This is a genomic window from Acrocarpospora macrocephala (genome assembly GCF_009687865.1).
GTDB classification, from domain to species: Bacteria; Actinomycetota; Actinomycetes; order Streptosporangiales; family Streptosporangiaceae; genus Acrocarpospora; species Acrocarpospora macrocephala.
In genome coordinates, this window is the sequence record NZ_BLAE01000033.1 from 173,015 (window position 1) to 229,848 (window position 56,834).

The 56,834-nt window shown below is 71.4% G+C and carries 53 protein-coding genes (1 of these 53 cut by a window edge); 32 read left to right on the forward strand and 21 right to left on the reverse strand.

Annotated elements, in window-relative coordinates; translation table 11 throughout:
* Window positions 1–113 precede the first annotated feature (113 nt).
* A complete protein-coding gene (locus Amac_RS27195; protein WP_155357248.1) occupies window positions 114–329 on the reverse strand; it encodes a 2TM domain-containing protein in 216 nt (71 codons plus the stop codon).
* A gap of 110 nt (window positions 330–439) precedes the next feature.
* On the opposite strand from Amac_RS27195, the gene Amac_RS27200 reads away from it, so the two are divergent.
* Window positions 440–1,228, forward strand: coding sequence for an alpha/beta fold hydrolase (locus tag Amac_RS27200; protein ID WP_218041301.1), 789 nt, complete (start codon window positions 440–442; stop codon window positions 1,226–1,228).
* An 18-nt stretch (window positions 1,229–1,246) separates the two neighbouring features.
* Window positions 1,247–2,539, forward strand: coding sequence for an MFS transporter (locus Amac_RS27205; RefSeq protein WP_155357249.1), 1,293 nt, complete (start codon window positions 1,247–1,249; stop codon window positions 2,537–2,539).
* Here the strand turns inward: Amac_RS27205 and Amac_RS27210 are convergent.
* Together Amac_RS27210 and Amac_RS27215 are read right to left on the reverse strand one after the other, a co-directional pair.
* On the reverse strand, window positions 2,511–2,858 hold the full coding sequence (locus Amac_RS27210) for a hypothetical protein (protein ID WP_155357250.1): 348 nt from the start codon (window positions 2,856–2,858) through the stop codon (window positions 2,511–2,513). The genes Amac_RS27205 and Amac_RS27210 overlap by 29 nt on opposite strands.
* A gap of 12 nt (window positions 2,859–2,870) precedes the next feature.
* Window positions 2,871–3,443 (reverse strand): DUF6232 family protein, encoded by a 573-nt coding sequence (locus tag Amac_RS27215; RefSeq protein WP_155357251.1) that lies wholly within the window; start codon window positions 3,441–3,443, stop codon window positions 2,871–2,873.
* 278 nt (window positions 3,444–3,721) lie between these two features.
* Here Amac_RS27215 and Amac_RS27220 point away from each other — a divergent pair, with 278 nt between their 5' ends.
* Window positions 3,722–4,366 (forward strand): hypothetical protein, encoded by a 645-nt coding sequence (locus Amac_RS27220; RefSeq protein WP_155357252.1) that lies wholly within the window; start codon window positions 3,722–3,724, stop codon window positions 4,364–4,366.
* Between the two features lie 15 nt (window positions 4,367–4,381).
* Here Amac_RS27220 and Amac_RS27225 read toward each other — a convergent pair whose 3' ends face one another.
* Both Amac_RS27225 and Amac_RS27230 read right to left on the reverse strand, forming a co-directional pair.
* Complete coding sequence (locus Amac_RS27225) at window positions 4,382–4,951, reverse strand: hypothetical protein (protein WP_155357253.1); 570 nt, start codon at window positions 4,949–4,951, stop codon at window positions 4,382–4,384.
* A gap of 95 nt (window positions 4,952–5,046) precedes the next feature.
* The gene (locus Amac_RS27230) at window positions 5,047–5,958 is read right to left on the reverse strand and encodes an alpha/beta fold hydrolase (RefSeq protein ID WP_155357254.1); all 912 of its coding nucleotides are present in this window, start codon (window positions 5,956–5,958) and stop codon (window positions 5,047–5,049) included.
* 66 nt (window positions 5,959–6,024) lie between these two features.
* Here Amac_RS27230 and Amac_RS27235 point away from each other — a divergent pair, with 66 nt between their 5' ends.
* On the forward strand, window positions 6,025–6,576 hold the full coding sequence (locus tag Amac_RS27235) for a TetR/AcrR family transcriptional regulator (protein ID WP_170322668.1): 552 nt from the start codon (window positions 6,025–6,027) through the stop codon (window positions 6,574–6,576).
* A 3-nt stretch (window positions 6,577–6,579) separates the two neighbouring features.
* Here Amac_RS27235 and Amac_RS27240 read toward each other — a convergent pair whose 3' ends face one another.
* From Amac_RS27240 to Amac_RS27260, 5 genes are all read right to left on the reverse strand, one after another.
* On the reverse strand, window positions 6,580–7,977 hold the full coding sequence (locus tag Amac_RS27240; protein ID WP_155357256.1) for an SPFH domain-containing protein: 1,398 nt from the start codon (window positions 7,975–7,977) through the stop codon (window positions 6,580–6,582).
* Window positions 7,978–8,049: 72 nt separating this feature from the next.
* Window positions 8,050–9,420, reverse strand: a complete 1,371-nt coding sequence (locus Amac_RS27245; RefSeq protein WP_155357257.1) for a glycoside hydrolase family 5 protein — start codon at window positions 9,418–9,420, stop codon at window positions 8,050–8,052.
* Between the two features lie 23 nt (window positions 9,421–9,443).
* Entirely contained in the window at window positions 9,444–10,232 is a 789-nt protein-coding gene (locus Amac_RS27250) for a carbohydrate ABC transporter permease (RefSeq protein ID WP_155357258.1), read from the reverse strand.
* Window positions 10,225–11,181, reverse strand: a complete 957-nt coding sequence (locus tag Amac_RS27255; protein WP_155357259.1) for a carbohydrate ABC transporter permease — start codon at window positions 11,179–11,181, stop codon at window positions 10,225–10,227. Before Amac_RS27255 ends, Amac_RS27250 begins: the two co-directional genes overlap by 8 nt.
* Window positions 11,182–11,227: 46 nt before the next feature.
* Window positions 11,228–12,547, reverse strand: a complete 1,320-nt coding sequence (locus tag Amac_RS27260; RefSeq protein WP_170322669.1) for an ABC transporter substrate-binding protein — start codon at window positions 12,545–12,547, stop codon at window positions 11,228–11,230.
* 402 nt (window positions 12,548–12,949) lie between these two features.
* Between Amac_RS27260 and Amac_RS27265 the strand changes: the two genes are divergently transcribed.
* Entirely contained in the window at window positions 12,950–13,993 is a 1,044-nt protein-coding gene (locus tag Amac_RS27265; RefSeq protein WP_246268723.1) for a LacI family DNA-binding transcriptional regulator, read from the forward strand.
* Window positions 13,994–14,000: 7 nt separating this feature from the next.
* Here the strand turns inward: Amac_RS27265 and Amac_RS27270 are convergent, their stop codons facing one another.
* Window positions 14,001–14,864, reverse strand: a complete 864-nt coding sequence (locus Amac_RS27270) for an NAD-dependent epimerase/dehydratase family protein (RefSeq protein WP_218041302.1) — start codon at window positions 14,862–14,864, stop codon at window positions 14,001–14,003.
* Window positions 14,865–15,119: 255 nt separating this feature from the next.
* Here Amac_RS27270 and Amac_RS27275 point away from each other — a divergent pair, with 255 nt between their 5' ends.
* The 5 genes from Amac_RS27275 to Amac_RS27295 are packed head-to-tail and all read left to right on the forward strand — an operon-like array spanning window position 15,120 to window position 20,699.
* Window positions 15,120–15,485 carry a tautomerase family protein gene (locus Amac_RS27275; protein ID WP_170322670.1) on the forward strand — a complete coding sequence of 122 codons (366 nt, stop codon included), beginning with the start codon at window positions 15,120–15,122 and terminating at the stop codon, window positions 15,483–15,485.
* Between the two features lie 29 nt (window positions 15,486–15,514).
* Window positions 15,515–16,534, forward strand: coding sequence for an NAD-dependent epimerase/dehydratase family protein (locus Amac_RS27280; protein WP_155357262.1), 1,020 nt, complete (start codon window positions 15,515–15,517; stop codon window positions 16,532–16,534).
* Window positions 16,534–17,400 (forward strand): SMP-30/gluconolactonase/LRE family protein, encoded by an 867-nt coding sequence (locus Amac_RS27285; RefSeq protein WP_155357314.1) that lies wholly within the window; start codon window positions 16,534–16,536, stop codon window positions 17,398–17,400. Before Amac_RS27280 ends, Amac_RS27285 begins: the two co-directional genes overlap by 1 nt.
* A gap of 1 nt (window position 17,401) precedes the next feature.
* The gene (locus tag Amac_RS27290) at window positions 17,402–18,355 is read left to right on the forward strand and encodes an aldo/keto reductase (RefSeq protein ID WP_155357263.1); all 954 of its coding nucleotides are present in this window, start codon (window positions 17,402–17,404) and stop codon (window positions 18,353–18,355) included.
* Window positions 18,356–18,380: 25 nt separating this feature from the next.
* Entirely contained in the window at window positions 18,381–20,699 is a 2,319-nt protein-coding gene (locus Amac_RS27295; protein WP_155357264.1) for a beta-xylosidase/alpha-l-arabinosidase, read from the forward strand.
* A 46-nt stretch (window positions 20,700–20,745) separates the two neighbouring features.
* Here Amac_RS27295 and Amac_RS27300 read toward each other — a convergent pair whose 3' ends face one another.
* The 8 genes from Amac_RS27300 to Amac_RS27335 form a co-directional block, all read right to left on the reverse strand.
* Entirely contained in the window at window positions 20,746–21,735 is a 990-nt protein-coding gene (locus tag Amac_RS27300) for a Gfo/Idh/MocA family protein (protein WP_155357265.1), read from the reverse strand.
* Complete coding sequence (locus Amac_RS27305) at window positions 21,732–22,625, reverse strand: fumarylacetoacetate hydrolase family protein (protein ID WP_155357266.1); 894 nt, start codon at window positions 22,623–22,625, stop codon at window positions 21,732–21,734. Before Amac_RS27305 ends, Amac_RS27300 begins: the two co-directional genes overlap by 4 nt.
* Window positions 22,622–23,785, reverse strand: coding sequence for a mandelate racemase/muconate lactonizing enzyme family protein (locus Amac_RS27310; protein ID WP_218041303.1), 1,164 nt, complete (start codon window positions 23,783–23,785; stop codon window positions 22,622–22,624). Before Amac_RS27310 ends, Amac_RS27305 begins: the two co-directional genes overlap by 4 nt.
* A complete protein-coding gene (locus tag Amac_RS27315; RefSeq protein ID WP_155357267.1) occupies window positions 23,773–24,528 on the reverse strand; it encodes a ribonuclease activity regulator RraA in 756 nt (251 codons plus the stop codon). The genes Amac_RS27310 and Amac_RS27315 overlap by 13 nt, the downstream gene beginning before the upstream one ends.
* Window positions 24,529–24,688: 160 nt before the next feature.
* Window positions 24,689–25,735, reverse strand: a complete 1,047-nt coding sequence (locus tag Amac_RS27320; RefSeq protein ID WP_155357268.1) for a LacI family DNA-binding transcriptional regulator — start codon at window positions 25,733–25,735, stop codon at window positions 24,689–24,691.
* A gap of 164 nt (window positions 25,736–25,899) precedes the next feature.
* Window positions 25,900–27,651 (reverse strand): IlvD/Edd family dehydratase, encoded by a 1,752-nt coding sequence (locus Amac_RS27325; protein WP_155357269.1) that lies wholly within the window; start codon window positions 27,649–27,651, stop codon window positions 25,900–25,902.
* A gap of 11 nt (window positions 27,652–27,662) precedes the next feature.
* Complete coding sequence (locus Amac_RS27330; RefSeq protein ID WP_155357270.1) at window positions 27,663–28,451, reverse strand: SDR family NAD(P)-dependent oxidoreductase; 789 nt, start codon at window positions 28,449–28,451, stop codon at window positions 27,663–27,665.
* Window positions 28,448–29,554 (reverse strand): alcohol dehydrogenase catalytic domain-containing protein, encoded by a 1,107-nt coding sequence (locus Amac_RS27335; RefSeq protein WP_170322671.1) that lies wholly within the window; start codon window positions 29,552–29,554, stop codon window positions 28,448–28,450. The genes Amac_RS27330 and Amac_RS27335 overlap by 4 nt, the downstream gene beginning before the upstream one ends.
* 450 nt (window positions 29,555–30,004) lie before the next feature.
* On the opposite strand from Amac_RS27335, the gene Amac_RS27340 reads away from it, so the two are divergent.
* From Amac_RS27340 to Amac_RS27435, 20 genes are read left to right on the forward strand one after another with little or no spacing between them, the layout of a single operon-like run.
* Entirely contained in the window at window positions 30,005–31,591 is a 1,587-nt protein-coding gene (locus Amac_RS27340) for a phage tail sheath family protein (RefSeq protein ID WP_155357271.1), read from the forward strand.
* A gap of 12 nt (window positions 31,592–31,603) precedes the next feature.
* Window positions 31,604–32,116 carry a phage tail protein gene (locus Amac_RS27345; protein ID WP_155357272.1) on the forward strand — a complete coding sequence of 171 codons (513 nt, stop codon included), beginning with the start codon at window positions 31,604–31,606 and terminating at the stop codon, window positions 32,114–32,116.
* Between the two features lie 8 nt (window positions 32,117–32,124).
* Window positions 32,125–32,814: a hypothetical protein gene (locus Amac_RS27350; RefSeq protein WP_155357273.1), complete on the forward strand. Its 690-nt coding sequence runs from the start codon at window positions 32,125–32,127 to the stop codon at window positions 32,812–32,814.
* Window positions 32,814–33,605 (forward strand): hypothetical protein, encoded by a 792-nt coding sequence (locus Amac_RS27355; RefSeq protein WP_155357274.1) that lies wholly within the window; start codon window positions 32,814–32,816, stop codon window positions 33,603–33,605. The genes Amac_RS27350 and Amac_RS27355 overlap by 1 nt, the downstream gene beginning before the upstream one ends.
* The gene (locus tag Amac_RS27360; protein ID WP_155357275.1) at window positions 33,602–34,294 is read left to right on the forward strand and encodes a Pvc16 family protein; all 693 of its coding nucleotides are present in this window, start codon (window positions 33,602–33,604) and stop codon (window positions 34,292–34,294) included. The genes Amac_RS27355 and Amac_RS27360 overlap by 4 nt, the downstream gene beginning before the upstream one ends.
* Window positions 34,291–36,252, forward strand: a complete 1,962-nt coding sequence (locus Amac_RS27365; protein WP_155357276.1) for an ATP-binding protein — start codon at window positions 34,291–34,293, stop codon at window positions 36,250–36,252. Before Amac_RS27360 ends, Amac_RS27365 begins: the two co-directional genes overlap by 4 nt.
* Window positions 36,249–36,530, forward strand: a complete 282-nt coding sequence (locus Amac_RS27370) for a hypothetical protein (RefSeq protein WP_155357277.1) — start codon at window positions 36,249–36,251, stop codon at window positions 36,528–36,530. The genes Amac_RS27365 and Amac_RS27370 overlap by 4 nt, the downstream gene beginning before the upstream one ends.
* Window positions 36,527–39,082: an eCIS core domain-containing protein gene (locus tag Amac_RS27375; RefSeq protein ID WP_155357278.1), complete on the forward strand. Its 2,556-nt coding sequence runs from the start codon at window positions 36,527–36,529 to the stop codon at window positions 39,080–39,082. The genes Amac_RS27370 and Amac_RS27375 overlap by 4 nt, the downstream gene beginning before the upstream one ends.
* Complete coding sequence (locus Amac_RS27380; protein ID WP_155357279.1) at window positions 39,083–41,167, forward strand: hypothetical protein; 2,085 nt, start codon at window positions 39,083–39,085, stop codon at window positions 41,165–41,167.
* Between the two features lie 3 nt (window positions 41,168–41,170).
* Window positions 41,171–41,620: a hypothetical protein gene (locus Amac_RS27385; RefSeq protein WP_155357280.1), complete on the forward strand. Its 450-nt coding sequence runs from the start codon at window positions 41,171–41,173 to the stop codon at window positions 41,618–41,620.
* Window positions 41,621–41,625: 5 nt separating this feature from the next.
* The gene (locus Amac_RS27390) at window positions 41,626–42,279 is read left to right on the forward strand and encodes a hypothetical protein (RefSeq protein ID WP_155357281.1); all 654 of its coding nucleotides are present in this window, start codon (window positions 41,626–41,628) and stop codon (window positions 42,277–42,279) included.
* Window positions 42,276–42,596: a LysM domain-containing protein gene (locus tag Amac_RS27395; RefSeq protein ID WP_155357282.1), complete on the forward strand. Its 321-nt coding sequence runs from the start codon at window positions 42,276–42,278 to the stop codon at window positions 42,594–42,596. Before Amac_RS27390 ends, Amac_RS27395 begins: the two co-directional genes overlap by 4 nt.
* Entirely contained in the window at window positions 42,589–43,722 is a 1,134-nt protein-coding gene (locus Amac_RS27400; protein ID WP_155357283.1) for a hypothetical protein, read from the forward strand. The genes Amac_RS27395 and Amac_RS27400 overlap by 8 nt, the downstream gene beginning before the upstream one ends.
* Before the next feature lie 11 nt (window positions 43,723–43,733).
* Complete coding sequence (locus Amac_RS27405) at window positions 43,734–44,246, forward strand: phage baseplate assembly protein V (RefSeq protein ID WP_155357284.1); 513 nt, start codon at window positions 43,734–43,736, stop codon at window positions 44,244–44,246.
* Window positions 44,246–44,566, forward strand: a complete 321-nt coding sequence (locus tag Amac_RS27410) for a hypothetical protein (protein ID WP_155357285.1) — start codon at window positions 44,246–44,248, stop codon at window positions 44,564–44,566. The genes Amac_RS27405 and Amac_RS27410 overlap by 1 nt, the downstream gene beginning before the upstream one ends.
* On the forward strand, window positions 44,563–44,919 hold the full coding sequence (locus Amac_RS27415) for a GPW/gp25 family protein (RefSeq protein WP_155357286.1): 357 nt from the start codon (window positions 44,563–44,565) through the stop codon (window positions 44,917–44,919). Before Amac_RS27410 ends, Amac_RS27415 begins: the two co-directional genes overlap by 4 nt.
* Window positions 44,916–47,174, forward strand: a complete 2,259-nt coding sequence (locus Amac_RS27420; RefSeq protein WP_155357287.1) for a putative baseplate assembly protein — start codon at window positions 44,916–44,918, stop codon at window positions 47,172–47,174. Before Amac_RS27415 ends, Amac_RS27420 begins: the two co-directional genes overlap by 4 nt.
* 2 nt (window positions 47,175–47,176) lie before the next feature.
* The gene (locus Amac_RS27425; RefSeq protein ID WP_218041304.1) at window positions 47,177–49,948 is read left to right on the forward strand and encodes a putative baseplate assembly protein; all 2,772 of its coding nucleotides are present in this window, start codon (window positions 47,177–47,179) and stop codon (window positions 49,946–49,948) included.
* Complete coding sequence (locus Amac_RS55330) at window positions 49,945–51,855, forward strand: phage tail protein (protein ID WP_218041305.1); 1,911 nt, start codon at window positions 49,945–49,947, stop codon at window positions 51,853–51,855. Before Amac_RS27425 ends, Amac_RS55330 begins: the two co-directional genes overlap by 4 nt.
* Window positions 51,852–53,771: a DUF6519 domain-containing protein gene (locus Amac_RS27435; protein WP_155357289.1), complete on the forward strand. Its 1,920-nt coding sequence runs from the start codon at window positions 51,852–51,854 to the stop codon at window positions 53,769–53,771. Before Amac_RS55330 ends, Amac_RS27435 begins: the two co-directional genes overlap by 4 nt.
* On the opposite strand, the gene Amac_RS27440 is transcribed toward Amac_RS27435, so the two are convergent.
* Window positions 53,768–54,199, reverse strand: coding sequence for a DUF2000 domain-containing protein (locus tag Amac_RS27440; protein ID WP_218041306.1), 432 nt, complete (start codon window positions 54,197–54,199; stop codon window positions 53,768–53,770). The two genes, Amac_RS27435 and Amac_RS27440, sit on opposite strands and share 4 nt — an antisense overlap.
* A 49-nt stretch (window positions 54,200–54,248) precedes the next feature.
* Between Amac_RS27440 and Amac_RS27445 the strand changes: the two genes are divergently transcribed.
* Window positions 54,249–55,043, forward strand: a complete 795-nt coding sequence (locus Amac_RS27445) for a helix-turn-helix transcriptional regulator (RefSeq protein WP_155357291.1) — start codon at window positions 54,249–54,251, stop codon at window positions 55,041–55,043.
* Window positions 55,044–55,159: 116 nt separating this feature from the next.
* Window positions 55,160–56,608, forward strand: a complete 1,449-nt coding sequence (locus Amac_RS27450; RefSeq protein ID WP_170322672.1) for an RCC1-like domain-containing protein — start codon at window positions 55,160–55,162, stop codon at window positions 56,606–56,608.
* Window positions 56,609–56,718: 110 nt separating this feature from the next.
* Here the strand turns inward: Amac_RS27450 and Amac_RS27455 are convergent, their stop codons facing one another.
* On the reverse strand, window positions 56,719–56,834 hold the 3' end of the coding sequence (locus Amac_RS27455) for a hypothetical protein (protein ID WP_155357293.1). The gene runs 424 nt beyond the window's last position; only the last 116 of its 540 coding nucleotides appear in the window; the start codon falls outside the window, past its right edge; the stop codon is at window positions 56,719–56,721.

Below are 56,834 nucleotides of genomic sequence, written 5' to 3' on the forward strand. Positions count from 1 at the left end.
CCGCGATCAACGACCCGGTAGCCGAGACGAGCGCCCCACCACGTGCGCTCCGCCGCCGTCCGAGCCGCCCCCGACCGGGCCCGGACGTTCGCCGAACGTGCGGCGCGAACGGCTCATTGTCCGGTACTCGATTTGGGCGGTGAATAGACACCCCAGAGGTGGAAGACCAGCCCGATGCCCCAGAAGACTATGGACCACATGGGCCAGAAGAAGTTTTCCGGGTCGTAGAGCCGCCACACGATGACCTGGGCCACGTTGGCCACGACGTAGGAGAGCAGGTGGACCCGCAGCCCCCATTTCTTGGCGCTTTCGCTTTTCGTGGATCTCATGTCCGCAGGCTAAGTCGGCGTACTTGACGAGGAATGAATCGCTCGTTCAGTGATCGTCAAGTGCCCGGGTTGAACAATGGGGCGCGAAAACCACACGTCGAAAGGTTCACATGATGACGACGACTCGCCGAGCGGTGCTGGCCGGATCCGCCGCGGTCGCGACCGGCGCCCTGCTGGGAACGTCCGAGGCGCAGGCGCATCCCAAGCCCAAGCCCACCGTGGTACTCGTGCACGGCGCGTTCGCCGACGCCTCCGGCTGGAACGATGTCGCAGCCAAGCTCATCCGCGACGATTATCCGGTCATCGCCCCGGCGAACCCGCTCCGCGGCGTGGCCTCCGACTCCGCCTACCTGGCGAGCATTCTCGCCACACTCAACGGTCCGATCATCGTGGCCGCGCACTCCTACGGCGGAATCGTCGCCACCAACGCCGCCGCCGGCAACCCCAACGTGAAAGCGCTGGTCTACGTGGCCGCGTTCGCCCCCGACGAGGGAGAGTCCCTGCTGGAACTTCAAACGAAGTTCCCGGGCAGCAGACTCAACGAGGCGGCGCTGGACTTCCGCCCCTACGCCGAGGGCCTCGTCGACGGCTACATCAAGAAGGAGTTCTTCCACGACGTCTTCGCGGGCGACGTGCCGAAGCCGACCACGGACCTGATGCACGCCGGCCAGCGCCCCGCCGACGCGCGCACACTCGGCGAGCCGTCCGGTGCTCCGGCGTGGAAGACCATTCCTTCCTACTACCTGGTCGCCAAAAACGACCAGGTGCTGCCGGCCGCGGCGCAGCGGTTCATGGCCCAGCGGGCCGGGTCGCAGATCCGCGAGATCGCCGCCTCACATGTCGCGATGATCTCGCAACCTACCGCGACGGCCGACCTCATCAAACGCGCCGCGCGCTGACGCCTCGGAGACCCGGCGATGCATACCCGAGCTTACGAAGACCAGTGCGCCGCCGAGGAGAAGCGGCACAGCTCCGCCAAGCCGCCCGTCGGCAATCCGAAGCTCACCCTGTTCGCGCTGGCACTGGGCACCTTCGCGATCGGCACCGGCGAGTTCGGCAGCAACGGCATCATCCAGCTCTTCGCCGCTGATCTCGACGTGTCGATCCCCGCCGCCACACAGGCGATCACCGCCTACGCCTTCGGGGTGGTGATCGGCTCTCCGGCCATCACCCTGTTGGCCGCCCGGGTCAACCGGCGCACACTGCTGCTCGGCCTGGTCGTGCTCTTCCTGGTCGGCAACGTGCTGTCCGCGCTGGCGCCGGACATCGCGCTGCTCGTCGCCTTCCGGTTCGTCACCGGTAGCGTGCAGGGCGCGTTCTTCGGTGCCGGCGCCGTCGTCGCCGCGTACGTGTACGGGCCCGGCAAGGGAGGCAAGGCGTTCGCCACTGTGATGGGGGGACTCACCCTCGCCACCATCGCCGGTTCACCGCTCGGCACCTTCGTCGGCCAGCACGCCGGCTGGCGCGCCATGTACTGGACCGTGGTCGCCATCGGCCTGCTGGCCGGTGCCGCCCTGGTCGCCTGGCTGCCCCGTACGGACGATCTGCACGGCAGCCCCGTCCGCAATGAGCTGCACGGCCTGCGCCGGCTCAACGTCTGGCTGATGGTCGCCGTCGCGGCGCTCGGCATCTCCAGCATCTTCGCCGTCTACACCTTCATCGGCCCCTTCGTCACCGACGCGGCACGGCGGGACGCCGCGCTCATCCCGATCGCGCTCGCCGTCTTCGGCCTCGGCATGGCAGTCGGCAACCATCTCGGGGGACGTGTCGCCGACCGATCCGAGCACCGAGGGCTGACCTGGGGATACGGCGGCGTCCTGGGGCTCCTGGCACTGATCGGCGTGGCCGGTGAGAACCTGCTGATACTGCTGCCCTGCCTGTTCGGCGTCGGGGCGACCATGATGCTCGCGATCCCCACCATCCAGGTCCGGCTGACCGCTTTCGCGCCGGACGCGCCGACCCTGATGGGCGCGCTCAACCTGGCCGCCCTCAATCTGGCCAACTCTCTCGGCGCGGTCGGCGGCGCGCTCACCCTCGAAGCCGGTTGGGGAACCCTGTCCACCGTCTGGGCCGGCTTCGTTCTCACGTCCGCCGGTCTGCTCCTGTACATCGTGACCGTCGCCAGAAAGAAGCCGGCACCCGGCCCAGACTCGGCTCGACCGAGTGTCCGACGCTCCCGGATCACATTCTCCCGACCAGGGCCACGATGAGTGCCGCGACCCCGCTCTGCACCGCCGACAGCACCGCTTCCTTGGCGCCGCCCGCGATCGCCGTGCCCAGCGCGCGCAGGCGGCCCGGCTCGGACTCCACCGCCGCCACCACCGCGCCCGGATCGCTCACCGCGCCCTCCGGGGTCACCAGACCGGCGCGGGTCAGCGTGCCGATGAAGGCCCGCAGTTCCGCCACCGCCGCGTCCACCTCGGCCCGCGACATCCCCTCCCCCGTGTTGTTGACCGTGAAGCTGCTCCCGGCGCCGGTCTGCACGTAGCTGTCCCGGCCGATCTTGTTGCCGTACACGTAATCCGACATGCCGTACACCCCTCAGTTGTTGACGGTCGTCCGGCTACCGGCGCCGCTCTGCTCGTACTTGTCCCGGCCCACCTTGTCGCCCATCACCAGATCGCCTCGGACCTGGACGATCCGCTCCTGCGTCGGCGGATCCTCGATGGCGTCCACGATCTCGCCCTTGATCCGGTAGATCTCGTCCCTGTCGGTTCCCGACAGCGCGGTGAACTGCGTGCCCGCCGTCTCGATCGTCAGCGCGTACCTGGGCCGCCGGAACAGCAGCCGGTAGACCAGCACCACCAGCAGGTACGCCACCCGCAGCCCGCCCACCACCACCGCCGCCATCGCGAACTGCGCCGCCGCCTCCACCAGGTTGAACCCGGCGTCCACATCCAGCTCCGGCACCACCCCGAACGCCACCCCCGCGACCGCCCCGACCACCGCCAGCGCGGCCGCGATCCCCTTCAACGGATAGAACGTCGCCAGCCGCCCGCCCCACACCAGCCGCAGACTCTGCACCCGCGAAATGTTCGCCAGCGGATACACCTCATGCCCGATCCGGACGACCCGCTTACTGATCCGGATCTCCCCTACGTGCTGCTTTCCCATGCCGCCCTCACCTTCACGCCCACGCGAAGAACGGCTCCATGCTCACCCGATCACGACCGGATCGTGAGAGTACCCCCCTACCCAAACCGGGGCTATCGGACGAATGTCGATAGCATTCGCCGACTAATGAGCGTTTTGAGTGGCTGGAGAAACCTTTGAGGCGTTTCATTGCTTCCGTCAGTGCTGCGCTGGTTGTGCTCATCGCAGGATGCGGAGGTTCGGCCGACCCATCAGCGGACCCACCGGCCGACCCGGCGGCCAGTCCCACGGCAAGCCCGATGGCGGCGCTGGAGGCGCAGCTCGTGGCCAAGCGCGGGGTCAAGGTCAGCGAGATTCAGGAGACCCACGTCGACGGCGAACTCTTCAACAGCGGGAACCGCGACGGCGTCGTACAGTTCAGCGGCACCGGCGTCGACGGATACGACGTCACGATGAAAACCGAGCTGATGGACGCCCCCATCCGGACGCTCGCCATCGGTTCCTCCTCCTACCAGTCCGGCGGAGCGATCGCGGACGCGCTGCCCGACGGTAAGAAATGGCTGAAGTCGGAGAGCGAACCGGGAAAGCGGACCCCGTTCTTCACCCCGATGCTGATCCTGGAACCCGCCACCCTCAAAGCCGTCCTGGCGACGACGGCGAAGCAGTCCGGCGGCGGGTACGAAGGAACGATCACGCTGGGGGCTCTCCACGCCGTATCGCCGTCATTCCAGGCCGAGGACCTGACCGACACCCGAGAGGCCGGACTGGTGATGTCATGGCGGATGTCGGTGGGCCCGGACGGGCTGCCGACACGACTGGTCACGAGCTACTCCGACCCTGAATACACACTCGGCCCCCTCGAGAAGAAGAGCGACATTCGCTTCTCCTCCTGGGGAACCCCAGTGGAACTCGCATCCCCGCCGGAGAAAGAGACGAGCACCTGACGTCCCGAAATCAGGTCAGAAGCCGCGGCACTGGTCTTCCTTGTTGCCGCCGACGGCGTTGCTGCTTCCGGTTGGCTTCGGGTGGTTTTCCTTGCACTGGAGGTTGCCCTTGACTGAGTTGCGGTGGATCTGGGCGCCATGGTGATTGCCGACCACCTGGATGCTGCCGCCGACTCGGTTGTTGTTGACCCGCAGGTAGCGGCGGTTGGCGTCGAGTTGGATGTCGGCGTTGATCCGGGACGAGGTCACGGTGGCGGCGCCGCCCTGCTTCACCTGGACGCTGCCACGTACGATCGAGCCGGCGACCACGGACACGGCGCGGGCGCCCTCGGCCTGGACGTTGCCTTCGACGTTCACCTTGCGGGCTACCAGGGTCGCGTTCCGCTCCACCTTGATGGTGCCTTTCACGCGGGTGCCTAGGAGGGTGCAGGTCGCGCCCGCCGGGACGCGGATGTTGTCAAGGGTCGTGGCGCGGATGGTCCCCCGGCAGGTGCGTTCCTCCGCGAATGCCGGGGTGGCCACCGCCAGGCCGCCGACAACGGTACCGAGGACGGTTCCGGTCAGAGCCAGCTTGATCTTGTTCATGTCGTGCCCTTCGTCGGCTTCGGCCAGGGCTGCCTGGCCATACGAAGGATTTCGACAGGCGGTGAGGGCTCGGTGAGGCGTGCATTAGCGTCCTCTCACCCGGATTCGTGCTTGGCCAGGAAGTCGTTGACCGTTGTTTCGATGCGCTCGGGGAATTCGCCGTTGATGGCGTGGGAGGCCTCTGGCCAGAGTTCGACGGTGCCGTGGCGTAGGAGGCGGCGGGCGCGGGCCGCGGCTTTGCCGGGGTCGTGGATGATGCTGCGGCCGCCGATGATCACCAGGGTGGGGCGGTCGATTCCGGCGATCTGGTCGTCGGTTGGGTAGGCGGGCTGGGGAAGGCTGGTGGTGAAGTCGCGCATGCCGGACGCGATCAGGGCGGCGACAGGGTCGTCTTCGGAGGCGTCGGCGCCGCCGGAGATCCAGCTCATCAGGCGACGCCGTACGGCCTTGGGCATGGGGAGCACCGAGCCCAGCGAGACGATGACGACCTTCCAGGTGATGCCGCCGAAGGTGGCGCCCGGTTCGAGCAGGATGAGGGAGCGGATTCCGGCCGGCTGGTGTACGGCGAGGTTGAGCGCGGACCAGCCGCCGATCGACAGGCCCAGCACGTCGAGAGACGGTTCGGGCAGGCCATCGAGCAGGGATGCGAGCCAGGCCGCCTGGTCTTCGGCGGAGGTCAGGCGGCGGGTCTGCACGGACAGGCCTGGCATTCCGATGAGGTCCACCGCGTACACCGGGCGGCTTTTCGCCAGGCCGGCCAGGTTGGCTTCCCACATGGGCGCGGCCGCTGTGTGACCGGGCAGCAGGAGCAGCGGCACTCCGTCGGCGGGTCCGAATCGGTAGACGCGAACGCTGCCGAAGCCGGTCGGCACGTCCAGGGTCACGGTCGGCGCGGGCAGGGCTGCCATCGCGCGGTCGTAGGCCTTCCGATATCGGGCGTAGGCGGCCGCGTCACGGAAGTGGCCGAGCTTTCCCGCCCGGAATGCCGCCCCGACGTTCGGTTCCATGGCAACCTCCCATTTACGATACGTTCGTATTGTAAAGACTCTACGGGAGAGATGATGCCGAAGCGTGTGGACCATGACGCCCGTCGTGGGGAGATCGCCAGGGCGGCGCTCCGGCTGTGCGTGCGCGAGGGCCTGGCGTCGGTGACCATCGGACGCGTCGCGGCGGAGGCCGCCATCTCAAAAGGCCTGGTCCAGCACTATTTCCCCACCAAGGAAGCGCTGCTCCAGCTAGCCGCGGCCCTGCAGCGGCGCGATATCGAGAACGCCGTCGCGGCAGCCGTACAAAGGGATGATCCGCCGCATACGGCGCTGCGTCAGGTCCTGCTGGCGCTGGTGAATCTCGGTGCCGAACAGATCCTGGCCGGCCACGCGTTTCTCGCTTCCGCCGCCGCGAATCCCCAGCTTCACCGGCTCTACCGGGAGGGATCGTCCGCCGCGACCGCCGCCATGGCGCGGCTTGTTACCGAGGCCTGCGGTCCGGCTTCCGCCGAGGCGGAGGCGCGCATCCTGCTGGGCGTGGCAGGGTCACTCGCCGACGCGCGCATGCTGGGCGAGATCAGCCACGACGCGGCAATCGCGGTCCTCGATCTGCAGCTGAACCGTCTCCTCGAGGGTTGAGCTTCAGGAATCTTTCTGGTCGGGGCGCAGGGCGCCGACCACGGTGGCGATCTCGGCCAGGAGGCCGGACACGGTGGTCCGGTCAGTGCCGTTGATCGACACCGTGCGCACTTCCGTGGGCTTGGGCAGCTTCGCCATGATCTCGGGCAGCGAGCCGATCAGCAACGCCTGCAGGCTGGCCGGGGTCTGCTGGTTGTCGATGTCGGCCCGCAGCCGCGCGCGCTCCACGTCGAGCAGGGCCCGCTCGTGTTCGGACTGCGCCTGGGAGCGGGCCAGCTCCAGCTCGCCGTCGAGCTCCAGGCGCTTGAGCTCCTGCTCCCGCCGAATCCTGAGCCTGCCGGTCTCGGCTTCCTCGGCGTGCCGTTCGCGCTCCATCCGCAGCGCGTGCAGGGTGGTCTCGGTCTCCAGCTCGGACACCGCCCTGGCGTCGTCGTGCTCCCGCTGGGTGCGCCGCAGCCGCTCGGCCGCCTGGGTGTCGAACAGCCGGGCCTCGTTGCGGGCGCGCAGTTCGGCGAGCTCCCGCTCGTACTCCAGGCGCTGGGTCTCCTTGAGCCGCTCGGTCGCCATCTCCCGCTGGGCGATGGCCTCCTCGGCCTGCAGCTCGGCCAGCCGGGCGATCTGCCCCTGCTCGGACCGGTACGGCTTCTGGAGGTTCTCCCAGAGCCGCGACGAGCTGACGACGGCCTCCTTGATCTGCACGGTGACGATGCGCAGGCCGAGCCCCTGGTCGCTGTTGTCCTCGCCCTCGGCCACGGCGCGCAGCCGGGCGGTCAGCTCCTCGATGATGGGCTGCTTGTCGCTGAGCACGTCGCGGACGCCCATGGTCGCGACCTTGTCCTTGATCGCCGCCTCCGCCTGCTCCCGCAGCTGGAGGTTGACCAGCCGCATCGGGTCGTCCAGGTCGCTGAAGTCCAGCTTGCGGTAGGCGGTGCCGAAGTCCTGGATGATCCACTGCACGTAGCCCTGCACCAGCACGCCCTGCAATTCCCGGCAGACGCAGTACGCGTTGATCAGGATGGTCTGGGTGGCCCCCGGCACCACCAGGAAGGAGTCGATGGCGGGATTGAAGCGGAACGACACCCCGAGCCCGATGTGCAGCGGCGTCGCCCTGCCCCGCCGGGTGTGCACCACGAACGCGTTGGGCGGCACGAGCACGTTCTTCCAGCGCCAGAAGCCGGTGATCCGCACGTCCACCGGCCCTGGTGTCAGCTTCTCGCCCACGCCCCCGGCGAGTGCCCCCTCGCGTTTGGCCAGCGGGCTCGCCCGCCTGGCCGCCGGAGCCGCGGGCGCCGCTCCGGCCGCAGGGGCGCCGCGGCGGGCCCTGAGATCATCCTCAAGCACCGCCTGCTGCGCGACGACCTGTTGTAAATAGGCATTGCTGCCTTTGTCGGCGGCGCTCATCGTCCCCTCCTCGCGATCGCCGACGAGTCTCGCCTAAGCCGCAAGTCACCGCAACCGGAAAACCCGGACTGGTCAGCCGGCGGTCAGCTGATCCCGGAGGGTCGTGCGGACGTCGCAGTTGGCGAGGGCGAAGGAGTCGGCCAGAGCGATGAGGTCGTCGTCGGTGAGGCCGCGGAAGAGTTCGGCGTACTCGTAGGCCAGGGGCTGGGCCACGGTGAGGTTGAGGATCAAAGTGCGGACCCAGTCGAAGCGGCCCCAGGGGTACGCGTCGAAGTCGGGGAACTCTTCGGCCATCATCTCGTAGAAGGGCTTGGTGACCTCGCGGATGCCGTAGCCGTCGCTCCCCCACTGGTCGGCGCCGAGGCGGTTCTTCTTGGCGACGAAATCGCCGAAGCGCTTCAGGTAGGGGGAGTCGGGGCGGACCATGACCAGGCCCTGGCGGCCCAGGTCCTTGTACATCCAGATGGACCAGCCGGCGTCGTCGCGGCGGTAGATGTCGAGCTGGTCGGTCAGCAGCCGGCGGCGCATGGCGTCGGTGCGCTCGTCGCCGGTGTAGATGGGGCCGAACTCGCCGACCCAGACGGGGGTGCCGGTGCGGCGGCAGTATTCGGTGCGCTCGGCGTACTTGGCTTCCAGGGCCGCCTTGTCGAAGTACCTGCCGTCGGTCGTGCCGGGGTAGTCGCCCCCGCCGCCGAGGCCGGGGGCGGCGTAGTCGTGGCAGACGTAGACGGTGTTCTCCCACGGCTCGTCGAAGACGTCGAACTCGGTGGAGTAGGTGTTGCCGTCCAGGAACAGGATGTGCCGGTCGTCGATCGCGCGGATGGCCTCGACCAGGCGGGTGTAGAACGGGCCGACCACCAGGCGCGACTCGTCGGCGGGCTCGTTGATCGGGTTGTATCCGGCCACCCAGGGGTTGTCCTTGTAGTGCTCGGCGATGTGCTCCCACATCGCCACCACGCGGTCCTGGAAGTGCGGGTGGTCCCAGAACGCGGGGCGGTGCGTGGGGTTGTCGGAGTGCCAGTGGTGGTTCTGCGAGCCGGGCAGCGCGTGCAGGTCGATGACCGAGTAGATGCCGTGCCGCGCGCACGCCTCGATGGCCCGGTCCAGGTGCCGGAATCCGTCCTTCTTGAACTCGAACGGCTTGCTGTCGTCCTCGAAGTGGCGGTAGTTGACCGGGAAGCGTACGCAGTTCATGCCCGCGTCGGCCAGCAGCTTCGCGTCGTCCTCGCCGAAGAACGCGGTCAGCAGGCGCTCGAAGAAGAGCTCGTAGCGGTCCTCGCCCAGGACCGCACGGACCGTGCCGCGCATGAGGGACTCATTGCCGGAGTAGCCGGTGATGAAGTTCTCCATGTTCAGCCAGCCGCCCACCGCGACGCCGCGCAGACGGACGGGGGTGTCCGTCTCGTCCATGAACTGGCGTCCCACGGTACGAAGAAACGTCATGGGGTCTGTTCCTCATTCTGTAGTTACTTGATCGCGCCGGCCGACAGGCCGCGCTCGAAGAGGCCCTGCAGGCACAGGTAGGCCACGATCTCGGGGATCGCGGTGATGACCGCGCTGGCCAGCACCTTGGTCTGGTCGTTGCTGAACTGGCTGACGAAGAACTGCGGCAGCAGCGTGACGGTCTGCTGGGCCGGGTCCTGGATGAGCACCAGCGGCAGCAGGTAGGCGTTCCACGAGCCGATCAGCGTCAGCACGACGATCGCCGCGGCGATCGGCCGCGTCATCGGCACGACGATGTAGCGGAAGGCCGTGAACGTGCCGGCGCCGTCGATCCTGGCCGCGTCGAACAGCGCGTCCGGCACGCCGTCGATGAACCTGCGCGCGATCAGGATGGTGAACGGGATCTGCAGGGCGGCCAGCGGCAGCACCACCGCCCAGTACGTGTCGTACACGCCGAGCGCGAGGGTCGTCGCGAACAGCGGGGTGAGCAGCACGACCTCGGGTAGGGTGAGCGCGGCCAGGATCATCCAGAAGTAGACCTCCTTGCGGCGGATGTGCAGCTTGGAGAATCCGAAGGCGGCGAGCATCGTCAGGACGTACACGATCAGGATCGTCGAGACGGAGATGATGACGCTGCTCTTGAAGAACGTCCCGATGGCGCCGACCTCGAACACCGCGCGGTAGTTCCCGGCGCCCTCCCCCGCCAGCGAGCCCTGCACCATGACGACCAGGGGGAACAGGTACGGGATGATCATCAGGGTGACCAGGACCTGCAGCACGAGCTTGGCCGGCAGGCGGCGTGCCTCAAACACCGGTCTCACTGTCCTTTCGGTTGGCCCGGACGGCGATGGCGATGGCGCCGGCCAGGGCCAGGATGAGCAGCATGATCGACAGGGCCGCGCCGTACCCGACGTGGGCGCTGGGGATGCTGATCCGGTAGATGTAGGTGCCGAGGAACTCGGTGGCGTAGTTGGGGCCGCCGATGGTCACCAGGTAGGGGACGTCGAAGGTCTTCAGCGCCCCGATCACGCTGAGCATGCCGAGCGCCACGGTGGTGCCGCGCACCCCGGGCCACACGATGCTGACCAGCGTGCGGATGTTGCTGGCCCCGTCGGTACGGGCGGCCTCCAGCGTCTCGGGGTCGATCTGCCCCATCGCCGCGTAGTAGAGCACGAACGTCAGGCCGGTGAAATTCCAGACGGTGATGAACATGATGACCGGCATCGCCGTGCCCGACTGGGCCAGCCACGGCTGGGACAGGAACCCCAGGCCGATGTGGTCCAGGGCCCAGTTGAGCTGGCCGTCGGCGGCGAACATCTGCCGGAACACCGGCGCCATCGTCGCCGGCGCGATGACCACCGGGGTGAAGACGATCACCTTGTAGACGGCGCCGAGCTTGACCTTCGAGTGCAGCAGCGCCGCGAACACGAACCCGATGGCGGTCTGCGCGGTGAAGGTCACGATGAAGAAGATCACGGTGTGCCAGATGGCCTGCCAGAAGATCGGGTCCTGCAGGATCCGCTGGTAGTTCTCCAGGCCCACCGGGGTCGGCGTCGGGCTGGTGCCGTCCCAGTCCAGGGTCGACAGGTAGCCGGTCTCGCCGATGCAGAAGTAGAGGAGGCCGACGACGAAGACGAACGCCGGCATGATCCACGGAATGCCGGAGGGTCGCAGCGCCCCTTTCCGGGAGCGTCCCGGAGAGGGGGGCGCGGTGGACGACGGACGGCGCGCCCCGGTCTTCCGCGAGGTCGTGGAGGTCATGGTTCTCCCTGCACGTACGTAGTGAATGGGACGGCCGTCCGCTGGGTTACTTGATCTTCGAGGCGGTGGCCTGCAGCGTGGCGGCGGCCTGCTCGGGGGTGGCCTGGCCCGCCGCCACCGTGGTGGACGCGACGCCGATCGCGGTCTGCAGGTCGGCGACCACGGTCGCCAGGCGCGGCTCGGTGGACTTGCCGGCGTCGGTGATCAGCTTCTCCAGCGCCGGCCGCTGCACCTCGGGGTTGACCAGCTTGACGGTGTCCCAGTTGGGCTGCGCGCTGGTCAGGGCGGGGATGTCGTTGAGGATATCGGCCACCACCTGCTGGCCCGCGGCCGAGGTGCCGAGCCAGGTCGCGAAGGTCGTGGCGGCGGCGATGGACTTGGACCTCTTGTTCACGGCAAGACCGAAGTCCGCGTCACCGTAGAGCGCGCCGACGTTGCCGGTGCCCGCCACGTCCGGGAAGGGGATGGGGAGCTGGGTGAACGGCTTGGGGTCGGCGACGCCGGCGCCGGAGATGGCCGCCGTGCTGCCTTCGACGGTGGAGTACTGCATGTACCAGGTGCCCATCATCACCATGGCGTACTTGCCGGACATGAAGCCGTTGTTGGCGTCGGGGTACTGCTGCATGCCGAGGGCGCCCTCCTGCATGATCCCGTCGTCGAACAGCTTCTTCCACAGGCCCAGCGCCTTGACGATCGCCGGGTCGGTCCACGGGACCTCGCCCTTGAGCGCCTTCTCCCACACGCCCGGCGCGACGTTGTCGGTGATGGCCTGGAGGGTGTCCTCGTTGAACGCGGTCTGCGCGGCGCCCTGCACGAAACAGCCGACGTTGTTGGACTTGAAGGTCTCGCAGACCTTCTTCCACTCGTCGTACGTCTTCGGCGGGGTCAGCTGGTATTTGTCGAACAGGTCCTTGTTCACCCAGACCGTCCCGGAGAACACCGAACCGACCGACAGGGCGGCGAGCTTGCCGCCGTTCGTCAGGCTGGACACCCCGATCGGGGCCAGTTTCGACTTCCAGTCCGCGCCCAGCGCCTTCTCGACGGCGGGCGTGAGGTCCACGGCGTTGACACCGTAGATGTCGACCGAACCGTTCGCGGCGCCCGGCGCGACGTCGAAGACGTCCGGGCCTACCGAGGAGGCCAGCGCGGGACGGATGGCCGCGTCGTAGCCGTCGATGGTGAGTTTCTTGAAGGTGACCTTGATGTTCGGGTAGACCTTGTTGAAGGCCTTGATGTAGGCCTCGGCGGGCGTCGCGTCGGGCGTCCACCCCCACCAGGTGATGTTCCCCGAGTCGACGGATCCCTTGTCCGCGGTCTCGGCCGGTGCGCCGCCGGCGCATCCGGCCAGCGTCAGCCCTACGGCCATGAGCGCGGCGACGGTTCCAAAGGGACTACGGTTCCTGGTTCGCGAGGATCCCAGCATGTGATCTCTCCTTGCACGTGATAGGCACGCACCGTGGTATGACGCCGCCCTGCGAGCTGCCGACGGTTCGGCCGAACAGCCGAAACTTCCGAAAGTTTCGAGAAGTGGTCTCGGGAGAGCGAAACATCGGCCACCTCACAGTGTCAAGAATTTGAGCTGAATTGTTTCCGTTGAGTTTCGAAACTCCTGATCTTCACAGCCGCGTCATCGCGGCTTGACCTGGGCGTCACGCCAGGCCCTGGCAGCGAGTTTCCGCTGTTCCAGGTGGCCTGGACCACACCAGCCGCGCCGATGCTACGGTTATAGAAAGTTTCGACAGACCGAACCGAAGCATGAAGAGGTGTCGTGGCGATCGAACCGAGCACACGGAAGCGGGCCACCAGCAAGCGGGCCAACCGGGTGACCATCGCGATGGTCGCCCGGGAGGCGGGCGTGTCCGTGCCGACCGTGAGCAAGGTGCTCAACGGCCGTGACGCCGTCGGCCCGGAGACCCGCCGGCGCGTGCAGGACGCGCTGAGCTCGACAGGTTACCAGCGTAGGGCCAGGTCAGAGCCACGCAAGGTGGGATTGGTGGACTTCGTGATCACCGAGCTGGACACCGCCTGGGCCTGCGAGCTGCTGCGCGGCGCCGAGCAGGAGGCGTACCGGCTGGGCACCCGGCTGGTGCTGACCGTCACGCACGACCGGCAGGCCAACCCGCGCGAGTGGCTGAGCGCCCTCGCCTCCCGGCCGACCGACGGCGTGGTCCTGGTGGCGTCGAGCACCCGGCACGTGGCCGCGACGCGGCTCCGCACGATCGAGGCGCCGTTCGTGGTCATCGACCAGTTCGGCGGGTACGACCACGACATCCCCACCATCGGCGCCACCAACTGGGCCGGCGGTTTCGCGGCCACCGAGCACCTGATCGGCCTCGGCCACCGCCGCATCGGCGTGATCACCGGGCCCGATGACGTGCGGTGCAGCCTGGAGCGCCTCGACGGCTACCGGGCCGCGCTGCGCCGCGCGGGCCTGCCGGTCGACGAGCGCCTGGTGCGGCAGGGCGACTTCTACGCCGAGGGCGGCCGGCGCGGCGCGGCCGCGCTGCTCGACCTGCCGGATCCGCCCACCGCCGTGTTCGCCGGCTCCGACCAGCAGGCGGCGGGGGTGTACGAGGAGATGCGCGGGCGGGGCCTGCGGGTGCCCGACGACCTCAGCGTGGTCGGCTTCGACGACACCGAGGTCTGCGAGTGGATGTTCCCCCGGCTGACCACCATCCGCCAGCCCCTCGCCCAGATGGCCGTGCTGGCCGTACGCAACGTGCTGGAGCCCGCGCATCCGGCCCTGCGCCTGGAGCTGTCCACCAGCCTGGTCGTCAGGGATAGCACGAGCCCGCCGCGTCGCCGCAGGTGAAAGGCCCTCAGGACGCGAGCACGTCGCGCCAGGAGTATTCCGGCTCGAACCCCAGCTCCTGCCGGGCCCGGGTGATATCGAGCGCGCTCTCGTAGCCGTCCAGCGGGCGCCGCACCGGCACGCCCGGGAACACCTCCGCCGCCAGTTCGGCCGTGGGCCGGTCCATCAGTGTGTCCCGCGCGGCGATCACGTACGACGGGGCGCCGGTCACGTCGGCGAGCAGGCCGCGGCGGCACGCCTGCGCGACGTCGCGGTCGTCGATGTAGCCCCACAGGTCGAACACCCTGGTCAGCGGGTCGGCCCAGTAGCTGGGCAGCTTGGGGTAGTCGGCGGCGGCGTGGATGTTGGACAGCCGCAACGAGACGATCGGGATGCCCGACCACGCCGAGATGTGCTCGGCCATCGTCTCGCCGACCACCTTCGACAGCGCGTAGGTCGACAGCGGGTACGGGTAGTGGTCCTCGTCCACGGGCAGGTAGCGCGGCGGGGCGTCCGGGGCGAACGGGAACCCCAGCGCGGTCTCGCTGGAGGCCCACACGATCCGGCCGACGCCGAGCTTGGCGGCCGCAAGGAAGACGTTGGCGTTCATGGCGTTGTTGGTGTTGAGCGTCCGGGCGTCGGTGAAGTAGCCGGGCGCGGGGATCGCCGCCAGGTGGACGACGCCGTCCACGCCGGTCAGCGCGTCGACGGTGTCCCCGAAGTCGGTCAGGTCCGCGCGCAGCAGCGGCGTGCCGAGCTGTTCCCACAGCTCACCGCGGTCGCCGGGCGCGCCGGCCACGTCGACGGCCCGCACCTCGTGCCCGTGGGCGAGCAGGTCCTGGAGCACGGCCCGCCCGGCCTTGCCACTCGCTCCTGTAACCGCGATCTTCACGGCAGGCCTCGCTTTCGTTCCGGAATCGCAGAGACCTACGGTAGTAGATCGGGTACCGAAAGTTCGTCGAAACTATCGAGCCCTCGAATTCAGCGGCCAGACCGCCCTGACAGGCAAAAATGCGGTCATCAGGCCAGGTCGTTCGGTCCTCCGCCTTGACGTACGGGGGCGGTGGTTCTACTTTGTCAACATACCCCTGAAGTTTCGGATAATTTCCGAAACTTTCTGTGCCGATTTTCCATGAAGGAGCCACCGGTGCCTCTGGTGCAGATCGACCTAGAGCGTTCCCTCGCCGAACGGCTGGGCGAGCAGATCAGCGAAGGGATCCATCAAGCGCTGGTGGACGCGCTCGGGATGGACCCGACCGACAAGTTCCAGATCTTCCGCACGCACGCCCCCGGCGAGATCGTCTTCGACCCGGGGTACAACGGTGTCGACCGCCGCCAGCTGGTCAGCGTCCAGATCCAGATGGTCCACATGTACGACGTGACCACCAAGTGGGCGATGTTCGACGAGATCGCCAAGCGGCTGGAGGAGATCGGCGTCCGCAACGACGACCTGCTGATCAGCATCGTGGAGAACGGCTTCGAGGACTGGTACGCCGGCAAATCACGCAGCTGACCACGATCCGCAAAGAGCTGGAGTCCACCATGAAGGTTCTCTATATCGGCGGCACCGGCACGATCAGCTCGTCGTGCGTGGCCGAGTCCGTCCGCCAGGGCCAGGACGTGTACGTCCTGAACCGCGGCCGCACCTCGGGCCGCCGCCCCCTCCCCGACGGCGTCACCCCCCTCACCGGCGACGTCCAGGACCCCGAGTCCGTCCGTGCCGCGCTGGCCGGCACGGCGTTCGACTGCGTGGTCAACTTCCTCAGTTTCGGCGCCAAGGACGCCGAGGCGGCGGTCGACCTGCTGGACGGCCGGGTCGGCCAGTACGTGCACATCAGCTCCGCCTCCATCTACCACAAGCCGGTGCGGCAGTGGCCGATCACGGAGTCGACCACCCGGCGCAACCCGTACCTGGCCTACGCCCGGGACAAGATCGCCGCCGAGGACGTGCTCCACCGCGCGTACGAGGAGCGTGACTTCCCGGTCACCGTCGTGCGCCCGTCGCACACCTACGACGACGCCCACCCGCCGCTGCCCGGCGACTGGACCGCCTGGGACCGCGTCGCGCGCGGCGACGAGCTGGTCGTGCCGGGCGACGGCACCAGCCTGTGGACCCTGACGCACGCCCGGGACTTCGCCGTCGGCCTGGCCGGCCTGATCGGGAACTGGCAGGCCGTCGGCGAGGACTTCCACATCACCTCCGACGAGGCGCTGACCTGGAACGAGATCTACGGCATCATCGCCCGCACGTCCGGCACGCCGGCCCGGCTGCTCCACCTGCCGTCGGAGTTCCTGCCGAAGGTGGCGCCGGACTGGTTCTGGTCCGACCTGATCGTCGGCGACCTGGCGCACAGCGCGGTCTTCGACAACAGCAAGATCAAGCGGTTCGTCCCCGCGTTCCGGCCCACGACCACCTGGTCGGAGGGTGCCCGCCGGCTGCACGACTGGCGGTCCGCGCACCCCGAGCGAACCCGCCGGGACCCGGCCACCGACGCGGTGCTGGCCCGGCTGGTCGAGGCACACCGGACCGCCGTCGCCGCGCTCACGCCGCTGGCCCCGTGATGCCGGGCGACCTGACCGCCGAGGTGTGGCTGGACGTCTCCGGCGTGCACCTGGAGGGCGTGGTGTGGGACGACGTCGCGGGCCGCCTGCGGTTCGTCGACATCCCCCGGGGGCGGATCTTCGAGGCCGGGACCGGCTGGTTCGACCTGCCCGCCCCGGTCACCGCCGTGCACCCGACCACCGACCCCGCGACGCTGCTGGTCGCGGACGGCGACGGCATGGCGCTGACCTCGGGCGGCGCGCTGACCGAGCGGCTGGCCGCGCCGCTCGCCGGGCGGCCGGAGATCCGCATGAACGACGGCAACGTCGACCCCGCGGGGCGCTACCTCGCCGGGAGCATGGCCTACGACGTCACCCCGGGCGCGGGCGCCCTGTATCGCCTGGACGCCGACCGTTCGCTGCACACGGTGCTGACCGGCGTCACCATCAGTAACGGCCTGGACTGGTCCCCCGACGGCACCCTGTGCTACTTCGTGGACAGCCCGACCCGCCGCGTCGACGTGTTCGACTACGACGTGGCCACCGGCGCCCTGTCCGGACGCCGGACGTTCGCCGACACCTCCGATCTCCCCGGCATTCCCGACGGCCTGACCGTCGACGCCGACGGAGGGGTGTGGGTGGCGTTCTGGGGCGGCTCGCGCGTGGTCCGCTACGACACCGGCGGCCGGGCCGACCACACCGTCCGCCTGCCGGTCACGCAGGTCACCTCGTGCGCGTTCGGCGGTCCCGACCTGGACCAGCTGTACATCTCCACCTCCACCGAGGACCTCACCCCCGACCAGCTCCGTGACCAGCCCGCCGCCGGCGCGATCTTCCGGGCCGAGCCCGGCCGCCGCGGCCGACCCGTGAACAGGTTCGTGATCTGACATGGCGTACGACCCGGCGGTGCGCCGCCCGTTCGGCCGCACCGGGCTCAGCGTGACGCCCATCTGCATCGGCACCAGCCCGCTGGCCAGCATGCCCGCGCTGTACGGCTACGAGGTGGACGACGCCCGCGCCGAGGCCACGGTGGACGCCGTGCTCGACGGGCCGTTCAACTTCCTGGACACCTCCAACAACTACGGCGGCGGCACCGCCGAGCGGCGTATCGGCGCCGTGGTGCGCCGCCGCGGCCTGCCCGGCGGTTTCGTGCTGGCCACCAAGGCCGACGCCGACCCCGGCACCGGCGACTTCTCCGGGGACCGGGTGCGCCGTTCGGTGGCGGAGAGCCTGGACCGCCTCGGGGTGGACCGCGTGCCGGTCATGTACCTGCACGACCCCGAGTTCCACGTCACCTTCGAGGAGGCCATGGCCCCGGGCGGCCCGGTCGAGGCGCTGGTCGCGCTGCGCGCGGAGGGCGTGGTCGGCCATCTCGGCATCGCGGGCGGACCGGTGGAGCTGATGCGCCGGTATGTGGGGACCGGCGTGTTCGAGGCCGTGATCAACCACAACCGCTGGACCCTGGTCGACCGCGCCGCCGAGCCGCTGATCGAGGACGCGGTCGCGCGCGGCGTCGCGTTCGTCAACGGCGCGCCGTACGGCGGGGGCATGCTCGTCAAAGGCCCCGACGCGCAGCCCCGGTACGCCTACCGCGACACCGATGAGCCGGTGCGGGAAGCGGTCCGCGCGATGTGGAACGCGTGCGCCGCCCACGACGTGCCCCTCGCCGCCGCCGCGCTGCAGTTCTCGCTGCGCGACCCCCGGGTGACGTCGACCATCGTCGGCGTCTCCGAGCCCGAGCGGATCGCCGCGACCCTGGAGCTCGCGACCACCCCGATCCCCGCCGAGCTGTGGGACGAGCTCGACCGGCTGACGCCCCCGCCTGGCGGGTGGCTGGAATGACCCGCCGTACTAAACGGAGTGACATATGACCCTCGTGAGCACAGACGTATGGAAGGACGCCCGCCGGTCACCCGCGGAGCGGGTCGAGGCGCTGATGGCGCTGATGAGCCTGCCCGAGAAGGTCGCCCAGCTGTACGGCGTCTGGGTGGGCATCGACAACACCGACGGCGAGATGGCCCCGCACCAGCACGAGTTCACCTCGCTGCCTCTCCCGTGGGACGAGCTGGTCAAGGACGGCATGGGGCAGCTGACCCGGCCGTTCGGCACCGCGCCGGTCGACGTGGCCAAGGGCGCGGCCACCCTCGCCGCCGCCCAGCGGTCCATCATGGCGGCCGGGCGGTGGGGCATCCCCGCGGTGGTGCACGAGGAGATCCTGACCGGCCTGGCCGCGTGGCAGGCGGGCGTCTACCCCTCGCCGCTGTGCTGGGGCGCCACCTTCGACCCCGGGCTGATCGAGCGGATGGGCGCGCAGATCGGCGCCACCATGCGGCGCCTGGGCATCCACCAGGGCCTCGCCCCGGTGCTGGACGTCGCGCGCGACCTGCGGTGGGGCCGGGTCGAGGAGACCATCGGCGAGGACCCGGTGCTGGTGGGCACGATCGGAAGCGCCTACGTGCGCGGCGTGCAGTCCGCGGGCGTCATCGCCACGCTCAAGCACTTCGTGGGGTATTCGGCGTCCAAGGGCGGCCGGAACCTGGCCCCGGTGTCGGCGGGTCGCCGCGAGATCGCCGACGTGCTGCTGCCGCCGTTCGAGATGGCGCTGCGCGCGGGCGCCGGCTCGGTGATGAACTCCTACGCCGACATCGACGGCACCCCGGTGGCGGCCGACCCGGCGCTGCTCACCGACCAGCTGCGCGACAGGTACGGCTTCACCGGCACGGTGGTGGCCGACTACTTCTCCGTCGCGTTCCTGCAGACCCTGCACCACGTGGCGGCGTCCCCGGCGGACGCGGCCCGGCTGGCGCTCACCGCCGGGATCGACGTCGAGCTGCCCACGGTGAACTGCTTCGGACCGCCGCTGGTCGAGGCGATCGAGCGCGGCGAGGTGGATATCGCGCTGATCGATCGCGCGCTGCGGCGGGTGCTGCTGCAGAAGTGCGAGCTCGGCCTGCTCGACGAGGGCTGGGCGCCGGAGCCGCCCGTGCTGGACGAGGACGGCGAGGTCGTGCTGGACGACGCCGAGGTGCGAGAGCTGGCCGGTGAGCTGGCCCGCCGGTCCGTCGTGCTGCTGCACAACACCGCGGGCGCGCTGCCGCTGGCGGGGGGCCTGAAGCTGGCCGTGGTGGGGCCGCGCGCCGACACCCCGCAGGCCATGCTGGGCTGCTACTCGTTCCCGATGCACGTCGGCGTGCACCACCCGGGCGTCGGCATGGGGATCGAGGTGCCCACGCTGGTGGACGCGCTGCGCGCCGACCTCGCCGGTTACGACGTGCGGTACGCGCAGGGCGTCCCGGTGCTCGGCGGCGACGACGAGGGCATCGCCACGGCGGTGGCGGCCGCGGCCGACGCCGACGTCTGCGTGGCGGTGCTCGGCGACCAGGCGGGATTGTTCGGGCGCGGCACCTCCGGTGAGGGCTGCGACGCGAGCGGCCTGCGCCTGCCCGGCCGCCAGGAGGAGCTGCTGGAGGCCGTGCTCGCCACCGGCACGCCCGTCGTTTTGGTGCTGCTGGTTGGCCGTCCGTACGAGCTCGGCCGGCAGATCGACCGGCTGGCCGCCGTGGTGTGCGGGTTCTTCCCCGGCGAGGAGGGCGCGGCGGCGCTGGCCGACGTGCTGTCCGGACGGGCCGACCCGGCGGGACGGCTGCCGGTGAGCTTCCCCAGGGACGGCGGCAACCAGCCCGCGACCTACCTGGGCGCGCCCCTCGCCCTGCGGAGCGAAGTCAGCGACGTGGACCCCACCGCGCTGTTCGCCTTCGGCCACGGGTTGTCGTACGCGCCGGTCACCTGGGCGGGGATCGCCGGGGACTCGTCCTGGACCACCGACGGCACGTTCGACGTGCGGGTGACGCTGCGCAACGAGGCGGACCGGGAGGTGTCCGAGGTGGTTCAGGTGTACCTGCACGACCCGGTCGCCGAGGTCGCCCGCCCCGTGCAGGCGCTGCTCGCCGCGCACCGCGTCGACCTGGCCCCCGGCCAGACGCGCGAGATCACCCTCACGCTGCACGCCGACCAGACCTCCTACACCGGGGCGTCCTGGCGGCGGCAGGTCGACCCCGGCGAGGTGGAGCTGCGGGTGGGGGCGTCCAGCGCCGACATCCGGGAGACCATCGCCGTCACGATGACCGGCCCGCGGCGCCACGTCGGCTTCGACCGGGTCATGGAGGCGACCGTCACCACCGTGTGACGGCGGGAAAGACGGTGGCCCCGCGCGGCGGCGGGGCCACCGTCTTTCACTCGCCCGGGTAGCGCAGGCCGACCTGGGCCCGGACCTCGTCCATCGTGCCCATGATCTGGCAGGACTCGTCGAGAGTGAGGGTCGGGCTCTCCAGCAGGCCCGCGCGCACGCAGCGCGCGACCTCCTCGGTCTGGAAGCGCAGCCCGTTGCCGGGCACGGCGAACTCGTACCGCTCCACCGCGCCGGTGCGCGCGGTCAGCGTGAAGGACGTCGGGCGATACCACCAGGCGTCGATGTCGATGCGCGCGTCCGTCCCGGCGATGGACGCCCGGTTGGGCAGGAACGCCTCCATGCTGCTCGTCGCCACGCCCTGGCGGCCGCCCGCGTACCCGGTGATCACCGCGGTCTGCCCGTCCACGCCGGTGTCGCCGAACTGCGTGGCGGCGCGCACCGTGGCGGGGGCGCCGAGCACCATGGACAGGAACGACACCGGGTAGACCCCGAGGTCGAGCAGGGCGCCACCGCCGAGGTGCGGGTCGAACATGCGGTGCGCGGGGTCGCGGCGGAACCAGACGCCGTGCTCGGCGGTCACCAGCCGGACGTCGCCGAGGCGGCCCTCGGCGAGCAGCTCGCGGATGCGGACCATGTGCGGCAGGAAGCGCGTCCACATCGCCTCCATCAGGAACACCCCGCGGGTCTTGGCCGCCTTGACCAGTTCCTCGGCCTCGGCGCGGTTGATGGTGAACGGCTTCTCGACCAGGACGGCCTTGCCCGCCTCGATGGCGGCCAGGGCGGCGTCCCGGTGCGCGGTGTGCGGGGTCGCGACGTACACCGCGTCGATGTCCGCGGCGGCGAGCAGTTCGGCCTGGTCGCCGCAGGAGCGGAGCGCGCCCACCTGGGCGGCGAACGCCTCGGCGCGGGCCGCGGTGCGCGAGCCGACCGCCACCAGCTCACCGGCGTCGGACAGCCGCAGGTCCGCGGCGAAGGCCGCGGCGATGCCGCCGGTGCCGACGATGGCCCAGCGCAGAGGTTCGGGGATGGTCATCGCAGCGATGTCTCCAGGGTAGGGGTGGTTTCGCCGGGCTTGCCGCGCACGATGGGGTTGCGCAGCACGCCCACGCCGCCGATGCCGATCTCGACCACGTCGCCGGGGGCGAGCGTGAACGGCGCCGACGGCACCAGGCAGGTGCCGGTGGACAGCACGACGCCGTCGGGGTGCACATCGCCGAACATCAGGTAGGCCACCAGGCCGTCCAGCCGCCTGCGCAGCCGCCCGGTGTTCGCCTCGCCGTACCAGACCGGTGCTTTGTCGCGGTGGATGGTCATCTGGATGGGCAGGTCGTACGGGTCCTCGACCTCCCACGCCGGGGTGACCCACGGGCCGAGGCCGCAGGCGCCGTAGAAGATCTTGGCCTGGGGCAGGTAGAGCGGGTTCTCGCCTTCGATGCTGCGCGAGGACATGTCATTGCACACCGTGTACCCGGCGATCTCGCCGAGGCTGTTCACCACCAGGGCCAGCTCGGGCTCGGGCACGTCCACCTCCGAATCGGGGCGGATGGAGAGCTCTCCCCCGGTGCCCACGGCCCGCCAGCCGGTCGACTTGAAGAACAGCTCGGGCCGCTCGGCGTCGTAGACCTGCTCGTAGACGGTCGCGGAGCGCTCGCTCTCCTCGACCCTGGCCTCCCGGGACGTCTCGTACGTGACGCCCGCCGCCCACACCTCGGTGCGGCCGTCCACCGGGGCAAGCAGCTCGACGTCCGCCAGCGGCACCCGCTCGCCGAGCGGGCCGTCCAGCCTGGCGCGCAACGCGTCCAGCGGCAGCGTCCACAACTGCGCGAGGGACGCGACACCGGTCAGCTCGGCGACGGCGCCGTCGTCGTGCAGGCCGATCCGGGGCTCGGCGGATTGTCGCGTGCGATACCTGACGATGTTCACCTGACTCCTTCCTGCGCGTGGGCCCGCAGGTAGTCCATGTCGAAGTCGAGCCCGAGGCCGGGACCCGGCGGCAGCTTCAGGCGGCCGTCGCTGTTGTCCAGCGGCGTGCGCAGGAACTGGTTGTACGCGCTGAGATCGTGGCCGCTCGACTCGAGACGGTAGAAGTTCGGCACGGTCAGCATCACCTGACCGCCCGCGACGAGGTTGACCGGCCCGCTCGCGTCGTGCGGGGAGACCGGGACGTAGTACGCCTCCGCCATCGTGGCGATCTTCTTCAGCTCGCTGATGCCGCCGGTCCAGGTGACATCCGGCATCACGAAGTCGGCCAGCCGGCTCTCCAGGATCGGGACGAAGTCCCAGCGGGTGTGCAGCCGTTCGCCCACCGAGATGGGCACCCGCACCCGGTCCCGTACCTGCTGGAGGGCGTGGCGGCTCTCCGGCGGCACCGGCTCCTCGTACCAGTGGATGCCGCCCACCTCGTCCAGGGCCTGGCCCAGCCGGATGGCGGTGGGCACGTCGAACCGGCCGTGCGCGTCGACGAGCAGCTCGACGTCGGGCCCGGCGAGCTCACGGATACTCGCGGTCAGCTCGATCGCCTCGCGCTCCAGCGCCCGGCTGAGCCGGCCGTCGAGGTAGCGGTCGTTGGCCTCCGGCTGGCCGGGTTCGTGCGGAAACGGGTCGAACTTGATCGCGGTGTGCCCCGAGTCGACAATCTTCCCGATCTCCTCGGCGATCCCCTCCCTGGTGCCGAACTTGGACTGGTCGGGATGGGTGTACAGGAGCAGGTCGTCGCGGACGGCGCCGCCGAGCAGGTCGTGCACCGGCACGCCGAGCACCTTGCCGCGGATGTCCCACAACGCGATGTCGACGGCGCTGATCACATTGGTGGCGGCGCCGCGGCTGCCCATATAGGTGAACGCCCGGAACAGCTTGTGCCAGATGTCCTCGATCCTGGCCGGGTCGTGCCCGGCGAGCAGCTCACCCGCCTGCCGCAGCATGGCCGCGACGCCGCGGTTGGCCGCGCGGGTCGTGGTGGTGACCTCACCCCAGCCGTCCACACCCTGATCGGTGCGCACCTGCAGGAACAGGAACTCGCCCCAGTAGGAACCCCCGGACCGCACCAGCCACGGCACCAGCTCGACGATCTTCAAGCGGGCCACGCGCCGGCTCCGTGCCGGGCGCGCCGCCAGCGCTCGTACTCGGGCGTGGCCTCCTCCGACAGCGGATAGTACGTCCTCAGGTCGCCGCCCTGGGACAGCCGCTGGCGGGAAAACTCCTCCCATTCGGCGTGCCGGCTCGCCTCGGCCAGCAGGGCCGGGGCCAGCTTGATCGGGACGACCACCGCGCCGTCGTCGTCGGCGACGATGATGTCGCCCGGCATCACGACGGTGTTGCCGCACGCCACCGGCACGTTGACGGCGGTGGGGAAGATGCCGGTCTGGGAGTGGAAGTTCGGGGTGGCGCCGCGCACCCACAGGCCGAGGCCGAGGTCCCGCACCTTGCCGATGTCGCGCACGCAGCCGTCCACGACGACGCCGAGGCCGCCGCGGCGCTTGAAGTAGAGCAGCATCATCTCGCCGAACACGCCGCTGCTCATGTCGCCGCGGGCGTCCACCACCACGATGTCGCCCGGCCGGGTGTGGTAGAGCACGTGCCGGTGCAGCTGCTTCTCCGGGTCGGCGTACTCGTCGACCGGGTACAGGTCCTCGCGTTTCGGCATGAACTGCAGGGTGAGAGCCGGACCGGCGACGCATGTGCCGGGCGTGTGCGAGACCGGGCCGCGGATGTGCGCGCTGCGGACCCCGAGGCGGTTGAGCTCGCTGCTCGCGGTGGCGCTGCCGATGGCCTGCAAACCGGCGACGAGCTCGCCCGCCGGGCGGACGATGTCGTGCGTCTCGATCACGTCGGTCTCTCTTTCACCCGGAGATCCTCGGCTAGCGGAGTTTCGAGGGAATTTCGGAAACAGTAGCCGACGCAATGGTAGCGTCCTCGCGCTTTCGGGGCGACGTCCAGGTCACACCATCGAAACATCGCTCGGGTGGATCGAAACTCCGTGCTCTTGTTCAGCGGGTCCGGCGCCGGGCCAGCGGCGCCGTGCTGCCGCGCACCACCAGCTTGGTGGACAGTTCGACCCGGCCCTCGGGCATCTCGGTGCCGTCCTGGTGCGCGAGCAGCGTGCGGACGGCCAGGGCGGCCAGTTCCGCGATGGGCTGCCGCACCGTGGTCAGCGGCGGGGTCACCCACTGCGACATCGGCACGTCGTCGAAGCCCACGACGCTCAGGTCGTCGGGCACCCGCAGGCCCCGCTGCTGGATCGCGGCGTAGACGCCGAGCGCCTGCTCGTCGTTGGCCGCGAAGATGGCCGTGGGCGGCTCCGGCCGGTCCAGCAGGGCCAGCGCCAGCTTGAGGCCGGAGGAGTAGTGGAAGTCGCCGTGCTCGACCAGCCCGTCGTCGGCCGTGATCCCGGCCCGCTCCAGCGTCGCGCGGTATCCGGCCAGCCGCGCCTGGCTGCACAGGAAGCGCATCGGCCCGGTGATCATGCCGATGCGCCGGTGACCGAGGTCGATGAGGTGCTGGGTGGCGGCCATGCCGCCGCCCCAGTTGCCCGCCCCGATGGACGGGATGCCGGTGTCGGAGTCGCCGACCGGGTCGACGAGGATGGCCGGCACGCCAAGCTTGGCGATGCGCTTGTGGTCGGCCGCCGTCAGCTCCGACAGCGCGAGGATGATGCCGCGCGGGGAGCGTTCGGCGATGTCCTCCAGCCACTGCTGCCCGCGCCCTGGGCCGCTGTCCAGCACGGACACCACGATGCCGACCCGGGCGCCCCGGGCGGCCTCCTCGGCGCCGCGGATCATCTCGGCGGCCCACGGCGTGCTCGGGTCGTTGAACAGCATCTCCATCAGGCCGCCGCGGCGTTCGGCGATCACGGGCCGCTTGGTGCGCTTGGTGGGGATGTAGCCTTGCGTGACGAGCACGGCCTCGATCTGCACCCGGGTCGCGGGCGCCACGTCCGAACGGCCGTTGAGCACCTTCGACACGGTCGCGCGGGACACCCCGGCCTGGGCAGCGATGTCGGCGACCGTGACGCGCCGTTCGATCGAGTCGGACACCAACCGTTGCTCCATCACCGAAACTTGGCTTCTTTGTCTAGTCACCATCGTACGGGGCAGCGGTCATTCGAACCTAATGCTTGGTCGTTTGCCCCGATTTGACGTCACCGAACCAGGCCGGGGATGTCAGTACTCGCGGTCAGTGCTGGCGGTCAGTGCTCGCGTCAGTGCGAGTCGCGTGGCACCTCGCTCCCGCGGCCGCCCCGCAGGAACCCGAAGTCGGCGCCGCCGTCCGCCTGCAGCACGTGCTCCCGGTACAGCCAACGGTAGCCGCTGTCGTCCTCGGACTTGGGCGGCAGCCACTCGGCCCGCCGGCGCGCCAGCTCGTCGTCCGGCACCAGCAGCGTCAGCCGCCGGGCCGGCACGTCCAGTTCGACGCGGTCCCCGGTGCGTACCAGCGCGAGCGGGCCGCCGACGGCCGCCTCGGGCGCGACGTGCAGCACCACCGTGCCGAAACCGGTGCCGCTCATCCGCCCGTCGCTGATCCGCACCATGTCGGTCACCCCGGCGCGGAGCAGCTTGGCGGGCAGCGGCACGTTCCCCACCTCGGGCATGCCCGGGTAGCCCTTCGGCCCGGCGCCCCGGATGACCAGGACGTCGTCGGGGCTCACGTCGAGGTCGTCGTCGTCGCAGACCGCGTGGTAGTCCTCGGGCGAGTCGAACACCAGGGCCCGGCCCACGTGGCGCATCAGCGCGGGCGAGGCGGCCGACTGCTTGATCACCGCGCCGTCCGGGGCGAGGTTGCCGCGCAGGACCGCGGTGCCGGTGCCCGCCGGCTGCAGCGGCTCGGCCAGCGGGCGGATCACCTCGGTGTTCCAGCAGACCGCGTCCGCGACGTTCTCCCCCATGCCGCGGCCGGTCACCGTCAGGGCGCCGGAGTTCAGCAGGCCCGCCTCGTCCAGCTGGCGCAGCACGACCGGCAGGCCGCCGGCGTAGCAGAAGTCCTCCATCAGGAACCGGCCCGAGGGCATCAGGTCGACGATGGTCGGCACGGCGCGGGCCAAGGCGTCGAAGTCGTCCAGGGGCAGGTCGACGCCGAGCCGTCCGGCCAGCGCGGTCAGATGGATGATGGCGTTGGTCGAGCCGCCGATGGCGGCGTTGGCGCGGATGGCGTTCTCGAACGCCGCGCGGGTGAGGATCGCGCTCGGCCGCAGGTCCTCCTCGACCATGGCCACGATGCGCTGGCCCGCCTCCTGCGCGACCTCCATGCGGCGCGAGTCGACGGCGGGCCAGGCCGCCGAGCCGGGCAGCTGCATGCCGAGCGCCTCGGCCACGCACGCCATCGTCGAGGCCGTGCCCATCGTCATGCAGTGGCCGTTCGACCGGGCCATGCAGCCCTCGGCGACGTGGCCCTCGGCCGCGGTCATGCGGCCGGCCTTGATCTCGGCCTCGAACTTCCACACGTGGGTGCCGGAGCCGACGTCCTGGCCCCGGTACTTGCCGTTCAGCATCGGGCCGCCGGTCACCATCACGGCCGGCAGGTCCACGCTGGCCGCGCCCATGAGCAGGCCGGGCGTCGTCTTGTCGCAGCCGGACAGCAGCACCACGCCGTCCAGCGGGTTGGCGCGGATCAGCTCCTCGGCCTGCATGGCGAGCATGTTGCGGTACAGCATCGCGGTCGGCCGCAGCAGCGTCTCACCGGTCGCCATCACCGGGAACTCCAGCGGGAACCCGCCCGCCATCCAGACGCCGCGCTTGACCGCCTCGGCCACCCGGTCCAGATGCGCGTTGCACGGGGCCAGCTCCGACCACGTGCTCGCGATGCCGATGACCGGGCGGCCGTCGAAGACCTCCGCGCCGAATCCCTGGTTGCGCATCCAGGAGCGGTACAGCATGCCGGAGCGGCCCTCGGCCGCGAACCAGTGCGAACTGCGCCTTCTAGTCCCGCTCGTCCCGTCGTGCTCGTTGTGCCCCATCGGGTCTCCGTTCACATCCATCCGCCGTCGACGATCCACTTCTGGCCGGTGCACAGGGCGCTGTCGTCGGCCGCGAGCCACAGCACCAGCCGGGCCACGTCGGCCGGCATGAGGTTGTCCGGCAACGACTGCACCTGTGCGAGTTTCTCGCGAACCTCGGGCGTGACCCAGTGGGTGAGCTGCCGTTCGGTGAAAACCCAGCCCGGGATCACGCAGTTGACCCGGATGCGGTCCGGCCCGAGCTCCCTGGCCAGGGTTCTGGTCAGGCCCTCGATGGCGGCCTTGGCGGCGATGTACATCGGCAGGCCGACGAAGTCCACGTGCGCGCTGATCGAGCCGAGGTTGATGATGGAGCCGCCGCCGAGTCTACGCATGCCCGCCATCACGGCCTGGATGGCGAAGAAGTGGTGGCGCAGGTTCACCGCGATGCCGTGGTCCCAGTCGGGTGTGTCCACGGTCTCGATGTCCGTACGCACGTCGTTGGCGGCGTTGTTGACCAGGATCGAGATCGGCCCGAGCCCGTCCTCCACCGCCGCGATCGCCGTACGCAACTGGTCGATGTCGCAGACGTCGGCGTGGACGTACAGCGGCTGCGGGCAACCGGCGCCGGTCAGCCGTTCCAGGAGCCGTTCGGCGCCCGCGTCGTCGATGTCGGCGAATCCGACCCGCGCGCCCTGCGCCGCCAGCGAGGCGACGAACTCCGCCCCCAGGCCGGTCGAGCCGCCGGTGACGAAGGCGACCTTTCCCCGCAGGCTCGGGTAGACGGCGTACCTCGCCTGGTCTGGTACGTCCGCTGTCATGGTGTCTCCCACGGCATGACCACGCCCCGGCCGACGGAGCCGCTGGTCAGATCGGTGAACGCGGTGTTGATGCGATCCAGCGAGTACCGCCGGCCGATGAGCGTGTCGAGCGGCAGCCGTCCCGCGAGGTACAGCTCGAACAGGCGGGGCAGGTCGATGAGGGGATTGGCCGAGCCGTACAGGCTGCCGACCACCTTTTTCTCCCGCTGCACCAGCATGTTCAGGGGCACGTTGAAGGTCTGCCCGACCTTGCCGAGGCCGACCGCGACCAGCGTGCCGCCCGGTCGCAGCACCTCGATCGCCGTCTCCAGCGTGGCGGGCCGCCCGATGGCCTCGATGGCCCACTCGACGCCGCCGGGGCGGATGTCCTGGATCGCCGCGGCGACGTCCGCCCGCGACGCGTCGACGGTGTGCGTGGCCCCGAGCCGCTCGGCCATGGCGAGCCGCTCCGCGACCACGTCCACGACGACGATCGGATTGGCCCCCGCGAGCACCGCCCCCAGCACGGCCGACAGCCCGACCCCGCCCGCCCCGAAGATCACGATGGCCTCTCCGGCGCACCGCCCGATGGCGTTGAGCACGGCCCCCACCCCCGTGATGACCGCGCACCCCGCGATGGCCGCGATCTCCGAAGGCACCCCCTCCGGCACCGGCACCACCGCCCGCTCCGACACCACGCAATACTCCGCGAAGCAGGACACGCCGAGCAGGTGATGCACCCACGCTCCATCCGCGTGCAGCCGCGTGGTCCCGTCCAGCAACCCGCCGGACCCGACCATGATCCCCGCGGCCTCGCACAGCGCGGGCCGCCCCACCAGGCAGTTCCGGCAGTGCCCGCACCGCGGCCGCCACATCAGGCAGACCCGATCCCCCACCGCGAACCGCGTCACCCCCGGCCCCACGGCCTCCACCACGCCGGCCCCTTCGTGCCCCGGCACGACCGGCAGCGGACACCGCAGATCCCCCGCGAGGTAGTGCTGGTCACTGTGACAAACCCCAGCTGCCTCGACCCTGACCAGCACCTCTTCCGGCCCCGGCGCATCGAGATCCAGCCCTCGCACCACGAGGGGCGCCCCGAACCGTTCCAGCAGCGCAGCCCTCATCCGACCCCGTTCTCCCGCTACCGCCCACCAGCCCCGGACAAGCCACTTCCACGCTCGCCGGGGGCCTTTACATGGGCTCCGAACTCAACCGCTGCAACGGTAGGTGTTACGAACATAAGTCGTCAACAGTTTCGCAACTTTCCACCCAATACCTGGCCAAGCTAGCCTCGTAATCCCTGTCCCCCGATCGCCGGTCGCACCAGGAGGACCACTTCAAGCTGGGGTTCTGCCGCACATACGGGTATCGAACATCATCCGGCCGCACGGCGAAACTTTCCTCGACATGCCGCCGCCCTTCTGAGGAGCGACGCGACCTCACCATTGTTTTCAGATAGGTCACCCACGGATGGCTCCGCCTGGCGCCGGCGCATGACAGGTAGCCGGAGTGTGACCTTTCTGGCCTGTGGTCACGCGATTACCGTGAGGTGGAGGCGACGAGGGAGGTAGCCGATGCCAGCGGCTGTCAGCTATCCGGGGGTCTACATCGAGGAGATCCCCAGTGGAGTCCGCACGATCACCGGCGTGGGCACGTCCATCACGGCCTTCCTCGGCAAAGCCGTGCGCGGGCCGGTCAACCAGCCGGTCACGCTGACCGGATTCGGGGACTTCGAGCGGATCTTCGGCGGGCTGGCGGCCACCATGACGCTGGGCTACGCGGTGCGTGACTTCTTCGCCAACGGCGGCTCGCAGGCCGTGGTCGTGCGTCTCTACAAGACCCCGCCGGGCGCCACCGCCAAGGCCACCTTCGAGGCCACCGACCTCAAGCTGGAAGCCTCCTCAGAAGGCGACTGGGCCAACAGGATGCGCTTCCGCGTGGACCAGCGCCCGGCCTCCGACCCGAACCTCATCGCCGTCGCCGAACGCCTCGGCGTCCAGCCGGCCGACCTGTTCGACCTGACGGTCCGCGACCCCGACGGCAGGCTGGAGAGCTTTCTCAACCTGACCACCAAGGAGAGCGCCCGCCGCGCCGACCGGGTGCTCAAGGCCGAGTCGACCCTGGTCACGGTCGCCACCTCGCTGCCGGCGACGACCACGCCCGGCGCCCACTCCGGCAGCCCGGCCGACGCCGACGTGTGGACCGACGACGCCAAGTCCGCCAAGGCCAGCGCAAACGGAAACGCCAGCGCCGCGCTCGGCGACGGCGACTTCACGGGCTCGCCGTCGGCCAAGACCGGGCTGTACGCGCTGGAGCACGTGGACCTGTTCAACCTGCTGGTCATCACCGCCGACACCCGGGGCGGCGACGTCTCGGACACCGTGTACGGCGAGGCCCTCGACTACTGCGTCAAGCGGCGTGCCACGCTCCTCGTGGACCCGAAGACGTCCTGGACCGATGTGGACAAAGCGGTCAAGGGCATGTCCGCCACCACCCTGACCGGCACCCGCGCCCGCAACGCCGCCGTCTACTTCCCCCGCCTGCTGCAACCCGACCCGCTGCTGAACGGCCTGGTCGACTCCTTCGCGCCCAGCGGCGCCGTGGCCGGGGTGCTGGCCCGCACCGACGCCCAGCGCGGCGTGTGGAAGGCCCCCGCGGGCACCGACGCCACGCTCAACGGCGCCGCCGGGCTCCAGCTCAACCTGACCGACGGCGAGAACGGGCTGCTCAACCCGCTCGGCCTGAACGTGCTGCGCACCCTGCCGGTGTTCGGCCGGGTGGTGTGGGGGGCGCGCACCATGCGCGGGGCCGACGCGGCCGCCGACGAGTACAAGTACCTGCCGGTGCGGCGCACCGCGCTCTATCTCGAGGAGAGCCTGTTCCGCGGGCTGAAGTGGGTGGTGTTCGAGCCGAACGACGAGCCGCTGTGGGCGCAGATCCGGCTCAACGTGGGCGCGTTCCTGCACAACCTCTTCCGGCAGGGGGCCTTCCAGGGGCGCACTCCCCGCGAGGCGTACCTGGTCAAGTGCGACCGGGAGACGACCACCCAGAACGACATCGACCTCGGCGTGGTCAACGTGCTCGTCGGCTTCGCCCCGCTGAAGCCGGCCGAGTTCGTGATCATCCGAATGCAGCAGCTCGCCGGACAGATCCAGGCCTGAACGGGGGATGACATGGCCCAGTTCGTCGTCAACGCGCAGCGGTTCGACCCGTACAAGAACTTCAAGTTCCGGGTGAAGTGGGACGGGCGCTACGTCGCCGGGGTCAGCAAGATCAGCGCGCTCAAGCGGACGACCGAGGTGGTCAAGCACCGCGAGGGCGGCGATCCCAGCAGCAGCCGCAAGTCGCCGGGCCGTACCGAGTTCGAGGCGATCACCCTGGAGCGGGGGGTCACCCACGACCGCGAGTTCGAGCTGTGGGCGGGCAAGGTCTGGAGCGTGGGCGCCGGACTGGGGGCCGAGGTGTCGCTGCGGGACTTCCGCAAGGACATCATCATCGAGCTCTACAACGAGGCGGGGCAGCTCGCCATCGCCTACAAGGTGTACCGCTGCTGGGTGTCCGAGCTGCAGGCGCAGGCCGATCTCGACGCCAACGCCAACGCGGTGCTGATCCAGCACATCAAGCTGGAGAACGAAGGCTGGGAACGTGACATCGACGTGGCCGAGCCCGCCGAACCAGCCCTGTGACGCCCGCGATGAACGCGGTCACCGCTGAGCGGCTGCTGCGGGCGTGGGAGGCCGCGCTCGACGAGCGGTCGGTACGGCGCGGCGCGGCGCTCCTGGCGGGCTGCCTGGCCCGCTCGACGGACTCGGTGGCCGCCTGGAGCCTGACGGAGCGGGACGCCGGCCTGTTCGACCTGCGGGCCGAACTGTTCGGCACGGAGGCCACCGGCCTCGCCTCGTGCCCGGCGTGCGGTGACGAGCTGGAGGTGACCCTCGACCTCAGCGCCCTGCGGCCTGGATCGGCCGGTCCCGCCGACCGGCAGGCCCCGGAGGACCAGGCCGTCGCGGCGCGGACGCCGAACAGCGACGACCTGCTGGCCGCGGCCGAGCAGCCGGACGAGGAGGCGGCCCTGGCCGTCCTCGTGGCGCGCTGCGTGGAACCCGGCGCCGTCCCGCGGCAGCTGGCCCGCCAGGCCCTGTCCGCCCGGCTGGCGGAGGTCGACATCCAGCTCCAGCTCGACTGCGGCTCGTGCGGAGCGGCCTTCCAGGTGCCGTTCGACATCGCGGCCTTCCTGCTGCGCGAAGTCGACGCCTGGGCGCGCCGGCTGCTGCGGGACGTGCACGTGCTGGCGAGCGCGTACGGCTGGACGGAGCGGGCGATCCTCGGGATGGACGCCCGGCGGCGGCACCTCTACATCGACCTGATCGAGGCGGGAGCGTGATGGCCGACGCGCTGAGCAGGCTCGTGCGGCGGACCCTCCAGGCGGACGGCATCCTGCGGCCCCGGCTGCCCTCCCGCTACGAACTCGCCGCCGGGGAAGGTCCCAGGGCGGCGGGTCGCGAACCGTCGCCGCGCGGACCCGACGCCCCTGGCCGGCCGGGCGACAAGGACGGACGTGGGCGGCCGGACGCGGCGGCCCAGAGCGCCCGGCCGGGCGAATTCACCGGGCGTGGCCGGTTGAGCGGCCGTGCGCGGCCAAGCGGGCCCGGCGATCCAGAAGGGCCGGGTGGGCGAGGCCGGCCCGGCGGGTGGCGCTGGTCCAGTGCCAGGGCCTGGCCGGATGAGGCGGGTCGGCGAGACCGGCTTGACGAGACGAGCGGGGGTTCCCGGCCGTGGCCCACGAGAGCGGCCGCGGGCCGGGGACCCGGCGGGCCGGGGGCGCCACGTCCGCACCCCACGATCGCGGCCCCGCCGTACCAGCCAGAGCGGACCCCGCCGGTGCGGGACCTCGCACACCCCGCCGCTGAGGAGTCGGCGGTGCGGCGAGGGCCCACGCCGGGCGGCGGGCGGGCGCGTGGTAGCCCGCTGCTGCCACGACTGGGCGAGCTCGAGGACCGCACGCCAGGTGCGGAGGCCCGGCCCGAGCAGGTCGTGCGCATCACCATCGGCCGCGTCGAGGTGCGGGCCGCCCCGGCCGCCGCACCCGCGCGGCAGGTCGAGCGGCGGCAGGAGCGACGGGTGATGTCGCTGGAGGAGTATCTGGAGCGGCGGGCGCGCGGCGGTGGGCCGTGAGCGGGCCCCTCGCCATCGCGACCGTCACCGCGGTCCTGAAGGACCTGCTCAACGACGGGCTGATCAACAGCGACCTGTCGGCGTCCGTCGGCACGGTCGTGGTGTCGGCCCTGCCGCCGGATCTGATCGAGGTCGGCCCCGACCGGCCCAGCCGCCTGAACCTCTTCCTCTACCAGGTCACGCCCAACCAGGGGTGGCGCAACGCGGAACTGCCCTCGCGCGACGGCGGCGGCGCGCGCGTCGCCACCCCGCCGCTCGCCCTGGACCTGCGCTACCTGCTCACCTCCTACGGCTCGGCCGACCTCGACAGCGAGATCCTGCTCGGGTACGGCATGCAACTCCTGCACGAGACGCCGGTGCTGACCCCCGCCGCCATCCGCAGGACCTTCAGCGTCGCCTCGCCCGTCACCGACAAGCTGATGCCGCCCTCGGTGCCCGGGCGCAACCCCGCCGATCTGGCCGACCAGGTCGAGCTGGTCAAGATCACCCCCAGGTATCTGACCAGCGAGGAGCTGTCCCGGCTGTGGTCGGCGATGCAGGCCCGCTACCGGACCTCGATGGCCTACGACGTCTCCGTGGTGCTGATCGAAACGAGCGCGCCGGTGCGGACGGGGCCACCGGTGCGGGTGCCGCTGGTGCGCGTCGAGCCGCTGGCACAGATCGACCGGCTCGAACCCGGAGTGACATGAGCGCCGGAGTGCCACGGCTGAGCGTGGCCGCGTGGCGCGAGCACAACGACGACTACCTGACCGCGAGCCTGGCCTGGCTCCGCCTCCTGCTCGCCCGGGGCGCCGGCAGCGGTGAGCCGGGCGAGCGGACGGAGCGCGACGAGCGGCGGCTGGGGCGGGCTCGCGAGCGCGTGCTCTCGCTCGAGCGCTCGGTGCCGCCACCCGCGCTGGTGCTGCTGTCGGCGGCGCTGGGGCTGACCCGCTTCGAGCAGGACGTGGTGCTGCTCTGCGCCGCCATGGAACTGGACACGCGTACCGGCGAGCTCTGCGCCGCCGCGATGGGCGACCCGCACCAGCCCTACCCCTGCTTCGCGCTCGCGATGACGATCTTCGACGAGCCCGAGTGGTCGGCGCTGTCGCCCTCGGGGGCGTTGCGTGCCTGGCGGCTGGTGGAGGTGTCCCCGGCGGTGGAGGCTCCGCTGGTGCTGCGGCCGCTGCGCGTCGATGAGCGGATCGCGCACTTCGTGAAGGGGCTCAACGTCCTGGACGAACGGCTCGCCGTACTCCTGCATCCGGTGGAGAGCGCGGCGGGACCGCTGCCGCCGTCGCAGCAGGCGGCGGCGGACGCGATGAAGGCCGCCACCGGGCTGCTCCAGCTGGTCGGGAACAGCCCGGCCAGCACGCGGGCGCTGGCCGGCGCGGTCTGCGCCGAGCTGGGCCTGCACCTGTACGAGCTGCCGCTTGGCGCCCTTCCCGCCGGCGCGGCCGAGGCTCGCGAGCTGGCCGCGCTGTGGGCGCGCGAGAGCAGGCTGCTGCCGGTCGCGCTGCTGGTCACCGGCGCCGAGGAGCCCACGCAGGGCCAGGTGCTGGCGCTGCGGCGGCTGGCCGAGAGGGCGGCGGGCCCGCTCTTCGTGGGTCTCGCCGACGTCTGCGCCGAGCTGGCCGACCTCTCCTCGGCCTACGAGATCCGCAACCCCACCCCCGCCGAGCAGCGCGACCTGTGGCAGAGCGCCCTCCGCACCGACCCCGCCGAGGACGTCCCCGGGCAGCGCGCCCACCCGGATCTGGCCGGGCGGATGGCCGCCGAGTTCGACCTCGACGCCGGGCGGATCGCGCGGCTCGCCGCCGGGGGCGCCGCCGGAGTGCGGGCCCGCTGCCGGGCGCTGAGCCGGCCCCGGCTCGACGCGCTCGCCCAGCGGCTCACCCCGGCCGTGACCTGGGACGACCTCGTCCTGGCCGCGGAGCCCGCCCGCCAGCTGCGCGAGCTGGCCGACCAGGCGCGCCACCGCCGCCAGGTCTACGACGACTGGGGCTGGCGGGGGCACACGGCGCGGGGGCTGGGGATCAGCGCGCTGTTCGCCGGTGAGAGCGGCACCGGCAAGACGATGGCGGCCGAGGTCCTGGCGGCCGACCTGGAACTCGACCTGTACCGGGTTGATCTGTCCGGCGTGGTCAGCAAGTACATCGGCGAAACCGAGAAGAACCTGCGCCGCCTGTTCGACGCGGCCGAGCAGGGCGGGGTGCTGCTGCTCTTCGACGAGGCCGACGCGCTGTTCGGCAAACGCACCGAGGTGCGCGACAGCCATGACCGTTACGCCAACATCGAGGTCAACTACCTGCTGCAGCGCATGGAGACCTACCGCGGCCTGGCCGTGCTGGCCACGAACCTGCGGGCGGCGCTCGACCCCGCCTTCACCAGGCGGCTGCGTTTCATCGTCCCGTTCGCGCTCCCGGCGGCGGCCGAGCGGGAGCGGATCTGGGCCGGCGCCTTCCCGGGCGGCGTCCCCATGGAGGGGCTCGACGTGCCGCTGCTGGCGCGGCTGAACCTGAGCGGCGCGCTCATCCACGCGATCGCCCTGCACGCCTCCTTCTCCGCCGCGGCCGCCGGGACGCCGGTGACCATGCCGCTGGTGCTGGCGGCCGCCCGCCGCGAGCTGCGCAAGGCCGACCGGCCCACGAACGAGGTGGAGTCGCTGTGAGGATCGAGCTGCACATCGAGCACCTGGTGCTGGACGGGGTGGCGCCGGCCGACACGGCGAGCTTCCGCCGTGCGCTGGAGGCCGAGCTGACCCGGGTCCTGGCCGAAGCGGGGGCTGAGGCGCTCTCCGGGCCCGATCTCGGACGGCTCGGCTCCGAGCCGGCCGGCCGGGCGCCGCGGGTGGAGCTTCCGCTGGCGCCGGGGGCCACCGCGGACCAGGTCGGCACCGGCGTGGCGGACGCGCTCGGCCGTGCCGTGCTCGGGGAGGTGTCCCGGTGAGCTGGTGGGTGCGCGTGCGGCGCGAGCTGGAGGCGGACGAGCTGGCCCGCCGCCGGCTCGCCGCGCCGGGACGGACGCCCGGGGAGCGGGAGCTCGCGCCGCTGCCCGGCGCGGCGCGGGGCACCGGGCTGGAACTCGGCGGACAGGTGCGCGGCGAGCTGGAGTCGCGGTTCGGCGTCGACCTCACCCGGGTCCGGGTGCGCCCGCACGACGTGCGGGTCCGGCGACGCGGCGCGCTGGCCGAAGCCGAGGGGACGACCATCTCCTTCGCCCCCGGCCAGTACGCCCCGCACACCGACGCCGGGCTGGGGCTGCTGGCGCACGAGATCGCCCATGTGGCCCTGCGCCACCCGGGCCGCTCACCGCGGCGGAAACCGTCGGCCCGGCCGTACCACCAGGAGGTGGTGGAGGAACTGCGGGCCAGCACCGGGGCCAGGGAGCGGGCCGTGCGCCCGATCCTGGCGCTGTGCGAGGCGGTGGCGCAGGAGCGCGCGGCCGACCTGCCCGCGCTGGTGGCGGCGCTCACCCGGGTGGACGTGCGGGCGCTACGCGAGGACTTCCCCTCGCACCGGCTCGCCGAGGAGACGACGGCCCGCCTGATCCTGCTGGGCCGGGCGCACGCCGCGGCCGCCTTCACGACCTGGTATCTGCGGCTGGCGCCGTCCGGCCCTTATCCACGCCGCTATTACGACGATGCGGAGTGGCACTGGCAGGAGGTGCTCGCCGCGCTGAGCGACAAGATCGACTGGTCGGACGGCGCCGCCTCGCTGCGCGTCCTGGACGCCCTGGTCGCGCTCTTCCACCGGCTACGTGCCGAGCAGGACGGCCTGGACGTCAAGGAGCTCGCGGCCGACCGCGCCAGGTTCGCGACGGAGCCGCCGCCCAGCTTCGGCATGGCGACCAAGCCGTACGTGTCGATTTCGATGTACCACGACAGCCTCACCAGGATCGCCCGCTCCGCCTTCGAGGCGACGCAGGCCGCCTTTCAGGCCGTGCTGGAACGCGCGGCCGACGCGCTGGCCACCCGGCGCGACCGTGCCCCGCTCGACGCGCTGGAGCGGCGGATCGAGGCGTTGGGCCGGCTCAAGCCGGCGGCGGGGGCCGATTCCTTCGAGATCAACATGTGGACGTGGCGCAAGCGGCGTGGCAAGGATGTGCTGCGGCAGAAGGACTTCTTCCCCTCTGACAAGCGTGCGGCCAGGCGGGAGCTCACCCTGCAGCCCTACGACGCCACCGAGGAAGGCCTGTTCATCGTCCCTTCCATGGAGCTGGAGCTGTCCAGAGTCATGGAGATCAGGGCGCTGCAGCTCAAGGCGCTCAAGCGCGTCTACGGGATCGAGACCGGGCCCGGGGGCGCGCGCACCGCCGAGGCCCGGGCGAACGAGCGGGCGCTGGCCACCCTGGGCGGCAAGGGGTTGCGGCTGCACGGCGACGACGACTGGCGGCGCTTCCTGCGTGCCAAGTTCGAGGAGCACCTGGCGTCGACCGGTTCGGCGGACGCCGCGTTCCAGGCGGTCGTCAATCTGCTCAAGTTCTACCTCCGCGCGTTCACCACGCATTCGCCGTACAACATCGACGACTTCGGCGACGACCTGCTGAAGATCGAGTTCCCGAGGACGCTCACCGGGCAGCTCGTGCACGACTGCGGCGTCTACGCGTTGCGCATCGCCTTCATGCTCTCGCTGCTGAAGGACCATCCCCGGCTGCGGGGGATGCGGCTGCGGTTCGCGCAGCTGCCTGTGCACATCGCGCTCGTCATCACCGGCGCGCCGGAGGTGGCGACCTACATCGCGCACAACGACGACTTCCACCCGGTGTCCGCCGAGGAGATGGAGGCGATCCGTACGGCGTGGGCGGCCGTGGACGCCGACGGACGGCAGCGAAGGAGACCGGCGGCTCGCGGGGCAGCCACGGACGACGCGTTCTTCGGCGAACTCGCGGCGGACCGCTTCATCCCGGCGACGGATATGCCGGTCCGGGTGGCCGGGATCCCGGAGCCCGGGGACCGGACCAAGTTGCTGCGGCTCTATCGCAAGGTGGTCGGCCAGAGGCTGTTCGGCCCGGTCACCGAGGATCCCAAGCAGCCGGAGTATCAGTTCCATCTGCGGTATCTCAAGCTGCTGGACGGCATTCGCGTCCACTACAACAGGGCGCTGGTGCCGTACTGGAACCGGGTCGCGCGTCCCACTTGGCAGCGGCACAAGGACGCGCTGCGGACGGCGGATCCCGCTCGGTTCGCGGCGGCGGCCGCGAGCTACCTCGACGACGCGGCCAGCGGTGAGACGGTCGACGGCGGGCGGCACCGGGTGTGGGGACTCTACCTGCCCCTCACGTCGGAGGCCATCGACATCAGCGTGGCGATCGACAACAACCCGGCGGTGCTCGCGCCGCGCGTGCATCGGGTCTCGGCCGACCGGCTCATCAAGGTGCTCGGCTCGGACACGCCGTGGTGGGACAAGGAGATCCGCGAGCACGTGGCCGAGATCAAGGCCGGGGTGTTCCTGCCGCCGCCGTTCCCCGAGGGCGACGACCCCCTGATGGAGGTGGACTGAGTGACCGAGCGGACCTTCGAGACCGAGCGTGCGCCGGCGCCACCGGCACCCGAGGCCGAGCGGCGCCCGCCCGCGCGCGAGGCCGAGCGGCGGCCGCCCGGGGCCGGGCCCGGTGACCTGACGCGCATACCGGTCGGCTCGCCCGCCCTCCGGTCCGCGCCCGCCAAGCCCGCCGCCGCCTCGGGCAGGGGCGGATTCCTGCAGACCGTGAGCAGCTTCCTCGGCGGCCTGTTCACCCACCCCATCGACACCCTGCGGCGCCTGTTCGGCGGCGAGGGCTACACCGACAGGGAACTCGCCGACTACCTGACCCTGCTCGACCGCACGGGTGACATCGAGGGCGACTTCGACAGCGACAACAAGGCGCGCGCGGTCGTCGCCCGCTGGAAGGGCGCGAGAGCGGGGTTCGAGCTGCCGGGCACCAGGATGGCGCTGCTCATGAGTGAGCTGCTCGCCGGCGCGACGGGAGGCGACGACGAGCGGGCCATCCTCGACCTGCTCACCCGGGCCGACGACGGCGACCTGCGGGTCATCTTCCAGCGGGTGCCCGTGGCTCGCCTGCTCAAGGATATCGGCGGGGCCAACGGCAGGCGGCTGACCGCGTGGATCGAGGCCCGTTTCGAGGGCGGGCTGCCCGCCGTTCGGCGGAACGCCGTCGAACCCAAGGGCGGGCTGCCGCCGGGCGCGCCGGTGTTCCCCTACGACTGGGCGCACTTCCGGCAGAAGTTCGACGGCCTCCACCCGCCCGAGCAGATCATCCAGGAGCTGGCCAGGCTCACCCCGGACGAGCGGGAGCGGGCCGCCCGGGACCTGATCGTCGAGCGCGACACCCTCGACACCAAGATCGACGACCTGCGGGTCAAGGCGGGCAACGCGCCGGACCAGGCGACCAGGGCCGCGCTGCAGGACCAGCTCGCCGCCCTGTCCAAGCGCGAGCTCGACATGTCGATCGTGCTGGAGGACGCCTTCAAGGAGATCACGCTCGCCGAGACGCCCGCCCAGTTCGCCGCCAAGGCCGTGGCGCTCACCCCGGCGCAGCGCGCACAGGCCAGGCAGGCGCTGGTCCCGCCGGTGCCGGTGATGGGCGGCGTGCCCGTGCCGTTTGCCAAGACGCTGCCCGGCGAGCACCTGAGCTATGAGGACAAGCTGCGCGCGGCGATGCCCGCCGTCGTCGACGGGTACTGGAACCAGATGGCCAAGGAGCGGCAGCCCGCCGACCACGGCGATCCGGCCAAGCTGCACACGCTCAGCGAGATGGAGGACCTCGCCAAGGTCAGCAAGGACGAGACGGACGAGGTGTTCGCCGGGCACTACGACAAGGCCCTGCACCCGCCGCTGAAGGCGGACCGGCCGGGCCGGCGGGCCAGCCTGCACGACCTGTGGGCCGACACCCAGGCGTTCCTGACCCACCCCGCCACCTCCTTCGCCGAAAAACGCGCGCTGGCCAAGGCGCTGGTCCTGTACTTCTACAGCGCCGACGACACGGTGGGCGAGCTGAACCGGAAGCACCGCGCCGTCCCCAGCTTCAGCCCGGCGGGCGGGCCGCTCAACGATGCGGCGGTCGCCCAGGACAAGGTCGCCAGGGAGCTGACCACGACCGCGGCGCAGGTGCGCAGGCTCAACGAGATCGACAGGGGCTGGGACGCCTCGGCCAACCCCGCGACCCAGGACGTCAACCTCCAGCTCTTCCGGCCCAAGGGCGGCGTCGCCGCCGACCAGGACTTCCTGTGGGACATGTTCCAGACGCTCATCCACGAGTACCTGCACACGCTCGCCCACGGCGACTACCGCAGATTCGCCGAGCGTTTCGGGCCGGGGCAGGCGCAGAACACGCTGATCGAGGGGATGGACTCCTTCCTCGACGAGGTGGTCTGGGCCCGCATCCGGCCCCGGGTCAACGACCCGGGGCTGCGGCGGAAAGTGGAGGGCCCCGCCTACGCGGCGCAGCCGCCCATCGCCGTACGGCACGCGTCACGGCGCAGGTACTCCTCTTTCGCCGAGGCCACCCGGCTGGTCTCCATCGTCGGCTACCGCAACGTGATCCTCGCCTACTTCAAGGGCGAGATCGACAAGATCGGAGGGTGACCCATGCTCAGCGACCTCGTCGGTCGCCTGGCCGACCGGCGTCTCGACGGCTGGTACGGCCTGCCCGCGGATCTGACGCCGGAACCGCCGGCCGAACCGCCCGCGCTCACGTGGCTCGGCGGCGCCTGCGAGGCGGCCCTCCTCACGCACCTGGACGACCCGCGCCCGGACGCCTGGGCGCGGGCCTGGCTGCGCTCGGGCCTGGTGGTCCTGGTGGACGTCGCCTGGCGCGACCCGCCCGGCCTGGAGGCGCTGGAGGCACTCGGCCCGCCAGGTGCGCGCGGCGCCTGCACCGACGGCCTGGCCGCCGCCGAAGAGTGGCTGTACGCCGAGCGAGGGCTCGCGGCGATCGTGGGCCCGCGCCGGATCCGCCACCTGCTCGGGTTCGCCGCCACCGACGCCGCGACCTACGGCGAGCGGCTCAGACCCGACTTCACGACCAGGCGGAGGTGATCGGCGTGACCGGCTTCCCCGGATCTCCCCGGCTGCTCAAGGGCGGGATCGTGCTGGCCGACGCCAGGACCGGCGCGATCGGGCGGGTCATCGCCCTGCAGTACAACCCCGACACGCTGACCCGCACGTTCCAGCCCAAGGCGGCCGGCAGCGAGGGAGCCGACCGCAGCGAGGCGACCCGGCTGAAGGGCCCGCCGGTCGAGACGATCAAGCTGGAGGCCGAGATCGACGCCGCGGACCAGCTCGAAACCGGCGACCGGGCGGCCCTGGAGGTGGGCGTCCACCCGCAGCTCGCGGTCCTGGAATCGCTGGTGCATCCTACGGCGCGGCAGCTGCAGAGCAGCCGCGCCCTGTCGGCCGGCGGCAGCCTCGAGATCGCACCGATGCTCGCCCCGCTCACCCTGTTCGTGTGGAGCAAACAGCGGATCGTGCCGGTCCGCCTCACCGAGCTGAACGTCACCGAGGAGGCCTTCGACCCGGACCTCAACCCCATCAGGGCCAAGGTCAGCCTCGGCATGCGGGTGCTGAGCGTGGACGACCTCGGCTTCGACAACAAGGGCGGGAGCCTGTACATGGCCTACCTGAACAACAAGGAGCGGCTGGCCGCGCGCGCCGCCGCCGGATCGCTCGGCCCGCTCGGGCTGACGGGGCTGCCATGAGCACGCCGTTCGGCCCGGCGAGCCGCTACGCGCACACCGAGACGGCCACCTGGACGGCGCCGGACGGGCGGGAGGTCGTCTACCTGCGGCGCAGGTTCATCGCGCCGCCCGAGCGCTTCGCGCAGATCGCCGAGCACGTCGTGGCCCAGGGAGAGCGCCTGGACAACCTGGCCGCCGCCTATCTCGGCGACCCGGAGCAGTTCTGGCGGATCTGCGACGCGAACGCGGCGCTGCGTCCGGCCGAGCTGACCGAGCGGCTCGGCAGGCGGCTGCGCATCACCCTGCCCGAGGGCATCCCGGGGGCGGCCGATGAGTAGCCACCTCACTCTTTCGATCATGGTCGGGCCGGTCCTGCCCGTCCCGTTGCCGCGGGCCGCGATCGACGAGCTGACCGCCGTCGAGGTGACGCGGACGGCCGAGCGGGGCAAGCCGGGCGGGTTCCGGCTCACCTTCAACCTCAGCAAGCGCTCGCCCCTGCACACGATCTTCCTGCTGGCCGGGGGCGCGCTGCCGCCCGTCATGCGCACGCTGATCGTGGCGACCATCGGCGGCACCCCCCACGTGCTCATGGACGGGGTGATCACCAAGCAGGACGTGACGCCGGGCACGGACGCGGCCCACGACGTGCTGGACATCACGGGCGTGGACCTCACCGCGGTCATGGGACTGGTTGATCAGTCAGGCGTGCCGTACCCGGCGATGCCGATCGAGGCCAGGGTCGCGGTGGTGCTGGCCAAGTACGCGGTGTTCGGCGTGGTGCCGCAGGTGGTGCCGACGATCCTGTTCGAGGCGCCGATCCCCACCGCGCAGATCCCCCGGCAGAAAGGGACGGACCTGGAGTATCTGAACGCGCTGGCCGAGCTCACCGGCTACGTGTTCTGCCTCGACCCCGGCCCGGCGCCCGGAATGAACACCGCCTACTTCGGCCCGGAGACCAAGCTCGGCCCGCCGCAGCCCGCGCTCAGCGTCAACCTGGACGCGCACTCCAATGTCGAGACGCTCACCTTCTCCCTCGACACCGAGCAGAAGAAGATGCCGGTCACCATCATCCAGGACCTGCTGACGAAGGTGCCGATCCCGATCCCGATACCGGACATCTCACCACTCAACCCGCTCCTGGGCGCGGTGCCGCTGCCCGCCAAGAAGGTCGAGTTCGTCACCGACGGAGCCAAGCGCTCCCCCATCCAGGCGGCCCTGCACGCCATGGCCCAGGCCGCCGCCTCCGCCGACGCCGTCAAGGGCTCGGGCACGCTCGACGTCCTGCGGTACGGCCGGCCGCTGCGGGCCAGGGCGCTGGTAGGCGTGCGCGGCGCGGGCCCGGCCTTCGACGGACTGCACTTCGTGCAGCAGGTCACGCACAAGATCAAGCGTGGCGAGTACAAGCAGGAGTTCAAGCTCACCCGCAACGGGCTGCTGCCCACGCTGCCGCGGGTCCCGGTCTAGGAGGAGGGGCGATGCCGGATCGCACGTTCTACGGCAAGTACCGGGGCACGGTGTTCAGCAACACCGACCCCGAGCAGCGCGGCCGCATCCAGGCGGTCGTGCCCGACGTCTCCGGCACGATCCCGACCAGCTGGGCGTTGCCCTGCCTGCCGATCGCCGGCAAGCAGATGGGCGTCTACGTCCTGCCGCAGGTCGGCTCGGGGGTGTGGATCGAGTTCGAACAGGGCGACCCCGACTTCCCCATCTGGTCGGGGTGCTACTGGGGCTCGGCGGCCGAGGTGCCCGCGCAGGCGCTGGCGGGCAACCCGGCCAGCCCGAGCGTGGTCGTGCAGACCTCGGGCCAGAACACCCTGGTGATCAGCGACCTGCCGGGACCGACGGGAGGGATCATGCTCAGGAGCGCGACCGGCGCCACGATCATCGTCAACGACACCGGCATCTACCTGCAGAACGGCAAGGGCGCCAGCCTGGTGCTGACCGGGCCGTCGGTGAACGTCAACAACGGCGGACTGGTCGTGATCTGATGCCCGGCTACCTGCTCCACGTCGGCGCCACCGTGCTGTGCGCGCACGGTGGCCAGGCCCAGCCGGGCGCGCCCAGCCCGCGGGTCAAGGTCAACGGGGCGCCGGCCCTGACCACCGTCGCCCCGCACACGGTGGCGGGCTGCCCGATGGTCACCGGCGGCTCGCCCACGCCGTGCGCCACCGCGCAGTGGACGACCGGCGCGACCAGGGTCACCTCGGAGCAGCAGCCGCTGCTGCTGCTCGACAGCCAGGCCAGCTGCGTGCCGAACGGCACGCCCGTCACCGTCGTCGCGACGCAGACGCGGGTGACGGCGCAATGAACATCGCCTTTCCGTTCCATCCGGACGAGCGGCGGCGAACCGCGCTGGCCGGGCCGGACGACCACGTGCGCCAGCTCGTCGAGCAACTCGTGTTCACCAGCCCGGGCGAGCGGGTGAACCGGCCCGACTTCGGCACCGGGCTGCGCCAGCTCGTCTTCGCGCCCAACAGCGCCGAGCTGGCCTCGGCGCTGCAGTTCCTGGTGCAGGGCGCGCTGCAGCAGCACCTGGCCCACCTGATCGAGGTGCGCTCGGTCACCGTCGAGGCGACGGACGCCCAGCTCGTCGTCGAGGTGTCCTACGTGGCCGCCGGCACGGAGCGGCAGGCCGAGGTCCGGCTGGAAGTGGCCCGGTGACACCGCAGGAGTGCGGCCACCCGCGCCGCCGCGACCTGGTGCGGGCCGCCGCCGGGATCAACGGCATCGACTACCTGGAGGTCTCCCCCACCGACCAGCGGGAACTGTCGGTTCACTTCCTGCACCCGCTGCCCGCGCTGACCGAGGACAACTTCCGCATCGACGGGGGCACCCGGGTGCGCGGCGTCGCCGTGGAGGCGGTCGTCTCCATCGCGGCCGAGGTCATCGTGCTGCGCACCGCCGTAGCCGGGGACTTCTCCGCCTACACGCTGCGGCTGGTCACCTCGGCGGTCGATCCCGAGCCGCCCGCCGGGTTCGACCCGGCGCTGGCCGAGGTCGTCTTCTCCTTCAAGGTCAACTGCGACAGCGGCCTCGACTGCGCCGTCCCAGGGCACCGCCATCCGCCGCCTGAGCCGTCGCCACGGCTGTCGTACCTGGCCAAGGATTACGCGAGCTTCCGCAGGCTGCTGCTGGACCGGCTGTCGGAGACCATCCCGGACTGGACCGAGCGCAGCCCGGCCGACCTCGGGATCGTCCTGGTCGAGCTGCTCGCCTACGCGGGCGACCACCTCAGCTACTTCCAGGACTCGGTGGCCACCGAGGCATATCTCGGCACCGCCCGCCGCCGCCCCTCGGTGCGCAGGCACGCACGGCTGGTCGGCTACCCCATGCACGAAGGCGCCAGCGCCCGCGCCTGGCTGGTGTTCGAGACCGACGCCGACCGGGCCGGCCCGCCCAGGGGGACCGCCGTCGCCGCCGACGCCGAGGTCGTCTTCGAGACCATGCACGACGTGCCCATGCTGACGGTCAGCCGCAACGCGATCGCCTTCCACACCTGGAGCGACAGCCGGTGCACGCTGCCGGTGGGCGCCACCCGGGCCACCCTGCTCGGCGACGCCGCCGTCCTCGGGCTGGCCCGCGGTGACGTGCTGGTGCTGGAGGAGGTGCGCGGGTGCGCGAGCGGGCTGCCGCAGGACGCCGACCGCACCCACCGCCATCCGGTACGGCTGGCGAGCGACCCCGTGGGCCGCCTGGACCCGCTCACCGGGGAGAAGGTGACCGACATCCGCTGGCACGACGACGACGCGCTGCCGTTCGCGCTGTGCCTGGCCGAGTTCGACGACGGGGCGGGCGGGACCGTGCGGGCGGCTGTGGCGCGGGCGAACGTGGCGCTGGCCGACCACGGGCTGAGCGTCGACGTCACCCTGGGGCCCGTGCCCGTCGAGGGCGTCTACCGGCCGGAGCTGCCCGGAATCGGGCTCACCCACGCGGTGCCGTACGAGAGGCAGGGGGCGGCGAGCACGCAGACGCGGACCGATCCCCGGGCGGCGCTGCCCGCGATCCGGCTCAGCGGCGAGGGCGAGCTCTGGGAGCCCAGGCGCGACCTGCTGCGCAGCGACCGGTTCGCGCCGGAGTTCGTGGTGGAGATGGAGGAGGACCGGCGGGCGGTGCTGCGCTTCGGCGACGGCGTGCTCGGCCGCGCCCCCGCTCCCGGCACCCTCTTCACCGCCCGCCACCGGCTCGGCGGCGGCACGACCGGCAACGTCGGCGCCGGGGCGCTGGCGCGGCTGGTCACGCCGCTGCCCGGGGTCACCGTGTCCAACCCGCTGCCGGCGGAGGGCGGCCGGGACCCCGAGCCGATCAGGCAGGTCAAGCTCGACGCGCCGCAGGCGTTCCAGGTGCAGGAGCGGGCGGTGACCGCCGCCGACTACGCGGCGGCGGCGCAGCGGCACCCGGAGGTGCACCGCGCGGCGGCCACCCGGCGCTGGACGGGGAGCTGGCACACGATGTTCGTCACCGTCGACCGGCGCGGCGGGCAGCCCGTGGACGCGGCCTTCGAGGCGGCGCTGCGCCGCTTCCTGGAGCCGTTCCGGATGGCCGGCTACGACCTGGAGATCGATGGGCCCCGCTACGTGCCGCTGGAACTGGCGCTGACCGTCTGCGCGCGCCCGCACCACGTCAGGCAGAACGTCGAGGCGGCGCTCGTCGAAGCGTTCGCGCGCTTCTTCCACCCGGACAACTTCACCTTCGGCCAGCCCGTCTACCTGAGCCAGGTGCTCGCGCGCGCCGCCGAGGTCCCGGGAGTCGACCGGATCGCCCGCGTCGACGCGTTCCATCGGTACGGCCAGGAGCCACGCGGCGAGATCGAGCAGGGCTTCCTGCGCGTCCACCGGCTGGAGATCGCCCAGCTCGACAACGACCCCGGCGATCCCGAACGGGGGCGGCTCACGGTGTCGGTGCGAGGGGGGCTGTGACGATGGCCGAGGACCTGACCTACCGAGCGGGCACGCACCCGGAGATCCTCCGCCGGATGCTGGCGGAGCTCTCCGGGAGCCGCCCGCTGGCCGGGCTGACCACGCGCGCGCCGGACGATCCGGCGATCGCCCTGCTCGACGCCTGGGCCGTGATCGGCGACGTGCTCACGTTCTACCAGGAACGCATCGCGGGCGAGGGGTTCCTGCGCACCGCGACCGAGCGGCGCTCCATCCTGGAGCTGGCCAGGCTCATCGGCTACGAGCTCAACCCGGGCGTCTCGGCGACCGCCTTCCTGACCTTCCTGGTCGACGCGCCCACCGTCCTGGTGCCCGGCGGAACCCGGGTGCAGAGTGTGCCGGGTCAGGGCGAGTTGCCGCAGACCTTCGAGACCAGCGCCGACCTGGCCGCCCGGGCCGAGTGGAACCAGCTGCGGCCGCGCGCGCTCGGGCCGCAGGCGCTGGCCATCAGCGGCGGCGAGCTCTACCTCGTCGGCGGCGGGGACTCCGCGCTGGACGTCACCCAGACCTTCCCGCTCGACCTGGACCTGGCGCTGCCCGCCACGGGCACGGTCGCCGCCGCCAAGGTCGGCACCGTCTACGCCGCGGGCACCGCCACGCACCTGCGCCCCGGCGACGTCCTGCTGCTGGCCGGGCGCCGGGCGGGCGGATCGGTCACGCAGACCCTGGTCAGGACCGTACGGCGGATCGAGGCGGAGGTCGCGCTGGACCGCACGCGGATCGAGCTCGACTCCGACGCGCCGCCACCCCGCTTCCGCCCTGCCGCCTTCACCGCGCCCACCGTGCAGATCGCCAAGCAGGCGCAGACCTCGGCGAACGTGGACGACCTCGTCGTCGGGCAGACCTGGTCGGAAGGCGCGCTGTCGGCGTGGCTGTCGGTGCAGGGCTGGGACCCGGCCGGCACGCTCGGCTACATCGCCAGGGCCCACAGCCACCCCGCGCCCAAGCCCGCCGGCCCCGCCGACCCCGGCCTGTTCGCGCTGCGCGCCAGCGTGGGCTTCTTCGGGCACAACGCCCCCGCCTTCCGCAGCCTCACCGAGACCGCGCGCACCCCCTTCGACGACTGGGACGCCGGCCTGTCGATCTGGCAGAACTCGCTGAAGACCGAGACCACCTACGCCGACGCCGACTGCTTCCTCGAACGCTCCGTCCCCGGCCTCACCGCGGACGGCTGGGCCGTCTTCGAGGAACCCACCAAGCGGTTCACCGCCTTCCGCGTGCTGGGCGCGCCGGAAAGCTCCCTGGTCGGCTACAGCCTGAGCGCCAAGGCGACGGGCCTGCTGCTGGGCCGGGCCGCCGACGGCGCGCGGATCACCGACAAGCCCGAGACCGTCAAGGTCCGCAGGACCACCGCGCACGTCGGCAGCGAGCGGCTGACCCTCGCCCGGCTCCCGGTGGACGCGACGCTCGGCAGGGGCACCGCCGAGGAGCGCAGGCTCACCCTCGACCGCATGGTGCTCGACCTCACCGAGGGCCGCCCGATCGCGGTCACCGGCGAACGCGCCGATCTGCCCGGCGCCACCGTCAGCGAGATCGTCACCCTGGCCGGAGCCGAGCACGCCGGGGGGCTCACCACCCTGCTGCTGGCCGCGCCCGGGCTGACCCACCGGTACCTGCGCCCGACCGTCACGCTCGCCGCCAACGTGGTCGCCGCCACCCACGGCGAATCCGTGCGCGAGGTCGTGGGCAGCGGCGACGGCCGCCTGCCCAACCAGCGTTTCGCGCCACGCAGGCCGCCGCTCACCCACACCCCCTCCGCCGCGCCGAGCGGCGCGGACAGCTCCCTGGTGGTCCGGGTCGACGGCGTCGCCTGGCGCGAGACGCCCCGCCTGTACGGCGCCGGCCGCGCGGACGAGGTCTACCTGGTACGGCAGGCCGACGACGGATCGGTCGCCATCATCTTCGGCGACGGCGAGCAGGGCGCCCGGTTGCCCACCGGCGTGGAGAACGTGGTCGCCGCCTACCGCAGCGGCATCGGCCGGGCCGGCATGGTCCCCGCCGGATCGCTGACGCTGCTCATGACCCGGCCGCTCGGCGTGCGCGAGGTGAGCAACCCGCTGCCCGCCTCCGGCGCCGCCGATCCGGAACCGCGGGAGGAGGCCCGCCGCAACGCCCCGCTCACCGTGCTGACCATGGAACGCGTCGTGTCGCTGCGCGACGCCGAGGATTTCTGCCGCGCCTTCGCCGGCGTCGGCAAGTGCGGCGCGACCGCGCTGACCCGGCGCGGCTCGCCGTGGATCCACCTGACCGTCGCCGCGTCCGCGCCCAAGCCCGGCGGCGCCCTGGCCGATCACCGGACCGGGCCGGACTCCCCGCTGCGCGTGAACCTCGCGGCCGCGCTGTCCGCGGTCGCCGAGCCGTCCCTGCGGCTGCGCCTGGACACCTACCAACCGCTGTACTTCAACCTGAGCGCCCGCCTGCTGGCCGACCCGCGCCGCGTCCACGCCGAGGTCGAGGCGGCGGTGCGGGCGGCGCTGACCGCCGCCTTCTCCTTCGAGCGGCGCTCCTTCGGACAGCCGGTCACCACCACCGAGGTCATCACGACCATCCAGCGCACCCCTGGCGTGATCTTCGTCGATCTGGACGCCCTGCACCACTTCGACCGGCCGCCCTCGCTCCCGCCCGGCGACCTGCTGGCCGCCGAGACGGTGGCGTGGGCGCAGGAGGAGGCGGAGCCGTCGGGGCTGGCCCAGCTGCTCCTGGTCAACCCGCTGGGCATCACCCTGGCCCCGATACCGCAGGAGAGCCTGACATGAGCGAGCTGTACGACCTGCTGCCCGCGCTCTACCGGCTGCGCGACCGCGAGCGGGGCGAGCCGCTGCGGGCGCTGCTGGCCGTGATCGAGCGCGAGGTCAGGGCGGTCGAGGCCGACATCGGCAGGCTGTACGACGACTGGTTCATCGAAACCTGCCAGGAGCGGCTGGTGCCGTACCTGGGGGACCTGCTCGGCGTGCGCGGGCTGCTCCCGCCCGACGACGGGACCTTCAGCACCCGCGGCTATGTGGCCAACACGCTGGGCTATCGCCGCCGCAAGGGCACCGCCGCGGTGCTGGAACAGCTCGCCCGCGACCTGACCGGCTGGCCCGCCGAGGCGGTGGAGTACTTCGAGCTGCTGGCGGCCACCCAGCACGTCAACCACCCCAGGCCGCACGCGCGGGCCACCGCCGACCTGCGCAGCGCCTACGCGCTCGAGAAACAGCAGAACCTCGCGCACACCGCCGAGGTGCGGCACATCGACAGCGGCCGCGGCAGGTACGGCCTGGCCAACGTCGGCCTGATCCTGCACCGGGTGCAGGCCTACCCGCTGACCGGGGTCAGCGCGCGGCAGGTCGACGCCACCCGCTTCACCCTCGACCCGCTGGGCGGCGACCTCGCTCTGCACGGCCTGTCCAGACTCGCCCTCCACCACGACCTGGAGTCGCGCTACGGCGACGCCGCCGACCCGGCGGACGTGGTGGTGATCGTGGGCGGGTCGGTGGTGCCCCGGGGCTCGATCGTGGTGTGCGCCCTGGCGGACTCCGCGGGCGGCTGGGCGCATCAGGCGCCCCCCGGCAAGGTCGCGCTCGACCCGCTGCTCGGGCGCGTCGCCTTCGCCACCCCTCCGGCCGCCCCGGTGACCTCGTCCTTCCGGTACGGCGCCACCGGCGACCTGGGCGGCGGCCCCTACGACAAGCGCCCCTGGCTGGCCCCCCACCTCGACGGCGTCACCTGGCAGGCCGGGGTGACCGCCGCCCCGCCGGCCGATGAGCCGCGCATCAAGGCGACCCTCGCCGACGCCGTCAAGGACTGGAACCAGCAGCCGCCCGGCACCCGCGGCGTGATCGTGCTGATGGACAGCCGCACCCTGACCGAGGACCTGAAGAACCAGGCGACCCGCATCCGGGTGCCCAGAGGCAGCACGCTCGTGATCGTCTCCGGCGGCTGGCCGGTGGAGGAGGGCGGCGAGCGCAGGCCGGGGCGGGTCGCGCCGCGGCTGGTCCGCGCGCACCTGCGCGGGCGGATCGAGGGGGTCGGCGAGGGCGCGCTGGCCTTCGTCGGCGTGCTGTTCGAGGGCAGCCTGGTGATCAAGGCCGGCGGGATCCGGATGCTGCACCTGGCGCACTGCACGCTCTCCCCTGCGTCCACCGTGCTGACCTGCGAGGACAACCCCGGCCTGGCGGTGAGGCTGGAGCGCACGATCGCCGGGCGCCTCGACCCGGGGACCGCGCCGCTCGCGCTCACCGAGTGCCTGATCCACGGCGACCTGACCGCCCGCGACCTGACCGTCGACAGCAGCACCGTCCTCGGGGCGACGACCGCCAGGACCCTGGAGGCGACCAGCTCGATCTTCACCGGGAAGGTCACCGTCGAGCGGCGCCAGGTGGGATGTGTCAGGTTCAGCGCCCTGCCCGCCACGTCGACGTCCCCCCGGCGCTTCCGCTGCGTGGATGATCGGGCGCCGGTGTTCGTCTCGGCCGCCTTCGGCCATCCCGGCTCCGCCGTCCTGGCGGTCGCCTGCCCGGCGGCGATCGCCGAGGGCGGCGAGGGCGAGACCGAGATGGGCGTCTGGCGCTTCACTCAGGTGCCCCGGAGGCTTCGCAACCTGCGGCTGGCCTTCGACGAGTATCTCCGCTTCGGCCTGGAAGCGGGCATCTTCTTCGCCCCGATGGGAGGAGCGCGGTGAAGGGTGACTTCAGCCGGTCGACGTACCGCCCGGCCAACCACTACAGCGGGGTCCGCCTCCAGCAGGGCCGGGTCCTGCTGGACGCCGAGTGGAACGAGCAGGCCGACCTGGCCCAGCACGCCGGCCGGACGGCGAACGCCGACGTGGTGGGCAGGTGCGGCACGCCGAAAGGCGAGGGCGGCTTCCTGGTCACGGTCGAGGCGGGCGCCAAGGACCTGCGGATCGCGCCGGGGCGCTGCTACGTGGACGGCATCCTGTGCGAGAACGAAGCGAGCACCCGCTACACCGAGCAGCCCGATCTGCCCGGCCCTCCGCTGCCGGCCGCCGACGGCCAGTACGCGGTCTACCTGGACGTGTGGGAGCGCCACCTCACCGCGGTCGACCAGTACGGCGCGAGCTTCCCGCCGATGGCGGAGAGCGCGCTCGGCGGCCCCGACACCGCGACCCGCACCCGCGTGGTGTGGCAGGTACGGCTGGCGCCGGTCGCCGCCAGGTCCTGCGCCGCCTTCGAACCCCCGGCGGCCCCGACCGGGCGGCTGCGCGCCCAGGAGGTCAAGGTACCGGCGGGCGGCGGCGACTGCCTGGTGCCCGCCGGGGGCGGCTACCGGCGGCTGGAGAACCAGCTCTACCGGGTCGAGGTCCACGATCCCGCGGCCGAGCCGGTGGTCAAGTGGTCGCGCGACAACGGCAGCGTCGTCTCCCGCGTGCTGGCCGTCGACACCGCCACGCTCACCATCGTCGTCGAGGACGCGGGCCGTGATGACGTGCTCGGCTTCGCCGCCGCCCGCTGGGTCGAGCTGAGCGACGAGGAGCGGGCGCTGAACGGGCAGAGCGGCGCGCTGTTCGAGGTGAGCAGGGTGAGCGGCGCGTCGATCACCGTCACGAACCCCGACGGGCTGAGCCTGGCCACCGGCGCCAACCCGACCCTGCGCCGGTGGGACGGCCGCCTCGCCCTGACCGCGGGCACCCCCACCGAGGTGGAGGACGGCGTCCAGGTCGAGATCGACGGCGGCGGCTTCGCCGCGGGGGATCACTGGCTGATCCCCGCCCGTACCGCCACCGGCAAGGTCGAGTGGCCACGTGACGCGGGCGGCGCCCCGGTCTTCGAGACCCGCCATGGCACGGCGCACCACTACTGCGCGCTGGCCGTCGTCTCCGTCACCGGCGGCATGTTCGACGCTGCGCCGCTGGACTGCCGCCCGCAGTTCCCGCCGCTCACCGCGATCACCGCCGCCGACGTCTCCTACGACCCGGCCGCCTGCCAGAACCTGGCCGGGGCCACCACCGTGCAGCAGGCGATCGACCTGCTGTGCGGCACGCGCGGCGAGGACCGGGCGATCCGGGTCAAGGGGGTGTCCTTCCTCAGCGGCGCGCCGCTGGTCAACGACTCCTTCGTGGAGCCCGAGCAGCTCGCCGGCGGCATCAGGATCGCCTGCGACGAGCGGCTCTTCCAGGACAGCGTCCGCAACAAGAACGGCCGCGTGAACCCGGTCTGCGTGGTCACGGTCGACCTGCCCTGGCCTGCCAACAACGTGGACCGCGACCTGTGGCGGGTGCGCGGGTCGTCGATCATCGGCTTCACCCCGCTGACCCTGGCCGCCGACGTCAACGCCGACAACAACGAGATCTTCTGGGTGCCGTCCGCGCAACCGGCCACGCCGGTGCGGCAGTGGATCGCGGAGGCGCTGCTGCAGACGGTGCAGGCGCAGACGCATGGGCAGGTCAACCAGCTGCTGTGCAGGCTGACGCTGAAGGGCGGCTACATCTGGGGTCCCAGGGAGGAGCCGGTGATGTTCCTGGACGGCGACGCGTTCGGCCTGCCGGGCGGCGACCACGTCGAGACCAGGTTCCCGTCGGGCGACGGCAGGGCGGGCGGCGACTTCCACATGTGGTTCTGGCTCGGCCGCCCCGACTAAGGATGCATCTGCGCGCCTTTGCTCACGCGGTCCACCGCGTTGCGAGGGCCGTACACGGCGATCCCGACGAGATCGAGGGCGCTGGTCCTGACCGCGCGGACCGCCGCGCGGTTGTCGCGGTCATGGCCGGTGGCGAACAGGTCGGAGGTGAAGACGGCCAGCGGGAGATCGCGGGTGAGGGCCCTGCTGTGGGCTGTGGACAGCTGTTCCTTGGATGCCTCGAACACGAGCACCGGCTGCCGGAACATCGGCAGGTAGGTGCTGTCGTCGGCATCGCGATAGGGCTCGCCGATCACCTCGGGTACGGCGGAGCCCAGCCCGCTGACCAGGAAGGTCGCCACGTTCAGCCGCTGCCACACCAGAAGGTCGTCCCGGAGCAGGACGGCGATCTTGGTGTCGAAGCGGACGGTCTCAGGTCGTTGTTCCATGGGTGGACGCTGCCGGACTCGCCCGCGACCGGTCTTGTACGATCCTGGCATGGCGGCCGAACGCGAGCTCGTCAAAGCGTGGCGGCCGGCGGTCAGCGGGATCGCGGAGGTCCTGCACGCGCGATTCACCGAGCACGCCTATCCCATGCACGTCCACGACTCCTGGACGGTGCTGATCATCGACGACGGCGCGGTCCGCTACGACCTGGACCGGCATGAGCATGCCGCGCTGAGCAAGCTGGTGACGCTGCTTCCGCCGTACGTGCCGCACAACGGGCGGGCCGCCGATGCGCACGGCTTCCGGAAGCGGGTGCTCTACCTCGACCGAGCCGAACTCGGCGAGGAGCTGATCGGTCCCGCGGTCGACCATCCGGCTGTCGTGGATCCGGAGCTGCGCCGCTCCATCGATCGACTGCACGGCGCGCTGATCTCTCCCGGTGACGAAATGGAGGCCGAAAGCAGGCTGGTCCTCATTCGGGAACGATTGCTCCATCACCTCTCGCGCGTGCGGTGCGATGATCCGCCTGATCCCCGGCTCGCGCGCCGGCTGCGCGAACTGCTGGATTCGCGGGTGCGCGACGGCATTTCGCTCGACGAGGCCGCCCGGCTGCTGGGCCGCCACCCGACGCACCTGATTCGTGCGTTCAGCCGGGAATTCGCGATGGCTCCCCATCAGTACCTGATCTCGCGCCGCGTGGATCGGGCGCGTCACCTGCTGCTTCAGGGCCTACCGGCGAGCACCGTGGCGGTGGAGGCCGGTTTCTACGACCAGCCGCACCTGACCCGGCATTTCAAGCGAATCCTCGGTGTCAGCCCCGCCCGCTATGTGACCGGCAGAACGTGAATTGCCGGTGACACGGCATGGAACGGAATGTCACGCCTTATGGAGGTCCTTCGTACCTGCATAGGGGAATATGTGAGATGGGATCAATACGGCGTTTTGGATTCGCCATAGTGGCGATGTCGGCGTTCGTGCCGGTGGCGGCGCCCGCGGAGGCGAGCGGCTCCGCGGTCACGTCATCGCATGCGGTGGCCTGGGGCTGGAACAAGCACGGCCAGCTCGGCGACGGCACGACCACGATCGCGCAGACCACGTTCGTGGAGGTGGGGGCGCTTCCGCAGCGGTTCACCAGGGCCGCCGCGGGGCAGACGCACAGCCTGGCCATCGCGGCCGACCGTACCGTCTGGGCCTGGGGGCGCAACAGCTCCGGGCAGCTCGGCGACGGCACGACGTCCCCGCGGCTGACTCCGGGACAGGTGCCGGGGCTATCGGACGTCCGCGAGGTCGAGGCGGGCGCGGGCTACAGCCTGGCGCTGCGCGCCGACGGCTCGGTGTGGGCCTGGGGCGACAACGACAGGGGGCAGGTGGGTCAGCTCAACACCGGGAACGATCAGCTGACACCGGTGATGGTGCCCGGGCTGTCGAACATCGTGGACATCGAGGCCGGCATGGCGCACAACCTGGCGGTCAAGTCGGACGGCACGGTCTGGGTCTGGGGTGAGAACGACCTCGGCCAGCTCGGCAACGGCACCTACGGGAATTTCATGCCGAATCCGCGGGCGGTGCCCGGATTGAAGGGGATCATCGGCGCCGCCGGCGGCGAGGGGCACAGCCTGGCGCTGCGCTCCGACGGCACGATCTGGGCCTGGGGCGACAATGTGGCCGGGCAGCTGGGCGATCACACCACGACCAGGCGCCTGCGGCCGGTGCTCGTGCCGGGATCCAGCGGGTTCACCCAGGTGGCCGCGGGTGCGGATCACAGCCTCGCGCTGCGCTGGGACAGCTCGGTGTGGTCCTGGGGGGCCAACTGGGCCGGGCAGCTGGGGACCGGCGACCTGATCGACCGCCCCTATATGGACCGGGCGCACATCGGCGGTGTCAGCCGGATTGACGCCGGTGGAGCCTTCAGCCTCGCCCGGCAGGAACCTGGCAGAGTGTGGGCCTGGGGTGCCAACGGGCTCGGCCAGCTGGGCGACGGCACCCAGATCGACCGTGCCGGACCTGTCCGGGTGTTCGGGCTGGACAGTGCCCTGGACATCGCCGCCGGCGCCGCGTCCAGCCACGCGCTCGCCATCCGGGCCGTGCCGCCGCCCGCCCCGCCTCAGGTCCAGATCGACCTCGACGCGGAAGGCGGCAGTCTGCCCGCCGGCGGCTCGCTGATCGTCAACGTGGGAACCACGGCGATCAACAGCTCCACCAAGATCCAGATGTCCGTCACCGGCCTGCCGTATGGGGTGACCGCGACGTTCAACCCGAGCGTGCTGATGAGCGGGGGAGCGTCCACGCTTACCCTGACGGCTAGCCCGCAAGCGTTCACCGGCTGGTTCACGATCACCATCATCGCCACCGCGCCCGGGCACACGGCTTCGGCTACGTACGAGGTGAACGTCACCGATCCGATCGAGTGACGCGGCCGCGCCTGTGCCACGTCGCGCCACTCCATCTCACGCCCTTGTAGGAAGGGCTTGCCGCGGGCCGACTCGTGGATTCGGGTGATCACCTCATCGGAGCAGAGAGCTCAGCCAGTGGAAGCGGCGGTCTTGGTCACATAAGTGACGAAGACCAGGCTGGTTGTGCCGAGCCGGCCGGTGACCTCCCAGCAGCCTTCCGTCGGGAAGTAGAGGCCGCTGGCCT

What these genes read in the sequence shown, in the direction of transcription:
- Amac_RS27450 (WP_170322672.1), top strand. Translation starts at nt 55,160, where the DNA reads ATGTCGGCGTTCGTGCCGGTGGCGGCGCCCGCGGAGGCGAGCGGCTCC.
- Amac_RS27215 (WP_155357251.1), bottom strand. Translation starts at nt 3,443, where the DNA reads ATGGGAAAGCAGCACGTAGGGGAGATCCGGATCAGTAAGCGGGTCGTC.
- Amac_RS27220 (WP_155357252.1), top strand. Translation starts at nt 3,722, where the DNA reads ATGGCGGCGCTGGAGGCGCAGCTCGTGGCCAAGCGCGGGGTCAAGGTC.
- Amac_RS27425 (WP_218041304.1), top strand. Translation starts at nt 47,177, where the DNA reads ATGGCCGAGGACCTGACCTACCGAGCGGGCACGCACCCGGAGATCCTC.
- Amac_RS27240 (WP_155357256.1), bottom strand. Translation starts at nt 7,977, where the DNA reads ATGAGCGCCGCCGACAAAGGCAGCAATGCCTATTTACAACAGGTCGTC.
- Amac_RS27200 (WP_218041301.1), top strand. Translation starts at nt 440, where the DNA reads ATGATGACGACGACTCGCCGAGCGGTGCTGGCCGGATCCGCCGCGGTC.
- Amac_RS27290 (WP_155357263.1), top strand. Translation starts at nt 17,402, where the DNA reads ATGGCGTACGACCCGGCGGTGCGCCGCCCGTTCGGCCGCACCGGGCTC.
- Amac_RS27330 (WP_155357270.1), bottom strand. Translation starts at nt 28,451, where the DNA reads ATGACAGCGGACGTACCAGACCAGGCGAGGTACGCCGTCTACCCGAGC.
- Amac_RS27340 (WP_155357271.1), top strand. Translation starts at nt 30,005, where the DNA reads ATGCCAGCGGCTGTCAGCTATCCGGGGGTCTACATCGAGGAGATCCCC.
- Amac_RS27410 (WP_155357285.1), top strand. Translation starts at nt 44,246, where the DNA reads ATGCCCGGCTACCTGCTCCACGTCGGCGCCACCGTGCTGTGCGCGCAC.
- Amac_RS27395 (WP_155357282.1), top strand. Translation starts at nt 42,276, where the DNA reads ATGAGCACGCCGTTCGGCCCGGCGAGCCGCTACGCGCACACCGAGACG.
- Amac_RS27415 (WP_155357286.1), top strand. Translation starts at nt 44,563, where the DNA reads ATGAACATCGCCTTTCCGTTCCATCCGGACGAGCGGCGGCGAACCGCG.
- Amac_RS27280 (WP_155357262.1), top strand. Translation starts at nt 15,515, where the DNA reads ATGAAGGTTCTCTATATCGGCGGCACCGGCACGATCAGCTCGTCGTGC.
- Amac_RS55330 (WP_218041305.1), top strand. Translation starts at nt 49,945, where the DNA reads ATGAGCGAGCTGTACGACCTGCTGCCCGCGCTCTACCGGCTGCGCGAC.
- Amac_RS27255 (WP_155357259.1), bottom strand. Translation starts at nt 11,181, where the DNA reads ATGACCTCCACGACCTCGCGGAAGACCGGGGCGCGCCGTCCGTCGTCC.
- Amac_RS27350 (WP_155357273.1), top strand. Translation starts at nt 32,125, where the DNA reads ATGAACGCGGTCACCGCTGAGCGGCTGCTGCGGGCGTGGGAGGCCGCG.
- Amac_RS27245 (WP_155357257.1), bottom strand. Translation starts at nt 9,420, where the DNA reads ATGACGTTTCTTCGTACCGTGGGACGCCAGTTCATGGACGAGACGGAC.
- Amac_RS27300 (WP_155357265.1), bottom strand. Translation starts at nt 21,735, where the DNA reads ATGACCATCCCCGAACCTCTGCGCTGGGCCATCGTCGGCACCGGCGGC.
- Amac_RS27295 (WP_155357264.1), top strand. Translation starts at nt 18,381, where the DNA reads ATGACCCTCGTGAGCACAGACGTATGGAAGGACGCCCGCCGGTCACCC.
- Amac_RS27335 (WP_170322671.1), bottom strand. Translation starts at nt 29,554, where the DNA reads ATGAGGGCTGCGCTGCTGGAACGGTTCGGGGCGCCCCTCGTGGTGCGA.
- Amac_RS27285 (WP_155357314.1), top strand. Translation starts at nt 16,534, where the DNA reads ATGCCGGGCGACCTGACCGCCGAGGTGTGGCTGGACGTCTCCGGCGTG.
- Amac_RS27325 (WP_155357269.1), bottom strand. Translation starts at nt 27,651, where the DNA reads ATGGGGCACAACGAGCACGACGGGACGAGCGGGACTAGAAGGCGCAGT.
- Amac_RS27225 (WP_155357253.1), bottom strand. Translation starts at nt 4,951, where the DNA reads ATGAACAAGATCAAGCTGGCTCTGACCGGAACCGTCCTCGGTACCGTT.
- Amac_RS27210 (WP_155357250.1), bottom strand. Translation starts at nt 2,858, where the DNA reads ATGTCGGATTACGTGTACGGCAACAAGATCGGCCGGGACAGCTACGTG.
- Amac_RS27405 (WP_155357284.1), top strand. Translation starts at nt 43,734, where the DNA reads ATGCCGGATCGCACGTTCTACGGCAAGTACCGGGGCACGGTGTTCAGC.
- Amac_RS27445 (WP_155357291.1), top strand. Translation starts at nt 54,249, where the DNA reads ATGGCGGCCGAACGCGAGCTCGTCAAAGCGTGGCGGCCGGCGGTCAGC.
- Amac_RS27230 (WP_155357254.1), bottom strand. Translation starts at nt 5,958, where the DNA reads ATGGAACCGAACGTCGGGGCGGCATTCCGGGCGGGAAAGCTCGGCCAC.
- Amac_RS27345 (WP_155357272.1), top strand. Translation starts at nt 31,604, where the DNA reads ATGGCCCAGTTCGTCGTCAACGCGCAGCGGTTCGACCCGTACAAGAAC.
- Amac_RS27195 (WP_155357248.1), bottom strand. Translation starts at nt 329, where the DNA reads ATGAGATCCACGAAAAGCGAAAGCGCCAAGAAATGGGGGCTGCGGGTC.
- Amac_RS27260 (WP_170322669.1), bottom strand. Translation starts at nt 12,547, where the DNA reads ATGGCCGTAGGGCTGACGCTGGCCGGATGCGCCGGCGGCGCACCGGCC.
- Amac_RS27440 (WP_218041306.1), bottom strand. Translation starts at nt 54,199, where the DNA reads ATGGAACAACGACCTGAGACCGTCCGCTTCGACACCAAGATCGCCGTC.
- Amac_RS27400 (WP_155357283.1), top strand. Translation starts at nt 42,589, where the DNA reads ATGAGTAGCCACCTCACTCTTTCGATCATGGTCGGGCCGGTCCTGCCC.
- Amac_RS27365 (WP_155357276.1), top strand. Translation starts at nt 34,291, where the DNA reads ATGAGCGCCGGAGTGCCACGGCTGAGCGTGGCCGCGTGGCGCGAGCAC.
- Amac_RS27355 (WP_155357274.1), top strand. Translation starts at nt 32,814, where the DNA reads ATGGCCGACGCGCTGAGCAGGCTCGTGCGGCGGACCCTCCAGGCGGAC.
- Amac_RS27205 (WP_155357249.1), top strand. Translation starts at nt 1,247, where the DNA reads ATGCATACCCGAGCTTACGAAGACCAGTGCGCCGCCGAGGAGAAGCGG.
- Amac_RS27385 (WP_155357280.1), top strand. Translation starts at nt 41,171, where the DNA reads ATGCTCAGCGACCTCGTCGGTCGCCTGGCCGACCGGCGTCTCGACGGC.